Below are 57,671 nucleotides of genomic sequence, written 5' to 3'. Positions count from 1 at the left end.
AAAGGCAAATGAAACGTCGCTTCAAAGCAGCAACTGGCGAATCACCAATGAGTTATATCCAGCGTATTCGAGTCGCATTAGCTAGAGATAAATTAGACACTACAAGCTTAAATATAGAACAAATATCCCAACAGGTTGGTTATAGTGACATAAACCATTTTAGAACACTATTTAAAAAATTTTACAATATGACACCCGTAGAGTATCGTAAAATGACACAGGTTTGTAAGGTTTAGCGGTGTTATTGAGAGACTGCATTAAATTGTGTGCTTCACAGAGATGGTTTCAATTTTCTTAGCTGAAGCTCGAGCTTGTAATTCTGCTCTTGAAACCGTTCTTTCTTGGTCTGGGAGTGCTGAGATACCTCTTCAAACAAAGTAGTTTGGTCAGACATCTCAGTAACCCTGTCTATCGGGGCTAGTCCCTTTAACGAGCTGTGGGGCCGTTCCCAGTTGTAGTAGTGCTAGTAGCAGGTCCAGTTTTCCGGCCCCACAGAGACATCTATGGTCGGATAGAACTCGGTTTTATCTGTTTTCTGTGAGCGTTCGACTTTGCTATTCAAATGAGGTGAGCCAGGCTTATTTGGGCTAAACTTAATGCCATAAGTCATGAGTTGCTTTTGAACTTTATCAGCGAAAAATTCACGCCCTCTCTCCGTTTGAATACGCTGGATAGGAAATGGCATCTCTTCCACTATAAAATCGACTGTCTTGGCTGCTGTTCGCCGAGAGTAGCACTACAGTACCTAGTCATTGATGAAACTGGCCTAAGGTTTATGGCGAAGGTGAATGGAAAGTCAAAAAACAAGGGACGGATGGCGCGCGTAGAGTCTGGCGATGGTGCTTATGATACGAGAGCGTGCCACGCTGTTATTAAGATTAAGCGAGCTATTGCAGCATTGAGTGCTAGTAAATTTTTTGTAAATTCTGATTTTTTCTGTCATCTTTCCTTATTTACTGAAAGCTTTCATTTTGGAAATACCAAAATTATCAACTTATCAGCCAATTATTTTTATGTTAGATTTATATTTTCAATATTCTTCTTCTTTTATATATTTCATAAATATTTGAAATTAAATATGAATTAATAGCTAATTTCATCTCACTTAGTTTGAAAATTAGTATTATGATATAAATCTGCCCGATAAACCATCGGGCAGAGAAGCCGTTGAATAATTAGAAGAAGCCTAATGTCTCAATACTATGGCTCACAATGATATTTTTAGTATTTTGGTAATGATCTAGCATCATTTTGTGTGTTTCTCGACCAATGCCGGATTTTTTGTAGCCACCAAATGCAGCGTGAGCTGGATACGCGTGGTAGCAATTAACCCAAATTCGTCCAGCTTGGATATTTTTCGTCATATGTGAAATCAGATTGTTGTCACGTGTCCATAACCCAGCACCTAATCCATACTCAGTATTGTTTGCGATAGTCAAGGCTTCTTCAGAGTCTTTAAATGTAGTAACAGCAACTACTGGACCAAAGATCTCTTCTTGGAAAATACGCATCTCATTAGTTCCTTTGAAAAGAGTTGGCTCGACAAAGTAGCCATTGTCTTCATAACTCTTACCGCCAATAAGTAATTCAGCGCCTTCTTCATGACCAAGGACTATGTATTGACGGATTTTGTCAAACTGTTCTCTTGAAACCTGTGAGCCGACTTGTGTATCGGTATCAAGCGGGTTTCCTTGTTTGATCGTTTTCATACGAGTTTGTAAACGTGAAATAAAGCGATCGTAAATAGATTCTTGAATCAGAACTCGCGAAGGACATGTGCAGACTTCACCTTGATTGAAGAAAGCCAGTAATACGCCTTCGATACACTTATCAAGATAACTATCTTCGTGATCAAATATATCAGCCATAAAGATGTTTGGAGACTTCCCACCTAGCTCGACTGTTGATGGGATTAAGTTATCAGCAGCGCACTTAAGGATATGTTGTCCAACTTCTGTCGAACCAGTAAAGGCGATTTTTTCGATTTTTGTATGTGTTGCCAGCGCTTGACCCGCTTCTGAGCCATAGCCATTAACAATATTAATTACACCAGCAGGTACGAGGTCTTCGATGAGCTCCATTAAGATTAAGATCGATGCAGGAGTTTGCTCTGCTGGCTTCAAGATGACGCAACAACCGGCAGCCAGTGCTGGTGCTAGTTTCCAAGCCGCCATCAATAGTGGAAAGTTCCATGGAATAATTTGTCCGACAACCCCAACAGGTTCAGGGAAGTGGTAGGTCATGGTTTGTGAATCAAGTTCTGCAGTAGAGCCTTCTTGGGCTCTAATGCATCCAGCAAAATATCGAAAATGGTCGACTACCAGAGGTAGATCCGCGGCGAGCGTCTCGCGGATAGGCTTCCCGTTATCCCATGTTTCAGCAATAGCAAGCATCTCAAGATTCTGTTCAATGCGATCTGCGATTTTTAGTAGTATGTTCGAACGCTCAGTAACTGATGTTGAAGCCCAATTGCTTTTTGCGCTGTGTGCAAAATTGACGGCTAAATCGATATCTTCTTGAGTTGAAGCTGGAATTTCGCAAATTACTGAGTGGTTGATTGGAGAGGTATTGGTAAAATACTTTCCATTTTTCGGTGCAACCCATACTCCTCCAATAAAATTTTGATATTGTGGCTTGAAATCAACAATTGAGTTTTCAGTTCCAGGTTGTGCATATAACATTTTCAGTTCCCTTTTTAAGATTCTGTGTATTATGATCTACTCGCCTAGAAAAATAAAATAAGCAATCTCGCTCATAGATTTAGTTACTTTCAAATTTAACCACACAAACTCAATGGTTTATGGATAAGTGGTCGTAATTAAAGTCCTAAATGAAAGGGGTCTATGTCGTTTTTCTAATGGTAACCAGTCGATGTATACCAATTTATTTAATATAGATAAATTGGTATACATCCATTGCCTAGTAACCAAATAGGACATATTCCCCCTCTTTTTTGGACATAATAATGATGTTTTTTTTATAACTACATGATATTTATTTTGTTTATTTATTGATGCAATCGGTTTCACTATTTTATTTTAAACAGATAACGTTAACATAAGACGAACAAGAACAATGAATTAGAGGAAGACAAAGTGTATCAAGAACTGAGCCAACTGTTAGATGACATTGGGTATGCATTTGATAAACATGAACTGAAAATATGTACAATCAGAGCTCAAAAAAACAAAGTGATAAAAGCGATGCTTGTAACGGCAAAAGAATTGAATTTTGACATTTCGTCAAACTTATCGAAAAGCGTCTTGTCAGCAATTGTTAGTCAAGAAGAAATGAGCGAAAAACTCGCTATTAGCGTGTTGACGAAATATGTACTTAGCAATAATACAGTCCAAAAAGAAATGAGAGAGAGCCTTTTCCTTGCCGCAATGAGGAAGAGCGAAGAGTTTCACATTGTTATGTTATTGAATGGAGAGGGCGTTAATCGTGTTATCTGAAGAAATGCTTTACGAAAGAACTAAAGAAGCACTGCGATGTGCGCGTCTGCTTGAACTTGATACTTCAAAGCAATTTATCAAAATTTGCTTGAGCGCTTGTGTGGCAGATACTCATATTCATATTAATAATATTGGTGAAGTTCTTAGTAATTCAATTGCTTACCCAAGTAGACTCTTATCTGGTGCATATGAAGCCAGTGAACTTCATCAGTCGATTACCCCTGTCTTAGAAAAACTCTCTCAATAGTTATTCTTCGGTGGTAAAGGTGGTTATCCTGAGGTAAATAAAGAGTAGTCGTTTGGTCTTGAGTTTTTGTCGTAATTAATCGTCATGTTGTCATTGCTTTTAGTGTCTTTTAGATACCAGAGAAAACACCAAAAAATGATGTTAGGGGCGAAGTGTTTCAATTTAAGTTCAGGGCTGGATAGAGTAGGGCTCTTGAAGAAGATCAGAAATAACCTTTGTACATTATTCAGGTTTTTCAACAGTCCTTGTTAGGTATGTCTGAAACGATAGCTGTCACCTAATAATTAGCCGCATTAGAGGATTGTCTATCTATTTTCGAATTAGGAAACAAAGCAAAAAGCCTGATTAATCGTAATTATTTGACGTTATTAACAATAATAAAAATTTATTTTATGGTTAATTCATTATTGTTAACCCAATCAATTAAAGTTTAAAATCATGTTAGATAATGTATATATAAAAACAAAAATTCAGATGACAATCGGTATTGCTACCATACTTATGTTAGTTTCTGGAGTATTTAATCTCTACTTGCAACGAGAGGAAATACTCGAAGAAAGACATGATAAAATTCAAACGCAAGTTGAGACAGCAGTCTCCTTAGTCCAATATTTCAGAACCAATAAGTCTCTAGAAAAAAAAGACGCTCAAGCAGCCGCAAAAAAAGCGCTCTCAGCTCTCCGATATGATGATAATAACTATTTCTGGGTGACCAACACAAATAACAAACTAATTATTCACCCGCGGAGGCCAAATTCTATAGGTCAAGACATGACCAATATTAGAGATAGTAAAGGTAATTATCATTGGCAGGAAATGTCTCGTATTGCTAAAAAAAACTCATCAGGATTTTTAAACTATACATGGAGTGACCCACAAGGAAAAGAAAAAGACAAGATTTCGTATGTGTCTTACATTCCAGAATGGGATTGGATTATAGGATCTGGGTTATTAATTTCTGACATCCAAGAAGATGTTTACACAAATATTATACAGCAGAGCATCTTACTAGCAATTATTATAGGGATCTTGTTTTCTATCAGCTTCCTGATCGGTAATAGCATTGTAAAGCCAATCGAGCAATTCATTGAAAACGTCAATATCATCGCTAGTGGTAATTTAACAACAAGCTTCCAGCAGAACAGAACAGATGAGATTGGGGAATTAAATCGAGGTCTTTGTAAGATGCAGACCACCATCAGAGGTACATTAATTGCTGCTCAAAGCACAGCTGACAAGGCCAGCCTCCTTGCGGAAAGCATAGCTTCTACCAGTGAGGAAACAGCTCAAAGTTTAGCCTCACAAAACTCACAACTTGAACAGATTTCAACGGCAATGAGTGAAATGTCAGCAACCATCAATAATGTAGCAATGAACGCTGAATATAGCTCTGAAAAAACCAGTGAAGCCTCTCGCCAAGCACAAACCAGCAGCCAAAGTATGGTCACCACACTCGAAGATGTCTCGGCAATCTCTCTCTCTATAGACGAAACAACACAGCTAATGGCGACATTAAAACACGGTGTGGATAACATAGGACAAGTAGTGCAAGTTATTCAAGAAGTGTCAGAACAAACTAATTTACTTGCACTTAATGCCGCGATCGAAGCTGCGCGAGCAGGTGAACAAGGTCGTGGGTTTGCTGTGGTTGCCGATGAAGTTCGTAATCTTGCAAGTCGAACTCAAGATTCTACCAGTCAAGTTCAATCAACGATTAACGAGTTACTTGCTAGTACTTCAGAAGTACTTATTGTAATGGAAAGTAATAATTCAAGCATTAACATGTGCGTGGAAACGGCTCAACAAACAAAAGACACATTAGTCTCCATGGTCAGTAGCCTAAACGGGGCCAATGATATGGTCGCACAAATTGCCGCTTCCGCTGAACAACAAGGTATCGTTTCAAATGAAATGAGTGAAAACGTTAGTACAATTCATTTATCAGCCAGAGAGATAAATCAAGCCAGCGTACATATGGCATATCAAACTCAAGAGATGGCAAGTGCAGCCGAAGAACTTAAACAATTATTGACGTATTTTAAGTTGAAATAATCCCTTACAGAGCAGAAAAATCCAGCCTAAGAGAAGATATTAACAAGAAGGTGGTAAACGTTTAGCGTTTGTGGAAGATGAAGTTCAAGTACGGAGAGGATGAGGCTTTCTGAAGACTTAGGCATACTTGTTACCGGATTTAATGTATATAGATATATAACTATTTTTTATTGATCTCAAAGAGCGAAAAAGAGGGTTATTCGCTCATGAATATTAGAGGGACACGTTATCAAAATTGATAAAACCATTAACATATCAGTTAATTGCCACCACCATGACGTATTCAGAAAAGGTTGCACCGAGTCCCTACTAAATCCAAATGATAGTGTTTCTGTGATAATCCAACAAGAAAAGCTATCATTTTTTTTCTCTATCGTAAACCAAAGTTCAAATGCTGTTATTATCACAAACGTTGATAAGGACATTATTTACGCCAATAAAAAATTTGAAGAATTGAGTGGCTATTCACTCTGTGACGTTCTTGGCAAGAACCCAAGAATATTTAAATCAAACAAAACCCCTGTTGACAACTACCGTGACATGCATCGCACCTTAAAGACAGGGAGTTCTTGGAAGGGTATTTTTTTCAATAGACATAAAGATGGTACTGAGTATATTGAAGAAGCTGTTATCTCTCCGATAACATGCGATACAGGAAAAGTTATTTGCTACCTGGCAGAAAAAAAAGACATTACTGTTCAAATGGCTGCTGAGGAAAATGTGCGGAGATTAACTCATTTTGATAGCTTAACGGAACTGCCTAATCGGGCTTACTTTATTGAAGAAGCGAATGAGCTTATGGGTTTTAACCCAACTAAAGAGAACAGCTTTGCGATCTTGTTTGCAGACTTAGACCGATTTAAAGAACTTAACGATAGTAAAGGGCACCTTGCTGGTGATATGGCGTTAAAAGAAGTAGCTAGACGAATTGAGCAAGCCCTCCCGTCTGGTGATTTAGCTGCTCGAGTCGGAGGAGATGAGTTTGTTGTGATTCATAAACGAGCAACGCAAGAAAGCACAGCGCAATTAGCTGCCCAATTGGCAACGGCATTGAATCAACCTATTTCGATTAATTTAGGGCAGGAGGCCTTTCTTGGCGTCAGTATCGGCGCGGCTACATGGCCTTTGGATGGTATAACATTAAATGATGTGCTCTCACATGCAGACTTAGCCATGTACGAAGCAAAGTCGACTGAACGGGACTTTGTTCCCTACACGGAACAGATAGGCACCCGTTACCATCGTGAATTAGAGTTATCAATCAGGCTAAATAAAGCAATACACAACAAAGATCAGTTTCACCTAGTGTATCAACCAAAATTTCATACAGCTACCAATGAAGTTGCAGGCGTTGAAGCTATGCTTCGTTGGGACGAGCCTGAGCTAGGTACAATTAGTCCAGAGGAATTTATTCCTATTGCCGAGAAACATAGAATAATACTTCCTATCGGTAGATGGGTTATCAAGGCCGCCTGCAAACAACTTCATCACTGGCAATCAGAAGGTCGATTTTTGCCGGGTAGAATGGCTCTAAATATCTCTGTTCAACAATTCGAGCACCCTGATTTCTTTGAGGACCTCATCAAGATGATTGCTGACGAGGGACTATCTCCTAGCATTTTTGAACTAGAAATGACAGAGTCGATCTTTATAAGTAACCCAGAAAAAACAATGCAAGTGCTGAAAAAGTTAGAGCATGTCGGATTCTGTATCGCCATCGACGATTTTGGTACTGGGTTTTCGTCTTTATCGTATCTGAAAAAGATTAATGCACAGATTCTGAAAATTGACAAGTCATTCATTGACAGCTTAGCTACTAGTATACATGATAAAGTGATAGTGAAATCAGTGGTCGATTTAGCGCAGAACCTAGGATTAGCTGTTGTAGCTGAGGGGGTAGAAACTGAACAGCAAAAGCGTTACCTTGAAGAAATAGGTTGTGACATGATACAGGGGTACTACTACTTAAAACCAGTCACCGCAGATGAATTAATCAGAAGAATCCCATTTAAAGTGTTACCTAATGGATGAATCATGATTGAGAGTCTCCTTCTTCCTTCTTCCTTTTTCATGCCACTATCCTAACATCAAATGATGTTAAACCAGTATAACAAGAGAAATTCTGCGCCAGTTTGATTTTTGCGTAACTTCTAGGTTGATTTATCTTCACACATTAATTTAGGTTTTATGTGATTACTGAGGGATGCTCCGCACCAGCAGTTTTAGACACTGAGTTAAGTGAGTACAAGCACTCATGAGGTGAATCCAAACGTATTATCCAGAAAGTCCGAAGTCGCCGCAGCCGCAAGACAGCTCTCGTTACATGAATCTCAGATCTACGGCTGGGGTAAAACCCCTCCTGATTTAGTATTGTGAAGCATGGTCTAAGAGCGCCCTTATTCCTACGAACACGTTCCTCGAGGAAGATAGTGAGGCGTGATCTCTTTTCTGAAATGGCCAAGCTCTTGGTTGATGATTTCCAGTTTACTTGACCACTTCACCTTACCCTACTAGGCCATACCATCCGGATGAAGGTGAACGTTAATTGAGGAGATGATGAAAGGGGGCCACATGACTTAGCGTTTAATCGAAGAAGGTGCCTGTTGTATGATAAAAGAAAGTTTCCGCGTCATTTTTTAGCTTGTCCTTAATTATTTATTTTTTTATTCATTTAACTATTTATCTTCATACGTAGTGTTCATAAGCGCAGCCCCTTATTGAGCACAATTTTAGCCGTTTTTTTTATCCTCCTTTTATTGCACTGCTTTTCTCATGAAAAACCGTAAATAGAAAAATTCTTTCCGAATAAGGCCAAGCGTGCAAGTTAACCCTAAACAACCCGGTGATTAAAACAAGAAAAATGAGAGATAAAGCAGGGTAGGATAAGGTTCAGACGTGCTGATCCCTCCGCTTTCGCGGAGACAAAAATATCCCTTTAATTAGGGGCTAGGTCGGGTTGATACTCACTAAAGAAGGCTGAGGTTGATTGAGCGTACGTGTTTAATGTTGACGCATTGAAGATCTCTTGTATCCCTGACGCGATCTTACGAAAAGACAGCCACTGAAAGCTCAGTCCTTTCTTTGTCTGACGCTTCCGTGTCGCGAGGATCAATTCGCTGATGTTGGCGTAACGCACGACTTTTAAGTCATTAAAGAAGCGAGGGGTAAACTGTTTGTATGCAGGTGCGCTGCGTATCGTCCCTTCGTCTTGGTCGACACACACATTGATCCGCTCACTGTGAAAATAGCTGGCACGCTTTAGATACTTCACCGCTTTCGCAAAGGACTTCGGCGAAATAAACTCCCCAAAGCGCAACGCATAATCTTCTTGAAGTTGATCGTAGCTGATGGTTTTCAATCCCGCTTCTGTGGGCAAACCGATGCGCCCTCCAATGAGGTCTGTGTTCGGCAGAATGCACGCTAATACTTTCGCAATTAAGGTGCGACACTGCACATTATTCACCGCTTCACCGCCCCATGCATTGAGTGACGGGAAACGATTGGGGTTGGTAATAAATTCTTCACACCCTTTTAAGATCCGCGCGTATTCTGGCGGTAGGGTTTCTACCTTACCGCTTCGGAGCAACCGGCGAGACTTAAATCCGATCTCAAAAGGCGTCTTAGGGTTTCGTGCGTTCTCTTCTTCAACGACACGTTGATACAATTCGATCAAATCCAGTTTCCGAGCCTTACGCTTACGGCGATACTCCGCATCGTAACTCGATTTATCGAGCGGGGGAGGGGAGGAGTCGTGTCCAGGCGTCTTCATAACATTCACCGTCCACGTTTAAAACACACAACGCTTCATCCCAAGGGATAAACAAGCGGTGTTATTGAGAATGTGTTGTTTGGGCTTTAGCCCACGCCAAGGCTGAGTCAAGGTCATATTTTGAGGTCCAATAGTTTTTTGGGGTGTTTGGATTGGTCGTCCAAACGGTGAAATTTCACGCTATCTCAACCGATAAAAGAAATCAAACGCTGGTTTTTTAGACACAAAAAAGCCGTCTACTATTGGGGAGACGGCTTTTTTGCGAGTGCTATATAGTCAGAGTACCACCTCTAACACACTCTAAATCCTAGAAAAAACACACAACACTGGGCACTACAGGTTAGTGGGCAATGTTGTGTGTTTTAACCTTATAGACCTCAGGCAATTATAGCGTGTCGTCACCTGAGATTTCAATCTCGAAGTCTCAAAATGCTCACTTGATGGTTAATTGTTAACATAATGTAAATAATACGCAGATATGAAAAATCCATAAATAACAACAAGATAAAAAATAACCTTAGAAAAATTTATAGCACATTGAGGGGTGGAAATTAAAATAATTAATCTATTAATTATATAAAATTCAAACAAGCCCTTCGTTAAATATCATTTAATTTCTATTAAAATCAATAGTTTATTGTTATGCGTATTATTTACATTATGTTAAATTCAAGAAATGATAAGTCAGTCACAAACCCAACAAAATTAGACGCCAGTGAGCGATTACATGACTCATTGATGTTTCGGTCTGAACGAGAGCGTTTCGGTTTTTTCTATTTAGGAAGACTTTTGTATGAATTTTAAATCAGAATGTATGGTTGAGAACAAGGAAGTCGGTATCGCTTTTAATCTTTCATCAAAGGCGAATAAAACGTTAACGCTCTCGGCGAAAAGAGCAGAGCGGGCCAAAAAGCGCGAAGGGAAACTTCGATTAGAAGATCACCTCAAACGTTTTCCTAATTGGTCGCTGTAACGAATCAGATTGCCGTCTGGGATTATTACCTCTGATGGCCTCGAAGGTGGGCTGCCTTCACTATTGCAAAAAGCGCCGCAGAGGGGCGCAGGCCTGCGTAATATGCCTAACAAATTCAGGAGCCCTCTCTGGGGCGACGTCCAAGGCTGTTTTTCTACTCAATTAAGCACGCTGGTTGAGTGGTGAAATAGAGTTACTTGGGAATACCAGACACCACATCCTTTGGATGTGCGCCTTCTACTACAAGAATGCTCAAGCCAGTTTGTAGCACGGCTCTTGAAAGAGAGCCCATCGTTTTGTTTTTTTAAAAGAACAAAACAATGCCCTAACAAGGAGTGTGGACGATGCAAATTATCTACGGATATTGTCGTGAAGATGAGGCCGCGAGTTTATTAGGCCACTTTGTTGAACAAGGGGATTTTGTCAGCGTCAAAGAACTGGGAACGGTTGGGCGTGAACACATGGCGTTTGCCGCTTTGTTGCCTTTTACTGGGCACCTTGCATTTCCTTTCTGTTGGAAGGGTGTTCATTTGGTCGCGGTTCAAAAACAAGCTCAGTCAGTTAATCGTCTCACTCTCCCAACTTCAAATAATGCTTGTAAAAAACGTTATCGGAAGCTTAAGAACACCATCATTAGCGCTCAAAATTGGAAGCAACATGTGAGCCGTAATCGTGGTTTGAAGTACGCGAAGTCTTCGATGTTTTCTTAAGGATGTGGGAGGGAGCCCCCTTTCCCTCCATCCTGACCATGTACTTGATAATTTTATCACTCAATAAGGATACTTATTATGAAAACACGCACCCAGCGCACCCTCCTTGTCGGGCTTGGCGTTGCTGTTTCGACACTTCTTATCACTCAGCCTGCTCTGGCTGCCGATATCTTCGCGTCAGGTAAGCAAGCCATGAAAGACACGGCGGGCAAAGGCTCTGCGGTTGAAACCGCCATGCTGGGGACTGGGCTTGCAGGGGCGGTCGTCACTGGACTGATGAGCCGTAACTGGTTTGCGGCCGTTGGCGGGTTCATTGGTGGCTCAGTCTTGTGGAATGTTGGAGCGCCACTCGTCGGCTTAGGTTAAGGAGTCACAATGGAAGACCCTCATCAGTTTTTCTCTATCCCAAAACACATGAACAAAGGTCGCCGCTGGCTCGGGTTCCCTGTTGATGAACTCGTGCCTGCCCTCTGCATTTTTGGCCTCTCATTCTGGCTTAAACACGAAATGATAGGGCTGACGTTATCGCTGGCTTGGTTTGGGGGGTTGCGTTACATCAAATCACAATACGGTGATAATATCGTTACCCTGTCACTTTATTGGTGGGGCGCTTCTTTTGTCAGCCCCGCCCTCTTTAAGCGTACCCCCTCAGCCTGTCGTCGCTATTGGATTTTCTAAGGAGACCCTTCATCATGGACCCGTTTGTTAAACGGGATAAGCTGGCCGTCAAAAGTCTCCTCAATCTTTTTTTGAGTGCAGGCTTTCTTTTCATGCTTATCACTAACCTGGTGTTGGGTTACACCAGTTATCAAGCCCTTACCCATCAGAGCCGAACCCTAATCCCACCCACCCTCTCTCAAGCCTTTACGGTTTCGGATGGCACAGTCGATGAGCCTTATCTTGAGCAAATGGCGGATTATCTTCTCTACTTGAAACTCAACATTACGCCAGCCAGCGTTGGACGTCAGTTTGGTCAGTTACTTGAATATTTAGACGAGACAAGCTGGCACATCGTTCAACCTAAGTTGCTTCGAGAAGCCACGGTAATTAAAAAAGACAACATCAGCAGCCAATTTTCTGTCGAGTCTGTCCGTATTTCTCTCAACACTCTCCAAGTGCAACTCTATGGGAAACTCCAAAAGCACGTAGGCCAACGCGCCCTAGATCCGGAGATGAAGTGGTATCAAGTCAACTTTAGCTATGACCAAGGCGTCATAGGTTTACTCTCCATTGAAGAAGTCGAGGTCGACACCGATGAATCTTTATGAGCAATCATTCACCCCATCGCCGCAATGGCACCTTTATTTTTTGTCCATCGCGCTTTGGGTGGTCTTTTTCATCCCCTCTTTTGCCCTAGCTGAAAATGCCGCTATGGTGAGCTATGAGTTTGACGAAGGCGACACGATCCCCTTGTCACTCTCTTCCATTAACGTGAACCGTTTGCTGGTCAAAAATGACCGTATTATTTCGATCGTCTGCCCGAAAGGATTTTGTACCTCAACGGGCAACCAAAAAGACGCTTCCGGCTCTATCACCTTAAAAATTAACCTTCCCTTACCGTTTACCGCGCACCTGACGACAGAAAAAGGGCGATTGTTTGCTCTGTTTATTACCCCCAAAGCCACCCCGTCTTTGGTCACGGAGTTTGTTTGGTCGCAAAACTATAAAGAGCAGCAAAGCCCGACTGAGCAGGCGGCGGATTACCCCGCCGCCATGACAGCGCTCACCAAAGCCATGATGCGTTTTGTTCATGATGGCGCCCCCATCGCCGGCTTTAAACGTCACGACGTTGACCCCAAAACCTTACCCAAAGATGCAGCGTCACTGGCCATCATCCCTCAAACGGTCTTCGTTGGCCGTGATTACTCTGGGGTGGTTTATCAACTCAAAAATCAAAGCCGCAGTGACATGGCACTGACCACCGCACAGTTCTACAGCTATTCCGCACGCTCAGCCGCGCTCGATACCTATCAGTTAAAACCTGGGCAAACCACCACGCTCTATCTCATTACCGGAGGAGGCGCCACCCATGATCGATAACCCCAAAGACGCCTTTGACCGCTTTAAAAAACGCGTCTTCAAAGATACCGACGGTGACTTTGAAGACGGTGGCACGGTCAATGCCGTAACAAGAAAGCGCAATCGCACCATTACGTTCACGGTATTACTGGTGCTTGCCGCCCTGGCTTTTGCTGTTTGGCGGTTAACATTGCCTCCCCAAGAGCAAAGCAAGGACATTCAAGACGTCGGATTTGGTGCTGTCGTCACCGATGATTTTACCGACAAAGACAACCAGTCCGCCCTGACGTTTCAACAAGATAAAATCAACCAAATCGAGCAAAGCTTAGCGCGGTTCGAAGGCACCTTAAGTCGCTTTGGACAAAGCTTAACCTCTGAGTTGGAGAATATTAAAAAAGCCAATGAGCGCGATAAAGCATCGCAATTGACGGAGCTTGAGCAGCAGATGCAACAAAAGCTCGATGAAGTTGACGCGCTCAAGGTCCAACTTGAGACGCAATTAGCCTCAGCCCTCAATGCAGGCGATCCTTCGAATCAACATAGCGTAGAGATCCATCAGGGAAGCACTTTTGGCCAATACAAACTGCCCCCAAGACCTGCCATTAATAGCAACATAGATACCGCCAAGGTGAATGAGTTCCAGTACCAAGAGCAAGATGATGTGGCCTTTAGCGGGGATGCCTTTGATAGTTTTGAATTTCACTGGCAAGCCAGTGTAGAGGAGAGACAATCCCGTCGCACGACCGATAACTACGTGCCAACAGGCACCTTTGTGACCGCCGTGATCACCGGCGGCGCAGACGCTAATGGGGGCGTCTCTGGACAAGGGGATACCTCACCGATTGTCTTTCAGACCGTCAATCAGGGGATTTTACCCAACGGTGAGCAATCCAAATTAAAGAATTGCACGATCACCGGTGCCGTTTACGGCGAAATCTCATCCAGTCGCGGCGTCGCTCGCACCAATAGAATGAGCTGCATCCACCCTAATGGCGATATTCTCGATATCCCCGTCAATGCGACCGTGTTTAACTTTGGGCGCAATGGTATTCGCGGTACCACCATTATGAAAAACGGTAAAATCGTTCAAATGGCCGGCATTGCGGGGATCTTGCAAGGTGTCGGTGATGCGGGTAAAGCCCTGGCACAAACCACGACACCGACGGCGCTCGGACCAAGTCAAAGCATCAACAGCGATAAAATTGGGTTGAATCTGCTTGGCGGCGCCACGGAAAGCGTTGGCAGCAAATTGGCGGACTACTACATCAAACTGGCCGAGCTCTATCATCCGATAGTGGAAGTCAATCCTGGTGCCATCGTCAATATTGTCTTTTTGGAAGGCTTTCCATTAGATCCCCTATTGGCCGATGAATACGAAACCCGTATTAATGAGCAGCGTGAGCAAGTCTCCAACAGCAACCAGCTCTTGGATGTCATCACCAACGTTCCCTCTCTTCCACAAACCACTCAAACTGCCCCCATCAACCCATTAGCGCAAAAAATAACCCAACAAGGGTTAAGCGACGTGGGCTTTGGGCGTGAGGAATAACCATGAATAGGCATTCTTTGTTCTCACTATCGATACTCTTAGGTCTGACCGGTTGCAGCGCGGGCTTTGAGAGCGAATACAGTTGCGATAAGGTCGGCGGCGTTTCAGGGTGTGTCACCATGAACGAGGTTCGAGACAACCTATACGGTTATACCGGAGACAGTGGAAATGCCACCGTCTCTCCTCAATCTCGTCTCGCCCCACCTTCTGTCTTTACCTTACTGCCAAGGCGTAGCCGAGATGGTGAGCCTGAGCGAAGCCAAGAACACGTTAAAAAACTCACCGTCTTCCCTTTCATAGACAAAGACAATCACTACATCGATACGATGGATGTTTACTTTGTCTTAGACGATAGCCGTTGGTCTGGGCGCCCTGCGCGCGCGATTTGGAAAGATTGATTAGGAAAAAAAAGAAACGAAGCTTAAACATCATTTTTATCATGGGCGCGCGACATTCAGTCTCAGACTTCTCTCAATTAGGGGGTAATCCATCAAGCGATCCAAGATTGTGTCACGCCCCCTAACATTAAAATAGAAAAAGGGATCCCCCATGTTTTCCTCCTCACGCAGTGGCTTATCCGCCTTATTTCAAGAGGCCAAGCAAGCCCAAAACCACCTTCACCATGAACTGCCGTATCGAGACTACGATCCCATTGAGCAGGTGTTCGACAATACTCACTCTCGCGGTTTTGGTTTTAAAATCAGTCTCCTTGGGGGCGCTAACGACGATTTAATTCAGTCGTTAAGCCACCTTATGGGGGATTTACCCGCAGGGGATAAATGGGATTATCAAGTGCAGCTTTTTGGTCACAACCGAGTGGCGCACTATCTCGAAGGGAACCAAGCCCTTCTCAGTCAGCGGGGCGGTATCTGTCAGAAAATGGCCAACGATGACGCCATTTACGCCCACTACGCGGCGCAACACGGGTTTCTACATAGGCAAAAAAACAATCGCTTTGATTTGCGCGACTACGACGCATTCTTTTTTGTCTCCACCACGGAAAAAGACCCACAAGAGCTGCTTGATGCGAGAATGACTCTAGAAACGGGGCTGGCGCAGCTTGGTTTTGATTTACTGCCCGTCACGCCTGAGGGACTGTTGACCAGCGTCGGTGATACCTTAAACTTTGATAAAAGCCAAGACAGACCCAATGAAAAAAGCTACAACCCATTAGAACCTTTGAACCTGCAAGCGTTATCTCCCGATACCGAAGCGTTAACCCATCGTGGTCATATCGCCACCCGTCATACCAATGACCAAGGGGAAGAGGTACGCACACGCCTTGTTCATTTAGGGCTTTCTCGATTGCCTGGTGATTATCGCTTGTACGCTTTACCAGAAGCCTTTTCTTCAATCCGTAATGTGTCGCGTAACATCACTTGCCCTCATCGCGTTACCTTGAGTTTTCGCAATGAGCCAACCGGTAAGCAAAATGCGGATAACGATAACAAGATAAAAGACTTAACCAAGACGGTGAACAGCCAAATGGCGATACTCGCGCCCATGGCTGAAGATGAACTCAAAGAGCGCAAAGCCTTGCAAAAAGGGTTGTTGTCTAAAGAGTTCACCATTGCATCTATGGTGCTCACGGTCTCGCTGATGACCGATAAAGCCCACCAGAAAAAAGACACCCAAGCGGCGAAGGAGTCATTTAGCCATGCTGGCCTTGACATCATTCCACTGAAAATGAATCAGCCACAAGCGCTGCTCTCCACGTTGCCTTTTATGATGAGTGAAGGATTATGGGGCGATTGTAAAAAAGCGGGGCGCGTTCGTACCTTAAAGAGCTCTAACCTGGTGAATTTCTTTCCGCTCATCATGGACTTTAGCCAGCTCAAAGGTGGCGTATTGCTGCCCACTATGCGCCAACAAATTTCGTTCTTTAACCCTTTCACCTGTGGCAGTGATAACCAAAACATCGCCCTGACGGGAGGCTCAGGCGCAGGGAAAAGCTTCCTAGTCCAAGAAATCGCTGAAACGGTTTACGCCATGGGCGGTAAAGTGTGGATCCTCGATAAAGGAGCCAGCTATAAAAAGCTGACCCTGAGCCTTGGGGGGACCTACATGACCCACGCCAACATCTTCTTAAACCCGTTCACGCATTTAGGCGCCATGCAAAGTGCTGAGTTTGAGTTTGTGGATGATGACGGCAGACCTGTCGATCCCATGATGGAAGCGCTCGATAATATCACGGCGTTGTTTGCCACCATCGCGTCACCCTACGTACCACTGACGGCGTTTCAACAAAGCGTCTTAGGCGATGCGATAGTGACGGCATGGGAGCGTAAAGGTCATCAAGTCTTGGTGGATGATGTCAGAGACGCCTTGATTGAGATTGCTGGAGAAGAAAGCGACCGACGCATTAAAGACATAGCGGTGCAACTGAAAAAGTTCTGCACAGATGGCATGTACAAAGACGTGTTCAACAAGCCATCCATGCTCGACCCCAATGTGGAAATCACCACGCTTGAACTCGATGGGTTCCCGCCTGCTGTGCTCAGACCCGTGATTTTTGCTCTCATGGTGTCGATTAACCAGCAGATGTACCTAGCTGGATCTCGCTCTACCCCAAAGCTGTGCATCATTGAAGAGGCCTGGAGCCTCCTCTCTGGGGCAAACGAGCAAGCGAGGGAGTTCATCAACACCGGTTATCGCACCGCCCGTAAGTTCGGCGGCGCTTTTTGTACGGTGACTCAAGGGATTGAAGACTTCTTTAGTAACGAGGAAGCCAAAGCCTGCTACAACAACTCAGACATTCACATCATTCTTCGTCAAGGGGAAGGGTTTGATAAGTATCTGCTCCAAAACCCGGATGCCTTCTCACCGTTTGAGCAGCGCATCATTAAAAGCTTCGCCCCGTCTGTTGAAGCAGGATACAGCAGCGCGCGCATCAAAGCGGGTGGCCATGTCACCTATCACCGCTTTTTCGCCTCTCCGGTGAAACGCGCCATGTTCTCAACCGAGCCTAAGGAGTTTGAGTATTGTGAAAATCTTTATAAACAAGGCCAATCACTGGAGCGCGCCATTGAGCAAACCTCCAGGCACTTTTATGGCAAAGACATTGACGCCTTTAATCAAGCCATTGGGGCAAGCACTTAGTTTGCTGCCTTTTATCCTCGCAGCAGGCATGGCCACTTTTAACGCTCACGGGAAAGCGCTGGGGCAAGTCGCCCCGGTCTTCCCTATCGGTGAAATCGACATGCTGGAGTGGATTGACCAAAGGCTTAGGCAGTTTGAGGCCAGTGGGAAACTGGCGGACATGCAAAACGAATTCACGGAGCGCGCCCTGCAAAGCATTGAAAACCCGCCGCCGGTTGCAGGCTTAACCACCACAACCGATCCCCGCACCTTTTACGTAGATCCAAGCATCACTCTCCCTAAAGACATCATCGCCCCCACCACGGGGGCCGTGATTGCCAAAGCGGGCACCAGAGTGAACCCCTTTGATAGCCGCACTTGGCCAAAGGTAGACGGTCAAGACGTTCTGCCTCTATTTGAGCTCAGTAAGGTGTTGGTCTTTTTTGATGCCAGAGACGCGCAGCAACGAAGGTTCGCCAGCGAGTATCAAAACGCCAAGCCAATCAAGTGGGTGCTGACGGGAGGCAGCCCGAATAAAATGGCGACCTTACTTGATGCAAGAATGTATTTTGCGCAGCAAGGCCACTTAACCCAATCGCTTAACATCACTCACGTCCCGGCCATTGCCTATCAAGATGGCACGCGCTGGCGCATCGATGAAGTGAACGTATCGGGTTTGCAGCCCTTGGAAGTAGAGCAATGATAATAAAATGGCCTTAGAAGTGCGCGCCTCCCCTTGATCATGCTTCCAATATCACTTCTTTTTCTATTAACCAAGCTCGCTTTTGGCTGCGATAATGTGGCGAAGCCTGTTGTCGAGACAAAAGGAGTCCCACGCTCTGCGTGGAAAAAGGACCTCACCATGACTCAACGACACTTGCGTTTACTGTTGTGCTGCCTATTGGTTTTTATTGCCCCATCAACCCTAGCAGCCAGTGCGGCGTGTAAAAGCCGTTTTATTAACCCCATTACCGATATTTGTTGGGATTGTTTGTTCCCGATGACCATAGGCTCATCCACGGTCATGCCGTCCAAATATCCAGACACCAATAACCCCACAATGCCTATCTCTTATTGCCCGAAACCGCCGCCTATCTTTGTGCAAATCGGCATCAACATTGGCTATTGGGAGCCTTATGCCTTAACCGATATCACGCGCGTCCCTTATTGTATGGTGAACATGGGCGTGCAAATGTCAGGCGCCAACACTCAGCGTATCGGTGGTCGCGTGACCGCTCGTGACAGTGACAGCAGTGACGGAGGTTTTTATCACGCCCATTGGTATAAGTACCCCATCATTTATTGGCTGCAACTGATGCAATCCACCGCCTGCATGGCCACAGATGTGTTTGATGTTGCCTACATGACGGAAATTGACCCACTTTGGGACGACGATGAGTTATCCCTCATTCTCAATCCCGAAGCGTTACTGTTTGGTAACCTAGTGGCTCAGCTTGCGTGTGTGCCCGAAGCCATGTTGACCTCCACTAACGCAGCCTTACCTATTGATGCGTTATTTTGGTGTTTAGGCTCACAGGGCAGTGCCTATCCGCTTACTGGCACCACCAACTATCGAGACACGCCCATCCAGGCGGCGACACTCTTGATGCAAAAGCTTAACTACAAACTGCATCGACAAGGGATCATCTGGGAGACGCGCGGCGAAGATGGCGCGATTTGTTATCAATATCCCGATCCTATTTTGCCAAAATCTCGTTATCGGTATCAAATGTCGGGGCCTATTCCCGATGCCGCCTGGTGTCACCCGTACACCACCACGACCACGCTCTGGGAAGCCGGCCATGACAATCCGGTCACAGGGGATAACTTTGGTTTTGTACAATGGCGAAAGCGCAACTGTGTCTTTTTATAAGGTGACGCGATGATGCCCATTCCTATCCACAAAAATGAGACTGACCTATTCATTACCAGTCACCCTGACTCCCTTACCGATTTTTTAAAAACAGACCTCGCCAACAACAAGCACATTTACTGCTGTTTCCCGCTCTCGCAGTTTTGCTTCTCGTTTTGTCGCGCTCTCAATGCTCGTCAGGGGCAGTCAATCAGCTGCCAAAACGCTCACACCCTCTACCCACCCTTTCAGCGGCCATAATGAAGAGGTTACTATGACCATGCCATCTTTTGAGAGCACCTTTAGGCACTCTCTTGTTTTTCTGTGTTTTTTTATTGCGTTACCCACCCAGTCTTACACGGAGCAAGAGCTCAAAGCTTTTGCCAAGCTTGAGCAAAAAATGACTCAACAACCGGAGGCGGCGAAGGCGGGGGCCACTGACGACATACAAAATAAAGCCCAGGCTTATCGAGAAGAAGCGCTGACGCTCAGCCGCAACGTTCAAGACTTGGTCAAAGAAGAGACTCTTTCCCCCTTACTGGAAAGACAAAAGCCCACGCGCCACCCTGATCAAGCCCCCAAAGGGGTAATGGTGTTTGTGTCACTCACCATGCCCAAGACCGCGCTAAAACAGCTTCTGATGCAAAGTGAACACTTAGGCGTGCCACTGGTGATACGCGGTGTCTTACCCGAAGGTTTTCCGGCCACGGTCAAGCGGATCGAGGCCTTGATACGCTCACCCAATAAGGCGCCCATTCAAAGCGGCTTTTCCATCAGCCCCGATTGGTTTAAGCAATTTGATATTCACCACGTACCGGCCTTTGTTTCGGTCAAACAAAACCGCTGCTTGCCTAAGCAGCCTTGCAAAGCCAGTGACTACGACATCCTTTACGGCAACATTTCACTTTACCAAGCTCTGGATTACCTCGCTGCCGGGGATGCGCAGCAAAACATTCACCCGCTGCTGCGCACGCTCTATTCCCAATAACCCTCTCTCGCCCCAATTTTTGATGAGGTGCTCTATATGCGCATTGACCTTTGGACTGCGCTCACGCTCAGTCTTTTATCCAATATCTCGCTTGCCAGCGAACAACACACCTTTACCGAGAGCGCTCATTGGGCGAAAAAAACGGCAAACCAAGCTCTCACGCCTCATGCCCTTCCGCTCAATGTCGAGGACTATTGCAAAGACGCCACGTGTCGAAAAGAGATCCGCAGTCCAAAAGAATCCACACTGTCAGACAGTGAGATCAATGCACAAAAAGGGACAGAATTTATGACCAATGAATGGGCTCAAGACATCAACACCCATTTCAATAAAGGGCGCCCCGATGTTAAAAGCGATCCGGCGATGCGCTTCGCCTTACTTGGCCAAGAGAATGCTTTTGAAATCACTCACGGCCTCTCAAATGCCTATGTGGATTGTGATAGCGGCTCCCAGTGCCTTATCGAACACATTCCTAAACAGTGTCATCGTCCAACGAATAACAATGTGCCTTGTACAAAAGTCCCCGTTGCCACCGTGGTTACTGGCCATGTCACCTACCGCTGCCCTACGGGCTGGACAAAGCAAGGGGATAATTGCCAACGCCCTCTCTCACAATGCCGACACGATAATCACAATTACGTGAGGCAAACGGGGGGAACAAGAGTGTTTTCAGGGTCAGATACCACGTATTTCTGGGATGGGAAGGTTGTCTCTCCCAACCAAGGCTACACGCTTGGCGATTTAAAACAGGCCGACCACATTACCTGGAAAGGTAGCGAATCCTGGTATAAACGCTACCAGATTTGTCGACCCACCACACAAACGAAAAAAGCCACGCTAAGCTGCTCAAACGGGTTCACCTTATCCGGCGGGAACTGCATCAAGAACACCATGACCTGGCGAACACAATGCAGCCTGATGAACTCGTGCAATGTCACTCATCAGCAATGCATTGAAGGTCGAGCCACCCGCACCATTAATGGTATTCCGACCACGCTCGATTGCTGGAAATATCGGGTCAACCATCAGTGTGACCGACCGGATACCTGCGCAGCTCTTCCGAAAGACTGTACGACTCAAACTCAACATTGCCGCCTTAAGCAAAATGGGGTGTGCATTGAGCAAGAGGTCACAAAGAGCTGTGCTGAGAAGACATGCCGAGCCACTGACCTGCAATGTGGTGAGCACTCCTTCTGTCTTGACGGAGAGTGCTACGTGGAGGCGCCCAAACTGAACAGCCATTTTGATAAGTCCGTTGCGGCCTTAGCAGGGCTTGCCGAAGCCGTGAAAGACATCGGAGACCCACCCAAAATATTCACGGGTAAACCGATGAAGTGCAATAAGAAACTCGCGGGTTTTAACGATTGTTGTAAAGACTCAGGATGGGGGCAAGGATTGGGAGCGAAATGCAGCGAAGCGGAAGAAGCGTTGGGGAAAGCCAAAGAGAAAGGCTTAACCCTGTACGTGGGGCAATACTGCGCCAAGAAAGTGCTGGGTGTCTGCACACGTAAAAAGCGCAGTTACTGCGTTTACGACAACAAGCTAGCCAAAATCATTCAAGAGCAAGGCTCTATTCAGCAACTGGGTAAACGGTTAGGCAGTGCAAAAAATCCCACCTGCGCCGCCATTACTCCCGAAGAACTGGGTCAAATCAACTTTAAGCACATTGATTTTAAAGAGTTCTACCCAGAAATGCGAGCCAACACCAACCTCCCCAACTTTGATGAAATCAAGAAACGACTTCAAAGTGCCACGGGCGGATAACCACCTCGACTGAACCAAGGTCTATGATGATGAAAAAACACTGCTTGGTGTCATTACCCTGGCGCTGCTGACTCACCTTCACCCAGCGCCTCCGCCTCAAACTTTCACAGCTTTGCTTCACTCCCCTATAGTTGTTTTTTCATAAGAGCCTCTGCGGTATAAATATCCCTATTCATTAAACGCCCAATTTCGAAAGCTGCAGCAATACGATAGTGTGTAACTTTTTGTATTTTTCGTCCCTTTAATCCTATTTAACATACACACCTCAATGACCAGGAAGGACATCGTTATGTTTATCAAACCCTTTCAAACTTTTTTGCTCGACACCTTGACGCTTTTACGACTCATTCCAAGTGACGTGATACACATCAAACAGCTTGACCGCTATCCCGACATCACGAAAAGGCTGGATGAATATCGAGAGCTGATAGAGAACATTGAGAAGCAGACCCACTACTTTAGCAGTGAGCAAGGCATCTGGTCGAAACACCACGCTTTGCTGCACGATAAATACCTTCAATACTTACTCACGTTGCGCAATCCATCCCCACAGCAGATGCGCCACTTACGCGAAAGACCCAAGTGTTTAACCTCATAATCGCTTTATCTCACTTAACCAAGGTCTATGATGATGAATAAAACACTGCTTTGCGTCATTACCCTAACGCTGCTTGCCCACCTCCCACCCACTCTGGCTCATGAAACCCCTCTAGGGTGGCGATGGTACAACGAGCCTAAGGCAAGGCCCGACAAACCCAAACCTAAGCCGCTACCAAGCAACACGCAAACCACCGTATCAAGCCCTAAAACCTTATCGGCCACCGAACAGATGGACTGGTTTCACTCCGTGCATATTGAGGCGCAAAACGACGCCGCCCTTCATCCCAAAGATAAAGACAAGCTCGCGAAATTTTTAGCGTTAAATCATTTTATCACGGACCAAACCGACCAATTGGGCATGACCTTTAAAGCGCTGCTGCTCGAAAGACCGGAGTTTTCTTACACCAAAGACCATCCGACCGAGCAAGCAGCAAGACAGGTGTATTTAGAGTTAGAGGAGAAAAAGAAAACCGCGGCGGTTGAAAATATGAAGCAAGACGGATGGGGCTTTTTCTTTGTCTATGACGGGGAAGATACACTGAGCCAGCAACTCGCCCCATCCATTCAAGCGTTTGCTGACCGATACCATTTTGAGCTCCTTGGGATCAGTAATGACGGAACCTTCATCACTCACCTCAAAGAAAACCGCCACAATCAAGGCAAAGTCTCGGTGCCTTTTACGCCCGCCTTAATTTTGGTGCAGCCAAGCACTGGAGAGATGAAGCCACTGGCGTACGGCTGGATAAGCCAAAATGATTTAATTGGACGCTTTTACAACGTCGCCACCAATTTTGAGCAATCGGATTTTTAAAGCAACTTCGTCCATGCCGCTCTCTTAAAGGATGTTCACTCTCTTTTATTTCTTCCTAAAACGTCAGGAGGCGCTATGCCATTTTTTCGTACCCTTGTGCTGGCTTTTTTGATTCATGCAACCACCGCACATGCTGCTATGCAAAACCAATATGCCCTGGTGTTCTTTTTTGAAAGCACCTGCCCGTACTGCCATAAGACAGCTCCTAAAATCACTCGCCTTGGCGAACGATTTCAATTACCGGTTTACGCCTTCTCTGTTGATGGTCCAGGCATTCTAGGGTTTGAGGTCCCTATTCCTGTCACACCAGAGATAGGCAAAACCTTTTTTCCAGGCCAGAGGAAAACGGTCATGCCTGCGACCTTTTTAATGAACGTCAACAGCCGTAAATTCTCACGTCTGAGCATTGGAGACGTCCCAGAAAGCACGCTGGCTCATAGCATTCAGAACGCCCTTAACGATCCGCGTGTGCAGGAGGCGCTGCAATGAAGCGATCACTTTTCCACCACTTATCCACCGTTTCGGTGCATAAGCGAGTTATTCCTTTCGTTCTTATCAGCTTATCAAGCGCTAGCCACGCCGACACCAACCACTCACTGGCGCGTTTTTTTGATAACTCAGGGTATAACGCCAACGTCTCAAACCCAACGGCTTACCAAGGGCAGTCGGCCAACTACTACACCGGTGGCAGTTTGTTTGTGCGTAATCAAATTGTCGATGCACAATTGGTCAGCGTCACGGTCCCTTCAATCAGTACGGGATGCTCTGGCATTGATATGTTTATGGGAGGATTTTCACACATCAGCTCAGACCAACTGGTGAAACTGGGCAAAGCGATTATTCATAATGCTCCTCCTTTTATTGTCAATTTAGCCCTGCAAACCTGGGCGCCGCAGCTCAAACAAAACCTGGATAATCTCCAAGCCAGGCTCGACAAATATCTCAATCAATCGGTGAACTCTTGTGAAGCCGCGCAAGCGTCCATCGGTGGACTGGCCGCCTTTGCTTTGCCCGCCACCAAAAAGCACGTCTGCGCGGCCCTCGGCACACAAAACAATGCCTTCTCGGATTGGGTGCAAGGTCAGCAGGAATGTGGCGCAGGAGGCAAAGCGGCCGGTCAATTAGCGAACGCCAAAAAGGATCCAGCGCTAAAAGATATGACCCAAACCCATCACAACGTGGTCTGGTCTGCGATCATGAATAACGCTTTTTTGTCCTCCGACAAAAATCTAGCGCAATTTATGATGAGCTTGTCAGGCACTTACGTGTACGACAAAGACGGCAACCCGCGTTACTACCCTAGCCTTTTGACCGACAACAACAATCTGGTCAATGTCTTGCTCGAAGGGGGCAAGTCTGACGTTTATCAGTGTCGCAAAACAGCCCCTGATGCGTGCATTACCATTACCAAGCGCAATAACCTCTCCATCACTCAAGCCAACGGGATTCAAAACCAGATACGCAAACAACTGGACTCGATACTGCAAAAGATAGCCACCGACCAAAGACTCACGCGTCAACAAGAGGGCTTTCTGGAGCTGATTCAAACGCCGGTACTCAAGTTCTTTATTGACGACTTATCCGCCAAGCAACCCCCCGATACCAGCAACTACTCGCGAATGATAGCGGTGGAGCTGCTTAATCAGTACCTCGTGAGCATGTTAAATGTTGCCAGCCAATCCTTAGCCAACACCAACAACAGCCAGGATGACATCGCCCTCATCACTCGTGATATCGATAACGCCAAACGCTTTACCGCGGGGCTTGCCGATAAAGCCATTGAAGCGCTCAACAAACGCAATCAACTGATTGATTCGCAGAGAAAAACCGCGCTGCAAAGCACAAATGAAATCAGCACGACCACCAAACCTGCGCAAGCTTATGGGAACTGACCTATGATACTCGAATATTACACTTACACTTCCGGCGAAGTGGTCAACAAAGCCTTTAATGCGCTGGCCACTTTTTTTAGAACCAATACCTTTGGGGATTACTTACAGATGTGCATGATGCTGGGGCTTGTTACCAGTTTGTTTATCTTCATGCTGTCACGGAATCCCAAAGACCTCATCAAATGGATGGTGGTGTTCTTTGCTGTGCCCCTGTTTCTAATCAATATGAAAGCCGACATGCTTATCATCGATAAGACGCAACCGGGTAAGGCTTACAAGGTGGATAATGTCCCTTACCTCGTGGCCGTGCCTACTTACTTTTTCTCTTCTATCATGGTGGGGATGGCCGAAGGCGTGGAAGGCATTTTCACCACCTCTGACGATGAGCGTTATGGTCGGACTGGGATGCTGTTTGGCTCTGAGCTTTATCAGCTCTCAAGACAATCCAGAATCAATGAGTTGGCGCTACAAAAGCTCTGGCGAGACTACTTTCATAACTGCATGATTGGGGATGTGAGAATCAACGGGAAATACACCTGGGATGAACTCTTTGCCGCGCCTGATATTTTTGCCTTTCTAGACGGCGTTAGGCAAAGCCCACTGCGCGCCCTTTTTCTTGATGAAGGGGGCGGTCAAAGCACCTACAAGCGGTGCGAAGAAGCCTACCCACTCATCAAGCAGCGCTTTAATGATGCCGCAGATAAAAACATGAGTTTGTTAGCGCATCAACTGCTTGGCAAAGACGCGGACCGTTATAAACCCCAAGTGGTGCAATCGTTGCAGCGCAGCTACAACAAATTTTTTGCCATCAGTACCAGCGCGTCCAACACCATCAAACAAAATATGTTGATGAACGAGCTGCGCTATAACCTTGATAGCCTAGACCCAACGCAAGCCGCGCTCAATTACGCCTATACCACCAACAAACTGCAAACCACTTCGATGTGGGCGTCATTAGGCTTGATGGCAAGAGAATACTTGCCGATGCTCCATACCATGATGTTTATGCTTTTTGCTTGCCTAGGCTTCTTTGTTGCCGGGGCGGCAGTCATTCCTGGCTTAACCATGATGGTGCTCAAAAACTATTTTGGGACGTTTGCCTTTTTGGCCACCTGGCCAGCCTTGTTTACCATCATCAACGGCTTTCAGCTTTGGGGGCTGGAGTCTCTGTCTACGGATGTCTCGGGGAAGTTCGGAGGGCTGGTGCTCTCCAACGCGAATACCGCGGATGAGCTTCACAGTCGCTTTGCTTGGATGACCGGTATCTTGATGATAGGCGTCCCTATGATAGCCAAAGGGATTTTAAAAGGCGGTCAAGAAGTCATGTCGAGCATGAACTATCAGCTATCGAGCATGATTAACTCGACCAATGCTAGAGCCAGTGCTGCTGCTTCCACGGGTAATCTGGATTTTGGCAGTATGCAGATTGACAACCACAGCATGAACAACACGCATGCCAATAAGTTTGATACAAATACCCTAACCAACCAGGGCCACACCTACACCCAAAACCCAGACGGCTCGGTGACCACACAACACGGAGATGGGCGCACCACCTACGACAGCTCACAAACCACCAGTCGCGGTAACCTCAGCGCCAACACGCAAAGTATGCTGCAAGAGAGTGTGGCGAATGCCCGTAGTCACACAGCGCAAAACCTAGAGCAAAATAGCACCCAACTGGGTCAAACTATCCAAGGAGGCGCTGCGCTGAGCGACCGCTGGCATGATAGTGTGAGTAAAAACCTGGCTTACGGTGAAGGCAATACCAGTGGCTTTAATACTCAAGTCAGCGAAGGCATGAACGACATGCAAACAGCGGTTGACAGCGTGATTCAACAAACGGGTTGGACGAAAGACCAATCAAAAGCTTACCTGCAAAGTGTCTATGGCGGCTTCGAGGGCGGCCTAGGAACAGGTAAAGGCAAAGGGGCATCGCCCTTCAATTTAGGGGTCAGTGGTGGTGTGAAATGGTCTGATGATGAACGTACGGCTTACAGCAAGATGAATACCGAGCAAAAGCAGCAGCTTGAGCAAGCCACGAAACAATACACCGAAGGGGCCAATGCCGTGACCAGTGCCGGTATGCAGGTGGATAATAAAGACACCCGAACGTCGGTTGAGCAGTTTGCGCATGATTTTGCGATTAACGCCAGCAACACCAAGTCTCTTGGTGCTAGCGTGATGCAAAGCCAATCGGACTTGAATGCCCTATCGAATACTCAAACCCGCCTAGACTCTGGCAGTGCCAGCTTTACAGCCAACGCGATTCAAGGCTTCCAGAATTACTTGGAAACGACAGCTAAATTAGACCAACCAGACGTCCAACGCCTGATGACCGCCCATCAACCGGAAGACATTGCCGAGGCGAAAGAACGCTGGCAAAAGTTCACACGCACTGAAGCGTTCGCCTCCATGGCAGGGTTAGATGGTGACGCGGCAAAAATTGTAGGCAAGATGAACCAAGCGCACCAAGCCACCACACCGACAGGGCCACTTACCCTCTCACCGGAGCAAAACAACACGATGGAGAAAGAATGGGGGAGTACCGTCGATACCGTGGCTGCTACCCGCACGGCTATGCTGCACAACAATGAAACGGGCGGACTGTTTAATCAAGAGCGCTTTGATGGTGTCACCGATGAAGTGAGGTATCAACAAGAGGAGGCGCAGAAACCCATCAGCAAACCTGAGCCGATGATTAAACTGACCATCGCGTCGCAAGTCGAAGAGGAGGTCACTCCACCCGAAAGGACGGAATACGTCACCTCCGACCAAGCCTATCCATCAGCGCCAATATACACAAAAAAACCGAAAGCATAATATTGAGCTCGGTGCATAAAATAGAACTTTATGCACCACCTAGGTGCTGGTATTATGAACAGGGTTCTAAAGGGAGAGTGACCATGAAAACTGTCTTACCATTACTGCTACTTACCTGTGCGAGCGTGCAAGCTCAACCCCGCTCTCCTGAGCTCACTCAACTGCTGAGCGAGATACATGAGCAGTACAATAGCCCCACACTGATGAACATAGATAAGAAAGATATGGCAGACATCACCAAACTGCCCTACTTCTTGCAGCACATAGATGAAACGGACACCGTAGAGTCCATACGCTTAAACGCCTACTTGCAAGGTTTGCATACGGCGTATTTTGACAATGCCTATAATCAAAAACGCCTAGGTGGTGGAAGCTGGTTCTGTATGCGCGACACCATGGCACTCGACCCAAGGCGTCACCCTGAGTTTATTGTAGAGCTCATCTGGAAGGTGTTAGATAAAACGGCAAAAATCGATCCAGAAGGTTTTAGACAAGGAAATTATGCAGCAGCTTTTAGTGTAGACACGGCAACTGTCATTAACTACGGCTTACAAACCGAATACCCTTGCTACAGCCCTATCCCAAAAGCCTTACAAATTAACGGCTGGAAATATTAATCTCGGCATAAGGTATCCATCGAGAGTGAAGGTTATTCCAGGTCAAAAGCCAGTACGAGAGAATAGGAACGGGTTAAATATCTCTATTCTAGACTGGGTATTCTTTGGCCGCTGTTTGGGCGCCAAAACGTTTCTTTCAACCCAATAAAGTGTCCTCTTAAAATGGCAGCGCTCGCATCGGTACGCTGCCATTTCTAGAACGAAATTGCCCCATTATTGCTTTCACCAAAACGACGGCGCTATCTGCTGGATTAATTTTGACCTAATATAACTAATCTGACACTAAAACTCACAAAGTACGTAAAAATGGGTGTCAGAGTGCAGTTCTTGACTCAAATGAACTCGCTGATTTTTACCCTTTAAATTGCTCTGAAAGCATCGCAAACTTTCCAAGCGTTATGGAAGTGGAATCACCTTTAAAAGTGCCCCAAATCTTCGCTAAGAGCCTTTGAGGTGCTCTGAGGGCTGTTTTTGATAGTAAACTTGCGAATTTACCACTCATGATTTTCCCCAAGGTTTTAGGTGCCTTGATGTTTACGATAAGAACAAGGGCTTAATACATTGGTCAGAACAGATCGTTAAAGTAATTAGTGTATAAAGAATGTTTAGATAACATATAAACTCCAATACAAAGAGAACATATAAATGTATCAACATGTTAAATTCCCTTCTCAAGGGGTGTCTATTTCCGCTCACCTTTACTTGCCAAAAAATAAACCACAAACACAATATCCAATCATCATTTTGTGTCACGGTTTTTGTGGTGTGAAAGAGTTACTACTTCCTGCTTATGCTGAACGATTTGCTGATCAAGGATACGCGGCGCTTACCTTTGATTACCGTGGGTTTGGAGAAAGCGAGGGGGAACCTGGTCGTTTAGTTCCTACGTTACAAATTGAAGATATCAACGCTGCAATCGAATGGGTATCTACTCAGCAAAATATTGATGCGAGCCGTATTGGACTTTGGGGGACTTCTTTTGGTGGCGCGAACTCAATTATTGCAGCAAGCCTCAACCCGAAGGTGCAATGTGTAGTAGTTCAGTTAACTTTTGCTGATGGTGAGTCCGTTATTACCGGAGAAATGAACGTAGAAGAGAAAGGAAAATTTGTTAGCACGTTAGAGCGCATGCGCGATAAGAAGGCGAAGACTGGCAAAGAGGTGATGGTGCCAATCGCTAAAGTATTAGGTGACCCTCAATCTGTAGAGTTTTTTAATCATTTTAAAGATGACTTCCCAGCTTTAAATATCAAAATCCCATTCTTAACTGTGTGGGAAACTATGAATCACAAACCACTTAACGCACTAGCGTTACTAAATAAACCCTTGCTAGTAGTGGCAGCCGGTGAAGATGGAGTGAATCCAGTTAGTGAGTCGAAAAAGTTATTCGAGCATGCTAATGAACCTAAACAGTTACATATTGAGCAAGGTGCAACCCACTATCAGGTGTACAGTGGTGAGTTCTTTGAATCTGTAGTCAAGCAAGAACTAAATTGGTTCGATAAGTATTTATAAGGTCGCCAATAGCGGCCTTATGAGTGAGGAATCTGTACTTTTAGATCAAGTCGAAGAGTTAATTTACAGGGTCGCACGCTGGGATTTTAGTTTCAGACCGTGAACTCAACAGCTGTTGATTACATTTTCCATACCCCCGTTGTGCGTAGGTGGTCGGTTTACCATAAAGGCACTTAGTGCGAACCTAACTAATATTACTTTTTGCTAGTGCGATTTTACTCATCGCACTAGTACTTCACAACAACTTTGCCATACCGCTAGTTATTCATGTTTTGCTAATGTGCTATTTCCCAAACTGATAATTGTCCAAAACCTTCACAGGCTGAATTTTTACCCGTGGCACTTGGTAACAAGTGTCGTCTACTCGACAAAACCTTCTTACGATTCCGGGTTTTCAGGTTCGGATCGGGACAAAAACGACTTTCCGAGAGCATGGCTCTGTATTGAACCACAAATCTCGAATTTTACGTGTCACTAATGGTCGGTTCGATTCATTAACTTCTAACAGAGCCCAGTGGTGGCTTTTTGCAATCTGAGTAAATTACCGCCTGTTATTCTAGAAGCGAGAATTAGAGCAACTGCCATTGATTTCTTGAGGGGTCGTGGTGGTTAGTTAATCTCTGCACCCTCGCCAGTGTACCAATAAGCTGATACATACTTATAAGCTCTCATCCGATCCAAATTCACGAGTTGTGAGCTGGTTTAATTTTTTGGTGAAATTACCTCTGTTAATCCCTAAAATCCTAGCAGCCTTAGACTGATTACCGCGCGTATGAGTTATCAACTCAGTAAACAATATTTCAAACACAGCAGGAGTCACCCAAGACATATCAGGGCTAACTGATTGTTTATCAAACCATGTCGGTTCCAGTTCTGCTCGGATAAGCTTTTTTAAATGGTCTTTGTTGATTGGGGTTAGTTGGTCATTCATATAAGTTGGAGGTCATTAAGGAACTTTATCATTCTGACAAATTTACCATGAAATCGCCTTGAAATCAGGCGACGCGGGAAAATACGAATACGATGGATCACCGCCCTGCGCAATAAGCAACGAGGACATTTTTAATAAAAGGCTCAAAGCCATTCGTTTCTAAAAACACTCGACCAATCACTTTCCGGTGATACCCACCATCAGCATAAAGCTCACCATCTTTATTACTCAGAGCCCTGCACAGCAATACCATTAGCCAACAACCGTTCAATTGTTGGCCAGCTTATCTGCATACGCAGGTAATTATCTAAAAAGTACTCCATTTCACTCTCAAGGAACCACGATGCCTAGACCTAAACGCGCGTCCGGCAACCACTTTACCCGTGGCGGACAAATTACTTTTCACTCCATTCGGATGTTCTTTCAAGTCAACAATACCTTAGTCTACGCCGCCATTTGGTCGGTGATAGCGCTCACTGGCGTTCTTACCTGGCTACGCACGCCCGATAACGCCTTTTGGTCTGTGTTCTATTATTGGCGCAATCATATCTATGCCAGCCTTGGACACGATCTTAACAGCGAAGTCACGACTTTCTGGAGCGGGAAACGCTACATTGGCACGCTCGCTTCCCAACTGGACAACACCCAACTCATCAATCTCTACGATAACGTGATACGCCAAATACAAATCAACTTTTTGATTGGCATCGGTATTGCTTTCACCATCTTAATGCTCGCCATGACTTTCTTTAAACGACAAGGCGAAAAACAAAGTGAAGATTTTCACGTCCGAGGCTTTCAATACGCAGAGCCCAAAGTGCTCACTAACGATTTAAAAAAACGGGCAAAGAAACTCAAAAAACAGGGCGTAGGAAACGGACGGATTTCTGATTTCAAAGTGGATGGGCAGGCCTTATTTAAACATGAGTTTGAAGTTCAACATATGCTCATCGACGGCACCACAGGGGCAGGTAAATCCGTCATGCTTCGTAAACTATTACGCTGGATACGTAAACGTGGAGATAAAGCCATTATTTATGATAAAGGCTGCACCTTTACCAGTAAGTTATTTGACCCTACCCAAGACACCTTACTCAATCCCTTCGATGAACGCTGCGCCAATTGGGATGTGTGGTGTGATGCGAAAGAAGCCCCTGACTTTGAAAATATAGCCAGCGCACTTATCCCGCAACATGGCGAAGGCGATCCGTTCTGGGTGGATTCCGCTCGGACTATTTTTTCGAGTGCGGCGTATCGCATGAGCCAAGATGACAAGCCCTGCTCGACCGCAAGGCTGCTCAGTCTGATACTCACGTCTGAACTTGAAACCCTGGGTAATTTCCTGCAAGGCACAGAGTCTGCATCCCTGGTCTCGAAAGACATCAAAAAGACGGCCATCTCCATTAAGTCGGTGCTCGCCACCTACATCAAGAGCCTACGATTTTTGGATGGATTGGATGACAAAGACGCGAAAGGAAAGCCCAAACGCAAACCGTTTTCTATCACCGATTGGGTGCAAGACGATAAACAAAAAGGCTTTTTGTTCTTATCCAGTAACGCGCAGCAACACGCCTCTCTGCGTCCTTTGATTTCGACTTGGCTTGCCATTGCTTCTAACGCTATCTTGGGACTCAAAGACGATGAAGATCGCCGTATCTGGGTGATTATGGATGAAATGCCAAGTCTGCATAAACTGCCTGAGCTTGACACCATCATTGCCGAAGTGCGTAAGTTTGGAGGCTGTTATGTGATTGGTCTCCAGTCTTATGCTCAGCTCGTGAAAACCTACGGCAAAAACACCGCGGACGTCATTTTTGACTTACTCAACTCCCGTTTTTACTTTCGTGCCCCCTCCGCGCAAATGGCGCAAATCTCGTCAAAAGATTTAGGTGAGCAAGAGGTGGACGTGTCAAGAGAGCACATTTCTTACGGTGCAAATGCGTTGCGTGACGGGGTATCGATTGGTCACCAAACCGTCACCCGCCCTGTTGTCTCTAGCAGTGAAATACAAGCCATGGATGATTTGCAATGTTACCTTCGCGTACCAGGAAGCAGCTTTATCACTCAACTGGATTTGCACTTTGATAAGATGCGAGATGTGACACCGGCCTTTATTAAGCGTGATTACACCCCATCGCCCGCCATGACCAAGGCGTATCAAAAAGCGATTTACTTTGAGTGTGTCGCCCCAGGTATGCTCCTCAACGAAGAAGAGCGTAACGCACTCACAGAAATCCAAGCCAAGCAATTTGAAACGCCGGAAGAGATGAAGCTGGAAACCGACCAAATCCAACAAGCACAACGAAGTGAGACAGTCAAAGCGTTAGCCAGCAAGGAGTCGGAAAAGCTCAAATCAGACAATGACCATCAAGAGCGCGCGCAACAAGAGCTTGAAGAGTCGGCGATATCTCAAGATATCGAGATGGACTCTGGAGAAATGGTAGAATAAATAGCCATTGCGCTTTAAGGAACTTAAATCCCCTCTTAAATGGTCAACTTATCAAAAACTAGGTGTCGAGGGCATTTAAACAAAGATGTTAATCACCTCAACAATGGAAAGTAATTATGAACCCTAAAACCCAATACGGACTGCAAATGAAATACCCTTACAACCAACCTATCCCTAAAGCACATCAACTGCCTGTATGGAAATACGATTAATGCGTTATCTTTTCCTACACAAAGAAAATGAATATCTTTTATTGAGTAATGAAAATGGCACATTAAAAGAGGAGGCAAGTCAACTGACGCAGCAAGGATTTACTTGTTTCCTGCACTCCCCCATCGAGGCAAAAGAGAAAGAAACCGCGAAAACGTTATACCTTAAAGAGTTATTATTTTGCGCAACCAATGGTCACATTATCGCCATTCACCAATTAACAGGACAAGAAGTGTGGAGAAATCAGCCACAAGGAAAAGAGTACCAGGCATTAGGAACCACTACGCTCTTGCTAGAAAAAGGTATGTTGATTTGCGGCTCTAACGGATGCGTATTTGCGCTATGCCCCTTTTCAGGCTCTCTTTTATGGGATAATAGTTTACCAAATCTTGGTTTTGGCACAGTGACGCTGGCAACGACACAACAAAACACAACAATTGAAACCATCGTGATTACTCAAACAAACACGACACATGGTCATCATACTAGCCACTCAATTTCTCCCTCCATCATCGAAGACAATAACCTATGATGAAAAAATACGATGCGGCCCTGACATGTTAAAACAACCTGAACCACTCTTTGTTCTCGATATGCTCGACGAACGACTGGCGACATTTCGTGCTTACTTATAGAGACGCTAAAAGGTTGATGCCCTCTACATTGCGTATGCGCTAGAGTTAGATATTCCTGTGGTGACAGATGATCAAGACATGGCTGAGTTAGCTGAAGCGTTTGAAGTGAAGTCTATTCCGACTTTAGAGTTAATGAAAATTATGCATGACAACGGTCATGCAGATATCGGCAAAATCAAAGGTATTGTTGACTATTGGATCGCAATTGGAAATTGCCCAGCTAATCTCCATCGTGAGCTTAAGAAAATTTTTCCTGAGTTATAAAAACGATCAAACTCTATTGTTCTACGATATTTAAAGACGGTCATATCGAAGCGAAAATACATCCCCTGCACGTTCCCTCTTATGGGTAAGAGCCCTGAATAAGCAGAACATTCAATGGCTTCACTTTCCAAATACGGGGCGACTGTACCCACCCCATTTTAACCTTTCTGGATAAATATTGGTTTGCTCTACCTGCTATATGCTTGCATGTAGAGGTTGAGTGAGCCCGACAAACGCAGTGCGTCAGCGGTTGTTTAATCTGCGCTCTTATCTTGATGAAATATCACGATTCAAGAGTAATGGCGAACTTGATGAGAAATTTAAGGAGGCCTTATGCCTAAGTATGACCACAATTATTTAGAGGAGGATAATGAATTCTATCCGGCTCCCTCTTTTCCAATGACCCTTAAGATGAAAGACGAATTCAAAGCATTTCTTTTTGACTGTTCTAAAGAGGAACTTGTCGAACATGTTCATCAGTTTTTGAGCATAGAAAATGACATCGTTAAACAATTACAAGACTGGTCGACTCTAAGTGATTGTCGGAACTTAGCTAACCGCATGAAAATTGACCACAACTTTAACTCGCCGAACCTTCAAGAGTGGGTGAAGTTTCTCATTCAGATAGCAACAAAGGCAGAGAGGATGCTCTCGATTGATAAGAAAGCAATGAGTAGCCTTGCCAGCAATGACCCAGGTGCATACGCACAAGCTCTTCTGTTTAGAAGAGCGTTTTGCTTTGATAGATACTCTGTCGGAGATTTTACGAAAAATCACCTTCGTGATGAGTTATCTTTTAGTGCCTCAGATCATGCTCTTTGGCTGTTGTATGTTGAGCGGTTCCCTGACAACCCATTACCTCAAAAGATAGAGCGAGTGACAGCAGCACCGCCCACGCATCCATTGGAATAAATCTCATTCATTTAGTAGATAATGAGCTAAGTTATCACTGCTACTGTTGGACTGGAAAAACCAGTGTAAAACTTGTTTAGCACGAGTAATTGCAACATATGCAAGTCGATGACCCTCATCTACTTGCATCTCATAGTAAGTAGATGAGATATCAGGGGATTGATAATATAGTCCTTCACGGATAGGGTTTGTTTTGGAGGGGGGAATGTTGCCTAACACGATGACACAGTCCCCCTCAAGCCCCTTACTAGCATGAATAGTTAGAGACTTGATTACCTTAATTTTGTCAGCATTTTTCTTAATTAAGTCGTTCCATTTCAAAGATTTTTTTGAATATTTGTTATTGAAAGATCTATATAAAATGTAAATCGGCTTATCTTTCGTAGGTTTTCTTTTCTCCAACTCTTTTTCAAGAGTGATAGCAGCAAGTTCGTAGTCGATGTATGAGTATAGATCCGAATAAAATCTTTCTTCGTAGGCTGGATAAATATGACATCCAGGATCAACATGTCTTTCTTCATTTGCACAAACTTTATAACTTTTTGAGGACTTATTTCTGACTTTATCAGCGCAAGTTTGTCCTTTGGTCAGTATTGTTGAGTGGCTTCGATGGTTTGCCTCTAGTGATATGCTTTCATGAGTATGGTCTGTTGTGAAATAGCGCTCAAAATGCGTAATGTACAGCGCAGAGCTCCCTCTCCAACCATAAATTGATTGAAGGTCATCCCCAATACAAATGAGCGAACCGCCCGGTCTTGTTTGATTAGAAGAAAGGTGTCTCTTTATTTGCCTAAAAAATCCAATAATATTGGGTGATATGTCTTTAAACTCATCTATTAGTAAATGGTTGTATTTCAGTAGCCGTTGAGTGTCGTGGCTATTGTATGCAGGATGATTAGGGTCAGAGAAGTCATAAAAAACATCATTAAAAGTTGTGTATCCACTCATGTTCAATTTCTTTTTCCAGTTTCTATGGAATGACCAAGCTAGCCATAGAAACTGAGAGTCGATAGCGTTGCAGTTTGAGTGTCCACATAAGTTATCAATGCCCTATTTTGTAAAGGTATAGAGGGGCACCCCAATGGAGTAAGAAAAGTCGATAATACTTTCAAACTGCTTATGTATCAGATTGCTCCCACTTCGAGTCGTTGAAATGAAATCGCCCTGACAGCAAAAATTAAAACTAGGAACGCACCATTTTTCATCCACCGCCTTTCGCATGAGCCAGGACAATAAACCCGCGACGACCGCACGCCTATTGAGTTTAATTTTGACCAGTGAGCTTGAAGCGTTAGGTAATTTTCTGGAAGGCACCGAGGCCGCCGCCCTGGCATCGAAGACATCAAGAAAATCGCGATTTCCATCAAATCGGTATTGGCCACCTACATGAAAAGCATGCGTCACTGCGACCGCTCATCTCCATGTGGTTGGCTATCGCGTCCGCGGGCTCTTTATCACTGTATAGTTTGAAGCGCATCGTGGTTTTTTTGTTAAAAAACGCCCCAACACTCCTCACTACCTCGTACTCACCTCTGCAGGATTCGCTTTACTCCTGAGCATCAGCATGGAGTACTCGTTATTTGGTTTATTGAATTCGATAGGCCTGACTTTCATTTACTTAGCACCCATCGTGTTAAAAAGTGCACTGACTCAATCTTAGTAATGACTAGATATTTAGTTATAGTGCACCATAAGCGCACGTAAGGCCTATCATTGATGAGATTCATTAAAGGAAAATCGATGAAAAGCGTAACGCCCCATGGAGACTACACCCTAGAGCCTCATCATCTCGAATAATCACTCAACCACTCTTCCAAGCCTTGCCATTGCAAGGCTTTTTTACGTTCATTCATCAAGGAATTACCATGTCAAATAAGACCCTCTTTAATTCTGACCATCTACCGATATTAAAGAAACAATTACACACTATATTCGATCAACTTACCTTCGCTGAAATCATTCAGGGCAACGCCCCCGAAAAAAACACATGGTTATCGATTTGCGCTCAAGCGGTAGGTTATGGCGACTGGGACGACTTAAAAGCGCAAGCAGTCACGCACCACGAGCCAACCCACAACATTCTATTTAACCAAGCATCCATCATTCCTTTCATCCAAAGTGTCAGAGTCAGCTTGGGGGAGCACATCGACAATATTGAAGGCTTTACCCATGTCATACTAAGAAACTTAACGTCCGAAGAGTTAAACGCCATGAATGGCAATGAAGAAGAACTTCCACCACTACCCAAAGCGCCAACGTCCTATACGTTAGAATTAGGCCCGAATACGGCCTATGCCCGCGACCTTTTAGATTGGCTGTGGCCAAGAACAAAAAATTACCAAGTGGACCCTATCAACACTCAGTATCTAGCGCACATGAAAGAAAAGCGAATGAGCTTGAGCAAGTCTCAAGCAAAAGAGCGCGCTTTGGATGTTTACCCACACTCTGGCATGCTAATCAGAGACATATTAGAGCAACTGATTTCAGACGAGTACCTAGAACTCAACGATGATCAAAGGTGCGTAACTTTTACTCGCAAAGGTCTTAATTATCTCAACGGAAAAATGACCAACGAATATGACGACCAATGGAAAGAATGGTTTAAGGCATTTGCAGCGCATCTCAAAAAAATCCCATACCGATACATCAAGATAGATTGGACACCCTATATCGATTTATATGCCCGGGGCATGTCACCCATTGAGGCGGCAAAAAGTCTTGAATGGTCAGAATGCTACACTCAAGCACACTCAGAGATCCAATCGGCCATTAAACACCAACTCGACATCCATTTGCCTCAATACCCCAAGGAGCGATACCTTCAATTTACGCCTAGAATATTTCTGACACCTGAGCTGACCAGCAACAAGGTAACAGACATTCATTTTGAGTTTATAGGCCCCGACTGGGCGAAACCAAACGGCAATCTAAAAACAAAGCGCTTTTGGCCAAACAAACGCTACGTGTCTGTTCATTTAGAGACCTCGCCGAAAAGTCGAGGTTGGTATGCCGTCATTCCCGATGAGGTTGATTGTTTTCAAGTAAGCTACAAATGGACAAGCCAGTCCCATTCTTTTGCAAGCGTCACCCACCATATGACTTACCAGTTAGAGCCAAATATAGAGTGTGCTCAAGATTGGCTGTATGGCAATGAGTGCATGAAGCATTCTGATTCTTCGAAACTAGCGATGGCCGCCGATGAATATAGCTTTAACCGTCTAGAATGCTTAACTCATGGCAAGCATTTAACCAATGAAGAAATCATAGCGTTAGACCGATTTAAAGCGGGCATTACATCCATTCACATTGATGAAAATGGCGTCATCATTCACGAAGAACGAACGTTAACCGCTAGCAATTCCTTTGCTTGTGTTGGGATCATTTTGTAACCACACCTCTTTTAATTCCACTTCCCCCTTAACCTCCACTCACCGCTCAGCTTTGCTGCTAGCGGCAATTTGCGTTACATAAGGAAATACCACCATGTCAATCAAAGACAAAATCAAGCCGAACTTTTTCAAGTTAATCCGTACCACAAAGCCATCACCCCCCAAAAAATACCCTCAATCAAATTTGCTCCAGCCCCCAAATTTTGAGGCAAGCAGATATTTAAATGCGGTTATCGTAAACACCCCATCCTACCTATTTCGTCTTTTCAAAAAAGCAGGGGATGGATATACACACAACAACATGATTTTTCCCAGTGAGGCAGAAACGGTTTTAAAACTGACGTCCTATTATTGCGCTTTGCGCCATGTACCCCTTCACCTCGTGAATATGAGACGACCGCGCCATTTCAATAAACAGCAAAAAGAGAGCATCTTTTCAAAAACCAAGGCGCATGAGCGCTATGAAATGCTCTCCGACCACATCGAAAAGATTGACGATATTTTTAATAGTCACATGGCTTACAGTGACGCAGCATTTGACATCCTTGACTATATCACCCGACACCCTATGTACGAGGCAAGGCAGAATATTCTCATTATTCAACACTACAACAATGATCAATGCCCCGAATGGTTTTATGAGCTCATTGACGATGTCTCATCATTAAATCGATTTTGCTACGGCAGTGTTTTATTTATCGACTCAAGCTTTGAGCCATAAACCAACAAATTAGTCCACACAGTTTTTACTTCTACTTTCCCTTTAACCTCCACTCACCGCTCAGTTTTGCTGCTAGCGGTAATTTACGTTGCATAAGGAAAATACTCATGCTTTCTATTAGCCCTCTGAAATCCGCTTCTGGCGCTGCCAAATATTACCTCAGCGAAGAAAACCCCAAAGACCTACCTGACGTCTCTTTAGAAAAAGACGCGGGCGATAACTATTACCTCAAGGAAAAAGACCAGGAAGAAAACACCTTCTGGCATGGCAAGCTGGCCATCGAAGCGGGACTGGCGGGTAAACCCGTAGAGCAAGCCACTCTAGAATCGGTGCTCTCTGGCAACCTTGGTGGTGAAACCATTAAAGGGAAACGAAATAATCATAAATCGGGCTTCGACCTGACCTTTTCTGCACCTAAAACCGTCAGTGTTCTTGCGCTTGTAAGTGGCGACAATCGACTTATTGAAGCACACAATAACGCTGTAAAATTCGCCTTAACAGAACTAGAAAAAGACGTGGCACAATTCACTACCATCAACAAAGAGGGAGCGCGCGAGTTTCACAACACCGACTCGATGATATTCGCGGTCGTACGCCACAAGACCAGCCGTGAAAACGACCCACAGGTCCACTCTCACGCGCTAGCCGCTAACATGACGCGCGACCAAGAAGGAAAACTTCGCACGCTTGCATCCAGCCTAAAACAAAAAGGGGGCGTGATTAACGGGACTGGCGAGCGCATTTACAACTTCCAAAAATACTACGGTATCTTGTACCAGAGCCAATTGGCTAAAGAGGCAGAAACACTCGGTTATTCCACGCGAGGCGTCGGCAACGGTCAGTTCGAAATCAGCGGTGTCCCTCAGCCTATTCTTGATGCGTCATCCACTCGCAAACAGCAAATTGACCAACGCACACTCGATTTAGGCTTTGACTCTCGCGCGGCGAAAGACGTAGCAAACCTCGATACTCGTAAAAGCAAGACCTACCAGAGCAGTGACAGCCTCAACAAACAGTGGCAAAGCACCGTAAAAGAGCAAGGGTATGAGCCCGCCCAGCTTGTCACCATGGCGCAACAAGTGAAAGAAGCGCAAAACACCCCACTACTTGGTGAAACCAAAGCCGCCATCAGCAGAGCCATTGACCATCTAGGGCAATACAGCACCGCGTTACACCTAGAAAAAATCATTGAACTCACCGCCTCAGAGTTCACCAAAGGCGGCGTACAACTCAACGCTATTGATATCAAAAAAGTCGCGGATGAAATGATTAAACAGGGCGACTTGATAGGACTCAGTCAAAAAGGGCAATACACCACCAAAGGCTTAATTGATAACGAACAAGCGCTTATCGACAGCACCCAAGGTCGGGCGCATCACATGCGCACCCACGTTGAATCCAGCACGCTCAACAAGCTTGCTATCCCTGAAAACCAGCAGCGTATCTTGACTGACCTGTACCACTCCACCAAACAGTTCCATGTGGTCCATGTACACGGCTCATCACAAGATATTGCGCAGCAGCTACTCAACGTAGGCAATCACAGCGGTAAACGTGTCCAATTGGTCTCCCAAAGCGTGAAAGCTAAGACAGAGGGCATGGAGAGCGTACAGCGCAAGAGTCAAACACTCAGCGCCTGGGTCGGTCAGCTCTTTTCACCAGAGCAGCGCCACACCACCCACAGCTTATTGCAAAGCGATACGCCGCTGACCAATAAAGACGTCTTGCTCATCGATGACGCCAATAAGATGAGCGCCAATGAGCTGTTAGCCCTCACCGATAAAGCCAAACAATCGAGCAGTAAAGTGGTGATGCTTAATCGCGTATCAAGCCGCCAGGGATTTAAAGCCAATAACGCTATCTCACTGTATCAAAAAGGCAACGTGGAGAGTCATTCTTGGGTCGGCAAGCGAGCCAGCCATACCAACGTGAAACTGCATGACAATGACACCGATAGGATAGCGCGGGTGTACGCCGACCTCCCCGATAAAGCCAACACGCAAGTGATTGCCACCTCCAGCGTCGAGCAGCGGCGGTTAACCGAAGCGATACGGGGCCAGCTCAAAAATACCGGCGCCCTCGCCAGACACGAAACCACCCTATTCACTCAAACCCCTCACCACCTCTCCAAAGCGCAACAACCCCTCGTTCAACACTACAAACCAGGCATGACACTCACCCACTGGGAGAAAAACAAACCTCAGAGCTTTGTCATCGCCAGCATCGATAAAGAGAGCAACACCATGACCGCACTCAGCAAACGCGATGGACAGTCACACACCTTTGACCCGTCCAGTCGCACCTTTAAGCGCATGAAGATGCAAATCAGCAAACCGCAAAGCCTCAACATCGCCCAAGGCGAACGTCTTCGTACGTTAGGCAAACACTTCCCTGCCGGTTTGGACGCCAATCGAAGTTACCTTGTCACGCACACTGACAAAGAGAGCCTCACGCTTGAGAGCCAAGGTCAAACGCAGCGCGTCAACTTAGAGAGCTTAAAAGACGCGCCGCTGCAATACGACTATGTTCACGGCGCCCACCATATTGAGCAAAAAGCCCATACCTTGCTGTCAGGTAAAGCATTTACTTTATCTAAGCCCCTGATAAACGACCTGACCGAAAAAACAGAGCGCCTTGATATCTTCACCGACAAACCGGACAAAGCCCAAAGCGTACTTGAGAAAGAGCAAGTCTCCCCGTCAGCCATTGAGCGTGTATTACAGACGCAAAACGTCAACGACCGCTACCTAAATGACGCCACCCAAGATTGGCTAAAGCACGATGTCAGTCAGGCACTGTCAGCACTAGCCAAAGCGCAAAACGCCCCACTCATCGAAAAAGCGGTCAGTTTTGCCCTGAACCACCTCTCAGAGCGAGAAGCGGCGTTTAGCCAAAAAGCGTTAGTGGTGGAAGCGGTGCGTTACGCCTTTGAAGAAGCCGGTGGCTCTATTACCAAAGAGCAGGTTGAAACAGAACTGACTAAACGCAGCGACACCCTCTCTGCAGAGTACAGTGACGGCACACGCTGGACGACGCACGCCGCGCTGGAGACTGAAAAGCGCATCTTGCAAAACATCGATGATGGTAAAGACCAACATCAGCCTTTTGCCACACCTAAACAGGTGCAAGACTTTCTCAATACCAAGCCTCGCCTAACCCAAGGGCAAAAGGACGCCATCACCCTCATATCAACCACCAAGGACAGCTTTGTGGCCATCCAAGGGTTAGCCGGCACAGGTAAGTCCACCATGCTTGAATCCAATACTGAACTTATCCAGTTAGTGAAAGAAGCCAGCCAGCAACCAGAGCAAAGCGTCATCGGTCTTGCGCCCACTCACGCCGCGGTTGCAGAGCTAGAAAGCAAAGGCGTGAAAGCGCAAACGCTAGACAGTTTGCTTTCTGACATCCGGCAAGGCAATCGAGAAGCCAGTGACTATCAACACACCTTGTTCTTTCTCGATGAAAGCTCCATGGTCAGCAACAAGCAAGCCGATGAGTTCACAAAGCTCGTCAATGACAGTCAGTCCAAAACAGTCAAATTGGGCGATAAAGAGCAGCTTTTATCACTCAGTGCCGGTAAACCCTTTGAGCTAGCCATAAGCCAAGGCCGCATCGATACCGCTTACATGACCGACATCATCCGTCAGCAAAACGACACCTTACTTAATGCGGCGCAAAACATCATTGATAAGCAGCCACAGAGCGCCCTGGATAAGCTCCAGCAGCAAGCCCCTGATACTCAAGGCAACCGCCAGCATGTCATCTCTACGCTGGATGAACACCGTAAAGACCGACACAAAGCGCAGTTAGAAGCCACAGAAAAACTGCCCTATATGATCGCCAAGGACTATCTAGAGCGCACACCAGAGACGCGAGAAAACACACTTCTCATTCTTTACACCAACAAGGAGCGAGACCAAACTACCGAATACATCCGAGTCGGATTGATGAAAAAGAGTGAGTTAGGCAAAGAGAACGTCATCGCAACCCGGCTACGCTCAATCGGTGCGACGGGTGAAGAGCTCACCACCATGATGCCGTATCAAAAAGGCTTAATACTGAGCACCAGACCCGGTGAGTACGCGACAATCACTCACGTAGATTCAGAGCATGGCGTAGTAACACTTCAAGACGCGAGTACAGGTAAGACAAGGCCGTTCTTACCCCGCAATCGAGACCATACCTTCACGACACTGTTTAGCGTGTCAGAAAAACCCCTCTCAACGGGCGATAAAATCATCACCCGTTTTACCGATAAAGAGCGCGGCATTAAAGCCAACGTGGAGTACCGCATCACGCAAGCGACTACAGACAGTATTGTCGCTCAATCTAAGACAGGACAAACACTCAACCTTCACCCTAATGCGCTTAAAGACGGGCACTGGGACTACGCGTACAGTCGAACCGCAGACATGGCGCAAGGGTCCACCTATCAACACGTCATTAGCGCGATACAAAGCAAAGGCGCACTGACCAACTTAAGACGCGCCGGTATCGATGTGACTCGTGCCAGTCAGCACATTCGGCTCTATACCGACAACACAAAACAACTGGTCAAAAGCTGGCTTTCTAAAGATAGCCATAAAGCCAGTGCGATAGAAACCCTCAACCAAATCCCACCCAAAGACACCACTTACTTTAACCGTAATGCCCTCCCTCATGAGGACGTCCGGTTCCAAAATAAAAGCGGTGACTTTGACTACAACAAATTTAGGGAGCACATCAATACGCAACTACCAAAATACACAGAAAGCCTCGCCGTTCAGTTATTAGGCCAGCCGAATCAATCCAAATCAGACCGGGATTACTTAACCTTTGGCATTGGTAAATCAGCCATTAAAGTGACCCTAACAGGAGAGCATCGAGGGTATTTTAAAGACTACACCACGGGCGAAAAAGGCGCATTGATTAACCTAATCATGAGTCATAAGGAAATGAATTATAAAGCCGCGATGAATGAAGCGCACAAGATGCTCAATGAGCCGGACAAATATCAATTGGAGGAAAACAGTAAACACGAAAAATTACTGAGCACCACCCCAAGGCATATTGCGCAGTTTGAAGAAAGGGCTAAGGATTATATCAATCAAAGCTTACCGATGGATAACACACTGGCCCAAACGTACTTAAACAAGCTCGGTGTCAATAACATTGAAAACAACCATGTAAAATTCCACCCAGCGGTCTATTCATCCGAAGATAGATCCCTTCACCCTGCGATGCTAACCAACATCCACAATAAACAAGGTGAAACCAAAGCCATAGAAGTGACCTATTTAGACACTCAAGGAAATAAAGACTCCTCCCTAGATATTAATCCAAGAACCCTAGGAACAAAATCCAAACAATTAACACAATTCCATCAGGGGGAGGATTTAAACACCACCATCATCAGCACATCGATAGAAAACTCGTTTTTAATTCGAGACCAAACTCAAGGGCAGATTGACATTATCAACGTCAATCATAAGAACGACATTCAAAACATCTCTACCGATGAACTGAGACAGAACATCATTATTGTATTAAATCACGGCAACCACGATTTAAACCCGAACAACATTGAGAAAATCGTCGAGAACTTTAATGGTCGAGACATTCAATTCATGTCAGACGATAACCTTAAAGAGGACATCAAATCATGCCTTGATAAACTAGAGCAAGATAACAGCGCACATAACATTGAATTAAGTGAGCCACTCATTTCTCATCAAGAGAGCGAATTAGACACCCTCAACTATAATGAGAAAAAAGAAACCGACAGCCAATCACTCGATCACTTTGAGCCAAAAGAATATTCCCCTCAAAAAGAGATGGAATTTAATCAATCAGAGAAAGAGAGCCATTGGGAAGACAGAGAAATCGACAGAGAGTTAGAGCGATAATAAAAGGGTAGCCAATGGCTACCCTTTTTTTTCGCCTTCAAGATATTCATCGACGCTTTTATCAACCAAAGCGGTATTGGATTTTCTTTGCTCAATCGAATCCGCTTTATTCTTATAATACCCCTCCCCATCAAAGCTATGCGCCAAATTTAAATTTAGCACGCCTTGTACTTGCCTAACTCTACGATACGTTTCTTCCATCAACTCACGGTTCGACGGCCGTTCATCGTCACTGTCATTCAGTTTGATACGCAACGCCAAGGTGAAAAGCTGACGAGTTGCCTCAGCATCACTTAACTTTTCTCTATCTCTGAACTTCTTAAAATCTTGCTCTAGCTTCCCTCGAAGGGAGCTTTGTAAAGGGTAAGAACGCGACATAATTTAGCCTTTTCTCCTCAATGAATGTCAATGAAGTCCACTTTTAAACCCCAATGAAATCCAATAAAATCTCAATGTAAACCCATTGTACTTAGTTTTAAAAAAACCGCCAAAGCCTTACCTATAAAGGGATAAATAATAATTCAATTAAATCCCATTGGATTTAGATTGAAATAACCGCAATCCCTTATACAGAAAGGCATCAATGATAATTCAATGTGATTATATATTTTTACACTGAGATTTCAGCGGCTAATTAGTTGAGATTTTGAAAATTTTTTTTCGCTCTATTTCACCTTCAACAACCTAAATAAGTCATTGTTTTTATTATCTTTATATTTCTCACAGACAACCATTCACATTGAAATCAATGTGCCGTGGTGTGTGGTCACCAACTCAACTAACCAACAACTCAGAACGAATGACCTGAGTTCCTTAATCAAAGCAGCGGGAAAAACTGACAGCGAAAGACAAAAGCCGACCAGGTGGCGAATGAATCTGACGAACGAGGGATGCGGGGGATCTGAAAGTTGAGGGAAGAAAGCGAGAGGAAAAGCTAAAGACCTTGCACCGTTATGGTGCGAGGTCTTTTATTGAACGTTCATCTTAAAATAAACCGATTGGACTTTTTGGATGTATATTTTTCTGGCGTTCTCAGTGCGTTTTGAAAAACCCGCATTATAAGCGCCGACGCTGTTCCAGTTATAACCATGACTAGAAAAATTAGAACTTAATACCCACGCTCCAAGATGAACATTAAAGCAAGGATTATAGATGCTTGTTTCATTCACATTAAATTCGGATAGTCGATCAAACCAATGGGAATTAATTTGCATCAATCCAAAGTCACGACTGATCACTTGACCGATTTTGTTTTTATTTTCATTGTACGCATTCGGTTTTAAGCTGCTCTCTACCGTTGCAATGGATTTTAAAAGCTGTGGATCGACATTATAAAATCGCCCTGCCTCATCAAAGCAAAAAGCCCAACTGAAACACGGCGATAACAACGAAAGATAAAGTAATGGTTTCATCATAAAAAAGAGCCCTGATAATAGGACTCTCATTTTATGCCATCCCATTGAGATATCAATATTCACAAGATAATAAAATTGTGGTCACGCTGCGGTCACGTTCGGTTATTATCCAAACAGACTGTTTACAAACCGTATAACTCGATATCACTCGCTCGCCTGTTTTGGTAGCTTCGTCATTGGTAATTTTATCTTCAATGCAAGTCTCTCCCCAATCCCCATTTTGGTGACGCTGCAAATAAATCGACAAGTTAACACCGACATTATTCTCTAGTAATAATTGGATACCTTGCGTATAGACCACTTTACCCAGCGAGAACGGCACGGCCGTACACATGTAAAATTTTGCTTTTGTTTCTTCTCTATCTTGTGTAGCATTCAGAATGTTCATTAAATCTAACTCCGATGTGATTGAACATGCCTTGATATTTGATGGAACAAATATCAAGGCGCTTTAATGTTAACGCCTAATAAACGTCTTCCGTTTTACGAATATGATTAAACAATTCATAAATTTCATCGTAAGTGATGCCATACCCTTCGAGCTTTTCCACACAATCACAAATATCATTGGTGTAGAAACACTCATGATTAAATAACTCACGGCGAATGATCGCCTTTTTACCATTCTCTTTGATATCTTCAGCGATCCCTTCTTGAGCGATAGAATCCAAACGGATCATTAATTGCTTGGCATTATCAACTGGGCAAATTAACCCCATACCTAGTGACGCATATTTCACGCCCTCTTTTTTTGCCTCATCGAATTGTTGATTAGAAAAAGCAAAGAACGTCCCGGTCTCATTAAAAGCCTGAGTTTGTTTGTCTTGAATATAGTGTGAGAGATATTTCATTGTGTCGTTCCTTTCATTAAAAACAGAAAAAAGCCTGAGCGCTACGAATTAGAATCAGCGCCCAAAGAGATATCATTTTTTGGTGAGCTTTCGTGGCCAGCGGCGAAACGCTGGTCACTGAATTTGAATTAGAGAGAGTTAGGTTTGAATTTTGTTGCGCCATGAGGATTTTCCTTTTGTTTGAGTATCACTTTTCGGAGCCGCTTGGCTGTCCGCTCTCTCAACATCGTTCTGCTTTGCAAGGGCGCGCAGCGTTCATTTACCCTTGCAAATCAGGTTGTGGGGAGAGACGGTTAACAGCCTGCGAACCCGTAAATGATGCGAGTGAAAGGAAATCGGCGCATAAGAAAACAAGCCTTACTCGAACTTATTCAAAGGCAGGGAGAGCAACGAGGAGGCACGACGAGGCGCAACGAACGCAGTGAGAGGAGTGCGTTCAGGATTGCAGCGATATCCTTTTAGATAGGGGCTGTAGAGAGGCACTCCCTGGGGCGGCACGCAGTGACACACCAGGGTGATGGCACTCTTAGGCCATAGATGAAAGATACCAGCGAAAAGCCTTGCCCGAAGGGTAACGCCCAACTCAAGCCCTTATCAAGACACAGCACTTCAAATAGGCTTTAAATCATTATGATAAAAAAGCCGCCTATCAAGCCCTATAAGCCACAACCCCATAAAGCAACCCCATGACAAGGCAATACAATCAAACATCGAGCAAATGGACGCACTGTGGCACTGAGAGCCGGCTTGACGACCGCTTGCGGTCGAGCCTTTGGCTCAACTTCTTTTAGCGCGAGTGTTGAAGCGTTCGAGGACATAATGAGGACAAAAAAATGCCTCTAGGATAAGAGGCATTTCAGAAAACATATTTGTACATTAAGCGGTGATATGACTGCCAACCCAAAACGCGGCACCGGCTACCGTCGCAATCATCGCAAAGGCAGTAGCAATAACGAGGTTTTTAAGGGAACTCACTTCATTACGAACCCCCAGGACCTCATTCCGTACCCCTTGAATATCAGATTTCAGCTCATTACGAACCGCTTCGATCTTCTGATCGAGTTCTTTCCGCGTATCATTTAACTGCTCTTGAGTGGCAGCATGAGCGGTTAGGTTGATCAGCTCTTCAACGCTTAATGTAACTTTGCTTGATTCAGACATAATAGAAACCTTATTTAATTGTCTTTAGTTTACTGCATTACGCTAGGGAAGTCATTCACGCCAAAATGGGCGTGAATGAGATGGCCATGACTTTAAAATTCCGATGTTCCAAGCCAATAACCCTCACCATCAAACGCATTCCAAGTGTCTAATTTTTCAAACACATCGCATTTTTCAAGCTCCTCCACAGTTCCTTCCCACTCTGGTTTTAAGTCAGGCTCGTCGTCAGATAACAGTGTGTAAATCTTAACTAGAGTGCTTTTTAGTAAAGCATTGAAAAATTTATCAGGGTGAACGTAGTCAGTTTGAGCAACAAAATGAAGACTTGAGCCTTCCGTAACATGCCAAACTTTTTCTTTGATGTAGTCAAAACAAGCTTCATCATTTGTACCTGGACACTGAGCTCTAACACCCTCAGAGCAAAAAAGTTGGATAAATCCATATTGAGATTCAGACAAAGAGGCATCATTTTTTGGTGAGCTTTCGTGCCCAACGGCGAAACGTTGGTCGCTGTTTGGCATTTTAGGGAGAGTTAGGGTTGAGTTTTGTTGCGCCATGAGGAGTCAGGGTGATGTCACTCTTAGGCCATAGATGAAAGATACAAGCAAAAAGCCTTGCCCGAAGGGTAACGCCCAACTCAAGCCTTCATCACAACGCAGCCCTTCACATCGACCTTAAACCATGATGATAAAAAAGCCGTCGATAAGGTCCTGTAAGCATCCCCTTCCGTGACGAATAAAATCACCCTTAATTGGTCTATTTACCATAATGGACCTAATAAACACCGGATTTTTTGCCTAGTAGCTCTTGAAAAGAGTAGTTTCAGTGCCCACATTTGAATATGGTGCAATAGTTGCACCTTAATGGGTGAAATAAAAAGGTTATACGTAATGAATGATTGGGAATATGTGAATTTTAGTGAAGATCATGAAATGGATTATCATTTGGGGCTAGTTAGTAAATCCAAATCGGCATACAACAGAAAGTATCTAATAGATAATACGCAATGGACAGCAAAGAAAGAGCTAAACAAAACGCGCATTACTCACGATGAATTCAAGCCTTTTGTGGAAGCAGATAAGGCGAACTTGGAAGATCCTGCTTAACGTTGAAATGTATATAAAAGAACGCCTCCGTCGGGAGGCGTTCTTCGTGATGGAGTAACGCGGCTGTACATAACTCCAATAATGCGGTCAAAAAGAAGCACCGATGAGGTTGCTTCTTTTTGTAAGAGGTTTCTTATTTTAAGATCTCCTTTCGGATTTCTTTGTGTGAATCCAAAAGGTCTAACAACATACTTAATGCTTTAGGAGGGGCTAGCTCCCCTCGTTCGTAACGAGAAAAAGCATTGTGTCCGCCACCAAATAGTTCTCCAGCGTCCTTTTGATTTAGCCCTAGTGCTTTTCGGATACTACGAATTTTTTTCGGTTCAATAATTCCATCGACTCTTGCCCTAAATGCTTGAATATCAATACGGTTGAATTTTACATCATCAGGCTCAAGAATCGCTTCTTCACAGCAGGAGCAGTGTATGCCTGGCTGTTGGATTAATAGTGTGTGTCCTTTGTAGTGGTATTCGGTATCACGATTTTCTCGATTCATAACACCTTCGCCACAAAAAGGACAAGATTTACCGTTAAAGTTACCCATACTATGTGCCTCTACAAACAATTATTTTCTCTTAAAAGAGACAATGTACATACTGATAAAGCCGCTTCCGATATCTTGAAATTTAGTGTAGATATCGACGCCACACCAAGACGTTCGATAAACATCAAAGTAGCCAAGATCAGGTCGCTTATCGGATGGCATGGTTTTATAGAAGTCGGATGGTTGTAATGATTTTATTACGTCCACCACATCCTGTTCATCCATACCTAGCTCTACGTACCCCTGACGAGCTGACTTTGTAAACCGAAGCTTATCAACTTTAGAGAATGTTTTTTTTATCAAATAAAGATCGTAACTTGGAGTAGTAAAGCTGGTTGTCATTGCAAGCCCCATTACCCTTTAAGGGTTATTATTTATGTATAAGCCAATAGTGTCAAGTAATTTTACACTTATAAAACTTGTATGGTACTGAGTCTAAAGCCCAATGAAAACGTATTCTATGTAGAAGTACACAAAGTTACTCCTCAATGGACACGGTTTCATTTGTTTGATTTCTTGGTGTAAGTTCGTTTAGGGCGCATTCTGGAAGAATGTAATTCCTCAGCATATATCCGACCTTTGCTAGTAAGTTGCCACATATTCTCATTCTCTTTAGCAGAAGAATTTAGCAACTTGTTTTCATTCGGCTGATAAACCAAATAACCATTGTCTGACAACTTTCTTAAACCGACCAAAAAATGATTTGAGGTTAATTCTTTACACAGTGACTTACTAACCTGTTTACGTAGATAGCTAGTGTGTACTGGTGTATGCTTACCGTGATTCAGTTCAATGTAATGTATAATCAACATCGCATTTTTTTGCTGCGCACTAACTCTAATACCCAAACCGCCCCCATAAACAACCTTAATCGTACCCATACGATTAAGGTGAAATACACCTTTCCATAATCCATTGAGCCAATCTATTGCTTCATCTCTTTAGTCTTTCTGTTTACATACCGAGCTAGCCCGTCAAGGTCTGGAAATAAAGTAGCTTCATTAACACCGTAGTTATCCAACATGCGTATTTTCATCTAAGCAGATCACCTAATAACATCCATCGAGATCGCTTAGTATCATTCATGGAGATCACCAATTACCATCGATGAAGATCACTTTTCAGTGTCGATGTTATTACCTGATCTCCATCGATGTTATTTTTCCCGCCTCATAGATGTGTGAAATCCTATCCTAAATATCGTTATTTCGATTTTTTGGGAACAATATGCCGACACCATCTATCACTATGAGAAAACTTAAAGAAATCCTGCGCTTAAAATACGGTGCAAAACTTAGCCATCGACAAATAGCTCGAAGCTTGTCTATCTCAGCTTCAGTCGTCTCGCGATATGCGAATAGAGCCTCACAACTTGGTATTTCCCAATGGCCACTGCTGGAAGGCTGGGACGATGCCATGTTGAGCAGAGAGTTCCTCAAAACGACAGTGGCTCCTAAAAAGTATGCGTTACCCGATTGGGCCGATGTCCATAAGCAGCTTCGCTCTAAAACCATGACACTTCAGCTTTTATGGGAAGAATACGCCGAACGTAATAGCGATGGTCACTACAGCTATAATCACTACTGCCGTTTATACAAAGCTTGGAACAAAACCATGACGCCTTCGATGCGCCAGTTTTTGACCTCTTCTTCGGTTAAGTGAGGCTCTACAATAGCCCAACGGAAGCCTTGTTTAGACCACTTACCGCCAGCACCTTTAAATTCAACCTCGTCAACATAAACAACCACGATTTCGTTACCATCGGCTGTTTTTTGTGGGTAGCGTTCGATCTTATCACTGGTGCGAATCGTCAAATTTTCGTTATACATATAAGTATCTGTAATCACGTTTTTCCCTCTACCTTTGGTTTTTGTACTTGGTAAATAACATTGCTATAAGTACCGCGCAAATCAACAAGCCAAGCCAAAACCAACCATTCGTTAAAAAGCTATCATTTGTACGAAACAGCATCTTATTCCCTCTAAAATTCGTCCAATCTATCTTCTGGAAGTTGAATCCTAAAATTCAGAGTCTGCCCGTTAAGGTTAAATTCTCAAACTTCTTGTGCTTCATCGTGTAAGTCCAAATCATCACAACCATAGTATGCCGTCCATTCAAAACTAGCTTGAAGGGAACCAGTTCCAACAGGGCGTCCTTCTTCTAGATGAAATGGTTCATCAAAATCAACCTGATCAACAGCAAAACTATCAGTGGCATAATTAGCTTAATCATTTAACTGTGCACAGATAGCACCAATGATAGGAAAAAAGTCAGACTCGTTATCTACAACTGTTTCTGCTACGGCATTTTTCAAATATTCTAAATCACTTTCAGGTTCAAGTTGTAATTCAAACTCAACCTCTAACCATTCCATAGAATTTAGTTGCATCACTTCCCTCAAAGATCGGTTAATTGTTTCAACTTTTTCTCAAGTACATTCTTGCTTAAAGCAAATGCGATCTTTACAACCTCATTAGGCCCAGCATCTGAGAATGACGTTTTTAACTGGTCGATTACTGTTGGCTTAGTTAAGTCGGCTGCAAATTGATGTCCATGAGCAGTGAGCCGCAAAGGTATAATACTAACTATCCATCCTGAGCCAGTTCTTCTAAAGCCAATACCGTCTTTCTTCGTAAGTGCAGACTCTAGGCAATTTTGGTCAGCTAATATCTCAAGATGAAAAACTAGTTTATCTAAGGCTTGTTCGTCGTCCTTTGGCCACAATGCTTGAAATGGTGCAACATTGAGCTTGAAGTCACTTTTTCCACTATCCAGAATTAGAGTTAAGACGTTGTTCAAATATTCATAATCAATTCTCATTAATTTTTCCTCTACTCAACTTCAACAACCGAAACTGGAATGTCATCGATAACATCTCCAATTTTCCACCCCGTTTTATCTAGGGTCTCCTGTGGAGTACCTTCTGGAACTTCAAACCAATAGCAGTAAGTCATTTCTTCATGACTACCTGTATTTGCATTAAGTTCAACGTCCATTTTATCCAATTCTTTATCCGTAATCCCCAGATATTGCGATAAAGGACTGCTTGGGTTTTTTACAAGAGTTGTAGTAAAGGTTCCTGTGGTACGCTCTTCCCGAACCGTTTTGTGGCAGTAAGGGCAATCAATAGGCTCGCGACAAGCTCCACAAACCCCACCGCCTCCAACTTCCACAACTGTAAAAAGAGCACCACAAAAAGAACATTTTTCTGCCATGATATTCCCCTTATGCTTGAACCCAAGCATAAAGCTCGGTTCCATCTATGAGTGTAACGGTCTTACTAGTGTAACCTTTAGACTTCAAGCTTAAACGTACGCTAGCATTTAAGGACTGGATATAACGGTATACTGCCTTGTTTGTTCCATACTCTACGCCAACCTCTTCAAGATTACGCTTTAGCTCAACCCAAGGTATTTGCCTAATTTCCATTTTTATTTTCCCCTATTACTTCACTTTATTCTTATCTGGCAAGCCGTTCACAGCGTCTAAATCCCGCTGCTCCCCTGCCTTTGCTATACGTGATAGCTGACGTTCTGACTTACCCCAACGTTTTGCAATTTCTTCAAACTTCCAACCTTTAGCGTTTGCTATAAGTTGAAACTCTGTAATATTTTTACCCGCCATATAGGTCTAGTACACTCCGATTTATTTACCTGTCAAATATGTCTAGCTTGCTAATCACCACTATTTCAATTCGTGGGAGATAACAACGCCTCAAAACGTTCTAAGCTTTTGATATTACACTCTTGATTGAATTTATCTTCAAACCCTAACACTGTAATAAGATCTCGTTTAGAAGTGGATAGTAAGTAAATAGCGTCCGTGTGCTCGTTGAACATTTTTAGAAGAAACTCAATAGCATCAACTCGGTTTCGAGTGGATCTACCTTTCCATGCTGGCTCATGATGGAATAAACGATTCCTGAACTTATTTAATGCTCCCATTTTCTGAAATAGTGTATTGAGTTTAACTCTCTTCTCTCTAGCGTTCGGGAAACACTTATCCAACTGTGTTTGCCATAGGTTATGATCTCTGTTACGAGGGTTGTTGTAGTCTCGGTGTAACATGTGAACCCAAAATCCAAACGGTAATCGAGAAACAAGATCGTTACTGGTATATCGAGCGCCTACATCCTTTAAACACTGCTGTTCTGCAAAATCGACTTGTTTTCTAGACTCTTGACTTAGAGGAATTCGCTTATACCATTCATCATCTTCAAAGCATTCTGTTGCTGATTTATGGATTGAATTTCTCAACGTCACTTCAAGTAGCTGAACTACTGAGAAAAACTGAGACATTATACTTTGCATTGCCATATAGACGGCTATTAACTCACTATCAGATTTACAGTCGAGCACCTGACGATAGGTCTCTAGTTTTTCTGTAGAAAGCCCTTGCTTGATCTCTTCCAAATCCAAATTATTTGCCCTCTGTATCAAGGTTGTGTATTATTAGACGCAACTGAGGTAAATCCTCTTGTTGTGATAGCCCTGTCCTCTTCCGCTGGAAACAGTATTGACAACAGGTAGCGAGTTTAAGAGCCACCCTTTCGAGGGTGGCTCACTTGTTTGTAGCTAATAAAAGCACACTACCTACATACACCCGTCATATATGTCTAGCACATTTTAAAAAGCCATATCTGCAATTGCTAGCATACTCACAGTATCTGTCTCTATAAGTCTTAACGTGGTTTCAAGGCTCTTATTACCTAACATGAAACAAGAACCTCAAACAAACGCTATCGAAAAGAACTCACGATAGAGCAACACATTGAACGACTAACCCAATTCAAATTCCTATCTGGACGCGGGGTCAAAATCATGCATTCAGGGTATCCGGCCGAATTATACGACTCGCTATTAACGGACTGGCGGACATGACACGGGGTGGTGTGAGACGAGAAAAATTGTGGATGAATTACGAAGCCGATAGTTTGCACTGGTCAGCTTATGCAGGGGTTAACTTTACCGACCGACTACGCATTAAACGAAAAGCCCAATGATGGGCTAAAAACTACCAAGCGTTAGAGCCAAAAGAAAGACTAGCAGTGTTGGCCGCTATGATGGAAGTAGAATAGACAGATTTAACTGTGTTGGCCACGGAGCAAAAGTTAGGAAAAAACGCTCCTTTCACTTAAGACCAGGTAAGTGACACACTCTTTGAATGACTCACTTTAGTTTCTCTCAAGATATTCAACCAACTTGACGTACTCTTCTATGGTGAATGGTTCTGACGAATTTAAAACGGTTCGCCTAATGAGCTCCTTGGTCATGTTAAGAGAGCAATTGAGATATTGTTGGGTGACAAAGATCAGTTTCGAAAAAGACGGATTATTGATCACCAATGGCTTTCTCCCTTTCATTCGAACTTCAAAACGCTCGATCACGTAATCACCCTCTCCGTCCTCGATACACACCCATTCATTTATATTCAAATTCAACTCCATTAAGATAGGTTTGTGCTGGTTGCTATATGCTTGCATGTAGAGACAGGACAAAGCCGACAAGCAATCGCGCGTCAGTTTTTACATTCAACGGTAAATTCAAAGCTTAAACGCATAGGTCCAATGAAGCTCCATTATTTTTTCCAGTCACGCCATAAACTTACTGTTTAACTGACCGTAACTGTCTGATTAATTGTTTAACTATTTTCATTTAATCATTCCTTGGTTTCCCTATCGAGAGCACCAAAAATGTTTCAGCTTACTTGATATTACTCTCGTCATGAAGAGAATCTAACTCGCTAGCAAGATCCCGGAAATAAGCCGCCCATAATTTAGTCTGCTTTTTAGACAACTTCACCTCAGCAAGTAACTCATCAATTGAAAACTTTCGTTCTGGGATATCAGGAGAAAGATAAAGAGTCAGCTTTCCCACCTTAGTCATTTCTAGATGGGGAGCCAATGGCCAAGACAAGGCTTTAGTATCGATAAAATTTCTCAGTAACATAAAGGAAGACTCCATTTTTATTATTGATTTTTTAATGCTAACAAAGTAAGCGCTCCATAAAACCCGCATTCTAATCGCCTAGCGCGAAGAATAAGATCAAGTCTCCGACCATGAGGAGATTTGAAATGGGGAAAACGACACACTAATCAAGAATGGCAAACGCTCATCGAGCAGTCTGAATCGAGTTCATTGTCAACGCTTGCATTTTGTAAGCTCAATGAACTCAACCCCTCAACGTTTTATGCTAAGCGCCAGCAACTTAAAAAAGCGAATATCTCTCAAGGCTTTGTACGGGCAGAGGTCGTCGAAAAGACAACGAAATATCAAGCTCAAATAGCCACCGCTAACATGACACTTCTCATCAATGATGTGGAATTGAGCATTCCTCAAGGCACGCCCGCTGCCTACCTGGCAGAACTCATTGGGGCCTTGTCATGAAACATATGCTCAGCGCACCAGAGATTTATCTCTACCGTGAGAGTGTCGATTTTAGAAAGTCCATCAATGGCCTCGCAGCGATTATCTAAAGTGACACC

General features: G+C 44.5%; 53 protein-coding genes and 4 pseudogenes (1 of these 57 running past the window's edge). 37 read left to right on the top strand and 20 right to left on the bottom strand.

Annotated elements, in window-relative coordinates; all coding sequences use genetic code 11:
• Positions 1–236, top strand: partial view of a GlxA family transcriptional regulator gene (locus tag OC193_RS25620; protein WP_048661449.1) — the final stretch only. 745 nt of this gene lie to the left of the window's left edge; the window shows 236 of its 981 coding nt (coding positions 746–981); its start codon lies beyond the left edge, outside the window; the stop codon is at positions 234–236.
• A 35-nt stretch (positions 237–271) separates the two neighbouring features.
• On the opposite strand, the pseudogene OC193_RS26120 reads toward OC193_RS25620, so the two are convergent.
• Positions 272–736: pseudogene (locus tag OC193_RS26120) on the bottom strand (integrase core domain-containing protein); the annotation flags it as partial.
• On the opposite strand from OC193_RS26120, the pseudogene OC193_RS26115 reads away from it, so the two are divergent.
• Positions 737–837: pseudogene (locus OC193_RS26115) on the top strand (IS5/IS1182 family transposase); the annotation flags it as partial.
• 338 nt (positions 838–1,175) lie between these two features.
• Here the strand turns inward: OC193_RS26115 and OC193_RS25605 are convergent.
• Positions 1,176–2,681 carry an aldehyde dehydrogenase family protein gene (locus OC193_RS25605; protein WP_048661451.1) on the bottom strand — a complete coding sequence of 502 codons (1,506 nt, stop codon included), beginning with the start codon at positions 2,679–2,681 and terminating at the stop codon, positions 1,176–1,178.
• Positions 2,682–3,095: 414 nt separating this feature from the next.
• Here OC193_RS25605 and OC193_RS25600 point away from each other — a divergent pair, with 414 nt between their 5' ends.
• From OC193_RS25600 to OC193_RS25585, 4 genes are all read left to right on the top strand, one after another.
• Positions 3,096–3,455 carry a hypothetical protein gene (locus OC193_RS25600; RefSeq protein ID WP_048661452.1) on the top strand — a complete coding sequence of 120 codons (360 nt, stop codon included), beginning with the start codon at positions 3,096–3,098 and terminating at the stop codon, positions 3,453–3,455.
• A complete protein-coding gene (locus OC193_RS25595; RefSeq protein WP_048661453.1) occupies positions 3,445–3,702 on the top strand; it encodes a hypothetical protein in 258 nt (85 codons plus the stop codon). Before OC193_RS25600 ends, OC193_RS25595 begins: the two co-directional genes overlap by 11 nt.
• A 438-nt stretch (positions 3,703–4,140) precedes the next feature.
• Positions 4,141–5,754, top strand: coding sequence for a methyl-accepting chemotaxis protein (locus OC193_RS25590; RefSeq protein ID WP_048661454.1), 1,614 nt, complete (start codon positions 4,141–4,143; stop codon positions 5,752–5,754).
• Positions 5,755–6,087: 333 nt separating this feature from the next.
• On the top strand, positions 6,088–7,785 hold the full coding sequence (locus OC193_RS25585; RefSeq protein ID WP_230682304.1) for a sensor domain-containing protein: 1,698 nt from the start codon (positions 6,088–6,090) through the stop codon (positions 7,783–7,785).
• A gap of 904 nt (positions 7,786–8,689) precedes the next feature.
• Here the strand turns inward: OC193_RS25585 and OC193_RS25580 are convergent.
• Positions 8,690–9,523, bottom strand: a complete 834-nt coding sequence (locus OC193_RS25580; protein WP_048661255.1) for a hypothetical protein — start codon at positions 9,521–9,523, stop codon at positions 8,690–8,692.
• 793 nt (positions 9,524–10,316) lie between these two features.
• On the opposite strand from OC193_RS25580, the gene OC193_RS25575 reads away from it, so the two are divergent.
• From OC193_RS25575 to uilS, 20 genes are all read left to right on the top strand, one after another.
• A complete protein-coding gene (locus tag OC193_RS25575) occupies positions 10,317–10,496 on the top strand; it encodes a TraY domain-containing protein (protein ID WP_048661537.1) in 180 nt (59 codons plus the stop codon).
• A gap of 344 nt (positions 10,497–10,840) precedes the next feature.
• Complete coding sequence (locus OC193_RS25570; protein WP_048661538.1) at positions 10,841–11,206, top strand: hypothetical protein; 366 nt, start codon at positions 10,841–10,843, stop codon at positions 11,204–11,206.
• 78 nt (positions 11,207–11,284) lie between these two features.
• The gene (gene traA / locus OC193_RS25565) at positions 11,285–11,572 is read left to right on the top strand and encodes a type IV conjugative transfer system pilin TraA (protein ID WP_048661539.1); all 288 of its coding nucleotides are present in this window, start codon (positions 11,285–11,287) and stop codon (positions 11,570–11,572) included.
• Between the two features lie 9 nt (positions 11,573–11,581).
• Entirely contained in the window at positions 11,582–11,884 is a 303-nt protein-coding gene (gene traL, locus OC193_RS25560) for a type IV conjugative transfer system protein TraL (protein ID WP_048661540.1), read from the top strand.
• A 14-nt stretch (positions 11,885–11,898) separates the two neighbouring features.
• Complete coding sequence (gene traE, locus OC193_RS25555; protein WP_048662546.1) at positions 11,899–12,474, top strand: type IV conjugative transfer system protein TraE; 576 nt, start codon at positions 11,899–11,901, stop codon at positions 12,472–12,474.
• Positions 12,461–13,246: a type-F conjugative transfer system secretin TraK gene (gene traK / locus OC193_RS25550; RefSeq protein WP_080967332.1), complete on the top strand. Its 786-nt coding sequence runs from the start codon at positions 12,461–12,463 to the stop codon at positions 13,244–13,246. The genes traE and traK overlap by 14 nt, the downstream gene beginning before the upstream one ends.
• On the top strand, positions 13,236–14,774 hold the full coding sequence (locus tag OC193_RS25545; protein WP_048669620.1) for a TrbI/VirB10 family protein: 1,539 nt from the start codon (positions 13,236–13,238) through the stop codon (positions 14,772–14,774). The genes traK and OC193_RS25545 overlap by 11 nt, the downstream gene beginning before the upstream one ends.
• A 2-nt stretch (positions 14,775–14,776) precedes the next feature.
• Entirely contained in the window at positions 14,777–15,172 is a 396-nt protein-coding gene (gene traV / locus OC193_RS25540) for a type IV conjugative transfer system lipoprotein TraV (protein ID WP_048657845.1), read from the top strand.
• A 151-nt stretch (positions 15,173–15,323) separates the two neighbouring features.
• Entirely contained in the window at positions 15,324–17,873 is a 2,550-nt protein-coding gene (gene traC, locus OC193_RS25535) for a type IV secretion system protein TraC (RefSeq protein ID WP_048669621.1), read from the top strand.
• Complete coding sequence (traW, locus tag OC193_RS25530; protein ID WP_080967974.1) at positions 17,824–18,555, top strand: type-F conjugative transfer system protein TraW; 732 nt, start codon at positions 17,824–17,826, stop codon at positions 18,553–18,555. The genes traC and traW overlap by 50 nt, the downstream gene beginning before the upstream one ends.
• Positions 18,556–18,714: 159 nt before the next feature.
• The gene (gene traU, locus OC193_RS25525) at positions 18,715–19,725 is read left to right on the top strand and encodes a conjugal transfer pilus assembly protein TraU (protein WP_048666356.1); all 1,011 of its coding nucleotides are present in this window, start codon (positions 18,715–18,717) and stop codon (positions 19,723–19,725) included.
• Between the two features lie 253 nt (positions 19,726–19,978).
• A complete protein-coding gene (gene trbC, locus OC193_RS25520) occupies positions 19,979–20,692 on the top strand; it encodes a type-F conjugative transfer system pilin assembly protein TrbC (RefSeq protein ID WP_048667239.1) in 714 nt (237 codons plus the stop codon).
• Between the two features lie 36 nt (positions 20,693–20,728).
• On the top strand, positions 20,729–22,456 hold the full coding sequence (gene traN, locus OC193_RS25515) for a type-F conjugative transfer system mating-pair stabilization protein TraN (RefSeq protein ID WP_055318725.1): 1,728 nt from the start codon (positions 20,729–20,731) through the stop codon (positions 22,454–22,456).
• Positions 22,457–22,745: 289 nt separating this feature from the next.
• A complete protein-coding gene (locus OC193_RS25510) occupies positions 22,746–23,054 on the top strand; it encodes a hypothetical protein (protein ID WP_048661585.1) in 309 nt (102 codons plus the stop codon).
• Positions 23,055–23,081: 27 nt separating this feature from the next.
• Positions 23,082–23,867, top strand: a complete 786-nt coding sequence (traF, locus tag OC193_RS25505; RefSeq protein ID WP_080967743.1) for a type-F conjugative transfer system pilin assembly protein TraF — start codon at positions 23,082–23,084, stop codon at positions 23,865–23,867.
• 75 nt (positions 23,868–23,942) lie between these two features.
• Positions 23,943–24,356, top strand: a complete 414-nt coding sequence (gene trbB / locus OC193_RS25500; RefSeq protein WP_048661583.1) for a type-F conjugative transfer system pilin assembly thiol-disulfide isomerase TrbB — start codon at positions 23,943–23,945, stop codon at positions 24,354–24,356.
• Positions 24,353–25,759, top strand: coding sequence for a conjugal transfer protein TraH (locus OC193_RS25495; protein WP_048661582.1), 1,407 nt, complete (start codon positions 24,353–24,355; stop codon positions 25,757–25,759). The genes trbB and OC193_RS25495 overlap by 4 nt, the downstream gene beginning before the upstream one ends.
• Before the next feature lie 3 nt (positions 25,760–25,762).
• Positions 25,763–28,582, top strand: a complete 2,820-nt coding sequence (gene traG / locus OC193_RS25490; protein WP_055318726.1) for a conjugal transfer mating-pair stabilization protein TraG — start codon at positions 25,763–25,765, stop codon at positions 28,580–28,582.
• 83 nt (positions 28,583–28,665) lie between these two features.
• Positions 28,666–29,199 carry a hypothetical protein gene (locus OC193_RS25485; RefSeq protein WP_055318727.1) on the top strand — a complete coding sequence of 178 codons (534 nt, stop codon included), beginning with the start codon at positions 28,666–28,668 and terminating at the stop codon, positions 29,197–29,199.
• 645 nt (positions 29,200–29,844) lie between these two features.
• On the top strand, positions 29,845–30,714 hold the full coding sequence (gene uilS, locus OC193_RS25480; RefSeq protein ID WP_053083666.1) for a UilS family quorum-quenching N-acyl-homoserine lactonase: 870 nt from the start codon (positions 29,845–29,847) through the stop codon (positions 30,712–30,714).
• 658 nt (positions 30,715–31,372) lie between these two features.
• On the opposite strand, the gene OC193_RS25475 is transcribed toward uilS, so the two are convergent.
• The gene (locus tag OC193_RS25475; protein WP_048661586.1) at positions 31,373–31,645 is read right to left on the bottom strand and encodes a helix-turn-helix domain-containing protein; all 273 of its coding nucleotides are present in this window, start codon (positions 31,643–31,645) and stop codon (positions 31,373–31,375) included.
• A gap of 343 nt (positions 31,646–31,988) precedes the next feature.
• On the opposite strand from OC193_RS25475, the gene traD reads away from it, so the two are divergent.
• The 4 genes from traD (at position 31,989) to OC193_RS25455 (ending at position 36,115) form a co-directional block, all read left to right on the top strand.
• Positions 31,989–34,094, top strand: coding sequence for a type IV conjugative transfer system coupling protein TraD (traD, locus tag OC193_RS25470; protein WP_261978817.1), 2,106 nt, complete (start codon positions 31,989–31,991; stop codon positions 34,092–34,094).
• Positions 34,095–34,305: 211 nt separating this feature from the next.
• Positions 34,306–34,836, top strand: a complete 531-nt coding sequence (locus OC193_RS25465) for a hypothetical protein (protein ID WP_048660755.1) — start codon at positions 34,306–34,308, stop codon at positions 34,834–34,836.
• A gap of 181 nt (positions 34,837–35,017) precedes the next feature.
• Positions 35,018–35,203 (top strand): hypothetical protein, encoded by a 186-nt coding sequence (locus OC193_RS25460; protein WP_185066807.1) that lies wholly within the window; start codon positions 35,018–35,020, stop codon positions 35,201–35,203.
• Between the two features lie 333 nt (positions 35,204–35,536).
• Entirely contained in the window at positions 35,537–36,115 is a 579-nt protein-coding gene (locus OC193_RS25455; protein WP_048660756.1) for a hypothetical protein, read from the top strand.
• 3 nt (positions 36,116–36,118) lie between these two features.
• Here OC193_RS25455 and OC193_RS25450 read toward each other — a convergent pair whose 3' ends face one another.
• A complete protein-coding gene (locus OC193_RS25450) occupies positions 36,119–37,063 on the bottom strand; it encodes a 3'-5' exonuclease (RefSeq protein WP_048660757.1) in 945 nt (314 codons plus the stop codon).
• A gap of 250 nt (positions 37,064–37,313) precedes the next feature.
• Between OC193_RS25450 and OC193_RS25445 the strand changes: the two are divergent.
• From OC193_RS25445 to traI, 4 genes and pseudogenes are all read left to right on the top strand, one after another.
• Positions 37,314–37,525, top strand: a pseudogene (locus OC193_RS25445) (type IV secretion system DNA-binding domain-containing protein); the annotation flags it as partial.
• A gap of 455 nt (positions 37,526–37,980) precedes the next feature.
• A complete protein-coding gene (locus OC193_RS25440; protein ID WP_048669562.1) occupies positions 37,981–39,504 on the top strand; it encodes a hypothetical protein in 1,524 nt (507 codons plus the stop codon).
• Positions 39,505–39,598: 94 nt separating this feature from the next.
• Complete coding sequence (locus OC193_RS25435; RefSeq protein ID WP_048660765.1) at positions 39,599–40,225, top strand: hypothetical protein; 627 nt, start codon at positions 39,599–39,601, stop codon at positions 40,223–40,225.
• 107 nt (positions 40,226–40,332) lie between these two features.
• Positions 40,333–46,110 carry a conjugative transfer relaxase/helicase TraI gene (gene traI / locus OC193_RS25430; RefSeq protein WP_261978816.1) on the top strand — a complete coding sequence of 1,926 codons (5,778 nt, stop codon included), beginning with the start codon at positions 40,333–40,335 and terminating at the stop codon, positions 46,108–46,110.
• An 18-nt stretch (positions 46,111–46,128) separates the two neighbouring features.
• On the opposite strand, the gene OC193_RS25425 is transcribed toward traI, so the two are convergent.
• From OC193_RS25425 to OC193_RS25400, 6 genes are all read right to left on the bottom strand, one after another.
• Positions 46,129–46,488, bottom strand: coding sequence for a hypothetical protein (locus OC193_RS25425; RefSeq protein ID WP_016790675.1), 360 nt, complete (start codon positions 46,486–46,488; stop codon positions 46,129–46,131).
• A 590-nt stretch (positions 46,489–47,078) separates the two neighbouring features.
• Positions 47,079–47,522, bottom strand: a complete 444-nt coding sequence (locus OC193_RS25420) for a lytic transglycosylase domain-containing protein (RefSeq protein ID WP_048659144.1) — start codon at positions 47,520–47,522, stop codon at positions 47,079–47,081.
• Between the two features lie 55 nt (positions 47,523–47,577).
• Positions 47,578–47,913 carry a hypothetical protein gene (locus tag OC193_RS25415; RefSeq protein WP_048659140.1) on the bottom strand — a complete coding sequence of 112 codons (336 nt, stop codon included), beginning with the start codon at positions 47,911–47,913 and terminating at the stop codon, positions 47,578–47,580.
• 76 nt (positions 47,914–47,989) lie between these two features.
• On the bottom strand, positions 47,990–48,376 hold the full coding sequence (locus tag OC193_RS25410; protein ID WP_048669564.1) for a DUF7659 family protein: 387 nt from the start codon (positions 48,374–48,376) through the stop codon (positions 47,990–47,992).
• Positions 48,377–49,252: 876 nt separating this feature from the next.
• Positions 49,253–49,537 carry a hypothetical protein gene (locus OC193_RS25405; protein WP_048659138.1) on the bottom strand — a complete coding sequence of 95 codons (285 nt, stop codon included), beginning with the start codon at positions 49,535–49,537 and terminating at the stop codon, positions 49,253–49,255.
• A gap of 92 nt (positions 49,538–49,629) precedes the next feature.
• A complete protein-coding gene (locus OC193_RS25400) occupies positions 49,630–50,094 on the bottom strand; it encodes a hypothetical protein (RefSeq protein WP_048659137.1) in 465 nt (154 codons plus the stop codon).
• Positions 50,095–50,427: 333 nt separating this feature from the next.
• Here OC193_RS25400 and OC193_RS25395 point away from each other — a divergent pair, with 333 nt between their 5' ends.
• Positions 50,428–50,643: a hypothetical protein gene (locus tag OC193_RS25395; protein WP_017087580.1), complete on the top strand. Its 216-nt coding sequence runs from the start codon at positions 50,428–50,430 to the stop codon at positions 50,641–50,643.
• 133 nt (positions 50,644–50,776) lie between these two features.
• On the opposite strand, the gene OC193_RS25390 is transcribed toward OC193_RS25395, so the two are convergent.
• Entirely contained in the window at positions 50,777–51,187 is a 411-nt protein-coding gene (locus OC193_RS25390) for a type II toxin-antitoxin system MqsA family antitoxin (protein ID WP_048659136.1), read from the bottom strand.
• Positions 51,188–51,208: 21 nt separating this feature from the next.
• On the bottom strand, positions 51,209–51,529 hold the full coding sequence (locus OC193_RS25385; RefSeq protein ID WP_048659135.1) for a type II toxin-antitoxin system MqsR family toxin: 321 nt from the start codon (positions 51,527–51,529) through the stop codon (positions 51,209–51,211).
• A gap of 885 nt (positions 51,530–52,414) precedes the next feature.
• On the opposite strand from OC193_RS25385, the pseudogene OC193_RS25380 reads away from it, so the two are divergent.
• Positions 52,415–52,822, top strand: a pseudogene (locus OC193_RS25380) (IS21 family transposase); the annotation flags it as partial.
• Here the strand turns inward: OC193_RS25380 and OC193_RS25375 are convergent.
• The 7 genes from OC193_RS25375 to OC193_RS25340 all read right to left on the bottom strand — a co-directional run bounded on the left by OC193_RS25375 (position 52,768) and on the right by OC193_RS25340 (position 57,204).
• Entirely contained in the window at positions 52,768–53,016 is a 249-nt protein-coding gene (locus tag OC193_RS25375) for a hypothetical protein (protein WP_048659133.1), read from the bottom strand. The pseudogene OC193_RS25380 and the gene OC193_RS25375 sit on opposite strands and share 55 nt — an antisense overlap.
• Positions 53,017–53,411: 395 nt before the next feature.
• A complete protein-coding gene (locus tag OC193_RS25370; RefSeq protein ID WP_155407272.1) occupies positions 53,412–53,561 on the bottom strand; it encodes a hypothetical protein in 150 nt (49 codons plus the stop codon).
• Between the two features lie 23 nt (positions 53,562–53,584).
• Positions 53,585–54,007 (bottom strand): DUF2513 domain-containing protein, encoded by a 423-nt coding sequence (locus OC193_RS25365; RefSeq protein ID WP_048659132.1) that lies wholly within the window; start codon positions 54,005–54,007, stop codon positions 53,585–53,587.
• An 11-nt stretch (positions 54,008–54,018) separates the two neighbouring features.
• On the bottom strand, positions 54,019–54,402 hold the full coding sequence (locus OC193_RS25360; RefSeq protein ID WP_132714722.1) for a hypothetical protein: 384 nt from the start codon (positions 54,400–54,402) through the stop codon (positions 54,019–54,021).
• A gap of 229 nt (positions 54,403–54,631) precedes the next feature.
• Positions 54,632–54,811: a hypothetical protein gene (locus OC193_RS25355; RefSeq protein WP_048659129.1), complete on the bottom strand. Its 180-nt coding sequence runs from the start codon at positions 54,809–54,811 to the stop codon at positions 54,632–54,634.
• A gap of 65 nt (positions 54,812–54,876) precedes the next feature.
• Positions 54,877–55,599, bottom strand: coding sequence for a hypothetical protein (locus OC193_RS25350; RefSeq protein ID WP_230852425.1), 723 nt, complete (start codon positions 55,597–55,599; stop codon positions 54,877–54,879).
• A 1,290-nt stretch (positions 55,600–56,889) separates the two neighbouring features.
• Positions 56,890–57,204 carry a hypothetical protein gene (locus OC193_RS25340; protein WP_048659127.1) on the bottom strand — a complete coding sequence of 105 codons (315 nt, stop codon included), beginning with the start codon at positions 57,202–57,204 and terminating at the stop codon, positions 56,890–56,892.
• Positions 57,205–57,255: 51 nt separating this feature from the next.
• On the opposite strand from OC193_RS25340, the gene tnpA reads away from it, so the two are divergent.
• Positions 57,256–57,573, top strand: coding sequence for an IS66 family insertion sequence element accessory protein TnpA (gene tnpA, locus OC193_RS25335; RefSeq protein WP_048659126.1), 318 nt, complete (start codon positions 57,256–57,258; stop codon positions 57,571–57,573).
• The last annotated feature ends 98 nt before the right edge of the window (positions 57,574–57,671 follow it).

Source organism: Vibrio crassostreae, assembly GCF_024347415.1.
GTDB classification, from domain to species: Bacteria; Pseudomonadota; Gammaproteobacteria; order Enterobacterales; family Vibrionaceae; genus Vibrio; species Vibrio crassostreae.
The sequence above is the reverse complement of the archived record's forward strand: the minus strand, read 5'-3'. Positions and strand labels throughout refer to the sequence as shown.

Coding starts and splice junctions, on each gene's coding strand:
- OC193_RS25605 (WP_048661451.1), bottom strand. CDS start 2,681: ATGTTATATGCACAACCTGGAACTGAAAACTCAATTGTTGATTTCAAG.
- OC193_RS25590 (WP_048661454.1), top strand. CDS start 4,141: ATGTTAGATAATGTATATATAAAAACAAAAATTCAGATGACAATCGGT.
- OC193_RS25580 (WP_048661255.1), bottom strand. CDS start 9,523: ATGAAGACGCCTGGACACGACTCCTCCCCTCCCCCGCTCGATAAATCG.
- OC193_RS25575 (WP_048661537.1), top strand. CDS start 10,317: ATGAATTTTAAATCAGAATGTATGGTTGAGAACAAGGAAGTCGGTATC.
- OC193_RS25570 (WP_048661538.1), top strand. CDS start 10,841: ATGCAAATTATCTACGGATATTGTCGTGAAGATGAGGCCGCGAGTTTA.
- traA (WP_048661539.1), top strand. CDS start 11,285: ATGAAAACACGCACCCAGCGCACCCTCCTTGTCGGGCTTGGCGTTGCT.
- traL (WP_048661540.1), top strand. CDS start 11,582: ATGGAAGACCCTCATCAGTTTTTCTCTATCCCAAAACACATGAACAAA.
- traE (WP_048662546.1), top strand. CDS start 11,899: ATGGACCCGTTTGTTAAACGGGATAAGCTGGCCGTCAAAAGTCTCCTC.
- traK (WP_080967332.1), top strand. CDS start 12,461: ATGAATCTTTATGAGCAATCATTCACCCCATCGCCGCAATGGCACCTT.
- OC193_RS25545 (WP_048669620.1), top strand. CDS start 13,236: ATGATCGATAACCCCAAAGACGCCTTTGACCGCTTTAAAAAACGCGTC.
- traV (WP_048657845.1), top strand. CDS start 14,777: ATGAATAGGCATTCTTTGTTCTCACTATCGATACTCTTAGGTCTGACC.
- traC (WP_048669621.1), top strand. CDS start 15,324: ATGTTTTCCTCCTCACGCAGTGGCTTATCCGCCTTATTTCAAGAGGCC.
- traW (WP_080967974.1), top strand. CDS start 17,824: ATGGCAAAGACATTGACGCCTTTAATCAAGCCATTGGGGCAAGCACTT.
- traU (WP_048666356.1), top strand. CDS start 18,715: ATGACTCAACGACACTTGCGTTTACTGTTGTGCTGCCTATTGGTTTTT.
- trbC (WP_048667239.1), top strand. CDS start 19,979: ATGACCATGCCATCTTTTGAGAGCACCTTTAGGCACTCTCTTGTTTTT.
- traN (WP_055318725.1), top strand. CDS start 20,729: ATGCGCATTGACCTTTGGACTGCGCTCACGCTCAGTCTTTTATCCAAT.
- OC193_RS25510 (WP_048661585.1), top strand. CDS start 22,746: ATGTTTATCAAACCCTTTCAAACTTTTTTGCTCGACACCTTGACGCTT.
- traF (WP_080967743.1), top strand. CDS start 23,082: ATGATGATGAATAAAACACTGCTTTGCGTCATTACCCTAACGCTGCTT.
- trbB (WP_048661583.1), top strand. CDS start 23,943: ATGCCATTTTTTCGTACCCTTGTGCTGGCTTTTTTGATTCATGCAACC.
- OC193_RS25495 (WP_048661582.1), top strand. CDS start 24,353: ATGAAGCGATCACTTTTCCACCACTTATCCACCGTTTCGGTGCATAAG.
- traG (WP_055318726.1), top strand. CDS start 25,763: ATGATACTCGAATATTACACTTACACTTCCGGCGAAGTGGTCAACAAA.
- OC193_RS25485 (WP_055318727.1), top strand. CDS start 28,666: ATGAAAACTGTCTTACCATTACTGCTACTTACCTGTGCGAGCGTGCAA.
- uilS (WP_053083666.1), top strand. CDS start 29,845: ATGTATCAACATGTTAAATTCCCTTCTCAAGGGGTGTCTATTTCCGCT.
- OC193_RS25475 (WP_048661586.1), bottom strand. CDS start 31,645: ATGAATGACCAACTAACCCCAATCAACAAAGACCATTTAAAAAAGCTT.
- traD (WP_261978817.1), top strand. CDS start 31,989: ATGCCTAGACCTAAACGCGCGTCCGGCAACCACTTTACCCGTGGCGGA.
- OC193_RS25465 (WP_048660755.1), top strand. CDS start 34,306: ATGCGTTATCTTTTCCTACACAAAGAAAATGAATATCTTTTATTGAGT.
- OC193_RS25460 (WP_185066807.1), top strand. CDS start 35,018: ATGGCTGAGTTAGCTGAAGCGTTTGAAGTGAAGTCTATTCCGACTTTA.
- OC193_RS25455 (WP_048660756.1), top strand. CDS start 35,537: ATGCCTAAGTATGACCACAATTATTTAGAGGAGGATAATGAATTCTAT.
- OC193_RS25450 (WP_048660757.1), bottom strand. CDS start 37,063: ATGAGTGGATACACAACTTTTAATGATGTTTTTTATGACTTCTCTGAC.
- OC193_RS25440 (WP_048669562.1), top strand. CDS start 37,981: ATGTCAAATAAGACCCTCTTTAATTCTGACCATCTACCGATATTAAAG.
- OC193_RS25435 (WP_048660765.1), top strand. CDS start 39,599: ATGTCAATCAAAGACAAAATCAAGCCGAACTTTTTCAAGTTAATCCGT.
- traI (WP_261978816.1), top strand. CDS start 40,333: ATGCTTTCTATTAGCCCTCTGAAATCCGCTTCTGGCGCTGCCAAATAT.
- OC193_RS25425 (WP_016790675.1), bottom strand. CDS start 46,488: ATGTCGCGTTCTTACCCTTTACAAAGCTCCCTTCGAGGGAAGCTAGAG.
- OC193_RS25420 (WP_048659144.1), bottom strand. CDS start 47,522: ATGAAACCATTACTTTATCTTTCGTTGTTATCGCCGTGTTTCAGTTGG.
- OC193_RS25415 (WP_048659140.1), bottom strand. CDS start 47,913: ATGAACATTCTGAATGCTACACAAGATAGAGAAGAAACAAAAGCAAAA.
- OC193_RS25410 (WP_048669564.1), bottom strand. CDS start 48,376: ATGAAATATCTCTCACACTATATTCAAGACAAACAAACTCAGGCTTTT.
- OC193_RS25405 (WP_048659138.1), bottom strand. CDS start 49,537: ATGTCTGAATCAAGCAAAGTTACATTAAGCGTTGAAGAGCTGATCAAC.
- OC193_RS25400 (WP_048659137.1), bottom strand. CDS start 50,094: ATGGCGCAACAAAACTCAACCCTAACTCTCCCTAAAATGCCAAACAGC.
- OC193_RS25395 (WP_017087580.1), top strand. CDS start 50,428: ATGAATGATTGGGAATATGTGAATTTTAGTGAAGATCATGAAATGGAT.
- OC193_RS25390 (WP_048659136.1), bottom strand. CDS start 51,187: ATGGGTAACTTTAACGGTAAATCTTGTCCTTTTTGTGGCGAAGGTGTT.
- OC193_RS25385 (WP_048659135.1), bottom strand. CDS start 51,529: ATGACAACCAGCTTTACTACTCCAAGTTACGATCTTTATTTGATAAAA.
- OC193_RS25375 (WP_048659133.1), bottom strand. CDS start 53,016: ATGTATAACGAAAATTTGACGATTCGCACCAGTGATAAGATCGAACGC.
- OC193_RS25370 (WP_155407272.1), bottom strand. CDS start 53,561: ATGGAATGGTTAGAGGTTGAGTTTGAATTACAACTTGAACCTGAAAGT.
- OC193_RS25365 (WP_048659132.1), bottom strand. CDS start 54,007: ATGAGAATTGATTATGAATATTTGAACAACGTCTTAACTCTAATTCTG.
- OC193_RS25360 (WP_132714722.1), bottom strand. CDS start 54,402: ATGGCAGAAAAATGTTCTTTTTGTGGTGCTCTTTTTACAGTTGTGGAA.
- OC193_RS25355 (WP_048659129.1), bottom strand. CDS start 54,811: ATGGCGGGTAAAAATATTACAGAGTTTCAACTTATAGCAAACGCTAAA.
- OC193_RS25340 (WP_048659127.1), bottom strand. CDS start 57,204: ATGCGGGTTTTATGGAGCGCTTACTTTGTTAGCATTAAAAAATCAATA.